Below are 57,671 nucleotides of genomic sequence, written 5' to 3'. Positions count from 1 at the left end.
ATCTGCACCCGCCGGTCGGTGGCTTTGCCCTGCTGCTCTTTGTGCTGGCCTTGATTGGCGCGGTGGAGGCCCCGGCCCGCCTCAGCCCATCTGCCCAGGACGAGGCCGATGAAACAGCCCCGGCAGCCGGGACGGGTGTCTTTTTGCTGGGCCTGAGCCTGCCGGTGCTGCTGGCACTCAACCCGTGGACGCTGCCGCTGCAAGCCTTGTTGGTACTGGGCTGGTGCGTCTGGCGCTGGCGCAGCGGCCACAATCCGCACTGGCTGGCCCTGGTGCTGGGTGGCGTGGTCGGCGGCGCGCTGATTTACCCGTTCATGCTGCACTTTGCGCCCAATGCCGTGCCCACGCATATCGCACTGGTGAACGCACTGGATCACACCCCAATCCGCCAGTTCCTGGGCCTCTGGTGGCCGGTGCTGACGCTGGCGGTCCTGGCCCTGGTGGGCGGCCCGAAACAGCCGCGTACCTGGTGGGCTGGCTGGATGGTGCTGATCTTGCTGGCCATCACCGAGATCTTTTTCGTCGATGACCCGCTGGGCGACCGTTATAACCGCTTCAATACCACGCTCAAGTGGTGGTCCTGGCTTTACCCGGCCGCGATGGTGTTGCTGGGTACGCTGACGCTGGCCTCCCCGCGCAAGGTGATTCGCGTGCTGGCTTGCGTGCCGCTGCTGGCCAGTTGTCTGTACCTGATCCCGCAAGCGCAGTACTGGATGCATCATCCGCGCCCGCACGCCGGCCGCCTTGCTGGCGATGGCTGGCTGAATGATGACCCGGGCCAGCGCGCCATCCTCAATTACCTGCGCAGCGCGCCCAAAGGGCTGGTGCTGGAAGGGCTGGATAACGGCTCTTACAGCCCGCACGGCGCCTTTGCCCTGCATAGCGGTCAACCCTCGGCGCTGGGCTGGCCGGATCACGAGGGACTGTGGCGCGATCACCCCTGGTTTATCAATCGTGACGCTGACTTCATCCGCGCGCTGTATCACGGCAGCCTGCCGGATGCCGCGCAGTGGCTGGCCGCGCGCAATGTGCGCTACATCGTGTGGAGTTCATTCGACCAGCAGCGCGACCCGGCCGCCTTTGCCCGCATGCAGGACCTCCTGGGCAGCCGCTATCTCTGGCACCCGTTCGTAGACAACCCGGGTGATCCGCGTGGTCTGTGGGAACTTCGCCGCTAAAGAAAAGAACAAGGCATCAACACCATGAACATGATTTTCCTGCTTGGCAGCCTGATCTTGTTGTGGCTGCATCTGGCCAGTGTCAGCGTCTCGCTCAGCCACTGGTTGCCGCTGCCGATTGCCCGCGCGGCGGGGGTACTGGGCATCACGCTGGTGCTGTGCGCGCTGGAGCATTTTGTCGGGCTGGGCCGCATCAGCTGGGCCTGGCCGCTGACCACCGCCGTGGCGCTGGGTCTGTTGTGGCTGCATCGGCCGGAGTTGAAAAGCCGCCTGTTCCGGGCATCAGAACTGGTGTTCGGGCTAGCGTTCCTGTACGGACTGGCCTGGAAATTCTTGCTGCCGGATATTTACCCCACGTCCGAGCGCGTCACCGATCTGTATTTCATGCAGAACTATTTTCCCGGTGACACGCTGCCGCCGCTGGATATCTGGTACCCGCCGCATCACTTTGATTTCTACTACGCCTTCCAGCATTACGGCGCGGCGCTGATGGGCCGGCTGTTTGGCTGGCAAGCCGGTTTTACCTACAACATCGCGTTTGCGCTGGTCATGGCCATGTCGCTGTCGCTGGCCTGGGATTTCGCCAGCCGCTTTGTTGCACGCCTGGCCCCGCGGCTACTGCTGATTGCGGCACTGGCGCTGGGTGGCACCGGCATCACCCCGCTCATGCACCTGGTGGCCCATGACAACCCGTCCACCCCGGCGGACTGGGCGGCCAATGACTACATGTGGGGCACCGCGCGTTTTATCGGCAACTATGAATTGCGCCTGCGCGAACAAGGCACCGATTTTGGCCGCGCGCTGTTCCCGCCGCTGGCCGATGCCGACAAACCCGCACCGGATTTCGAAGTGCGCGAAATCCCCATGGAGAACTTCGGTTACCAGTTCTACCTGGGCGACTATCATCCGCCGCTGGGCAGCTTCTTTTTGCTGTTCCTGGCGCTGGCACTGATCGGCTGGCTGGAAGCCCCTGCCCGCAAGGATGAACCCGCCGCGCCGCAAAAGCTGGCGCAAGCGCTGCTGGCCGGCGCCGTGCCGGTCATGCTGATCACCAATACCTGGATTTTCCCGTTTTCCGCGCTGCTGTTGCTTAGCTGGATCGGCTGGCGTTATCAGCAAAAACGCCCGCCAGACTGGACTGCGCTGATCGCCGGCGGGTTGGCGGGTGCGCTGCTTGTGTATCCGTACCTCTCCGGACTGGCCAGCCAGGCCATCAATACGCCGATCAAACCGGTGCGCTGGATGGATCACACCCCGCTCCTGCGCTTTGTGGTTTTCCTCTGGCCCATGCTGGTTTTGCTGGTTGCGGCGTTGTTTGAGAAAAAAACCCGGCCGCTGGCCCTGATGCTGGTCGTCGCCTTTGGCGCCATGCTGCTGGTGTCCGAGTTCATCTACGTGCAAGACCCGTCCGGCGGCAAGTTCATCCGCACCAATACCACCATGAAGTGGTGGGGCTGGATGTATAGCGGCGCCCTGCTGGCCCTGGGCACCATGGCGCTGGCCAGCCCGCGCAAGGCCGCGCGCTGGGTGGCGTACATTGCGCTGGCCCTGCCGTGCACTTATGCCTTTGATACCGCCTGGTATCTGTACCAGACCGGCAAGGGCGATATGGGCAAGCTTGATGGCACGCATTCGTATATCAACGAGCCCGCCACGCGTGACCTGGTGAACTATCTGCGCAATGCCCCACGCGGCATCGTGCTGGAAAACTGGTACGGCGACGCCTACACCAACCAGACGCTGGTGGCCTTGTTCTCTGATCAGATTTCCATGCAAGGCTGGCCCAACCATGTGAGCCTGTGGCATGGCGCCCCGCGTGATGTCTGGATGCAATCGGACAAAACCAAGGCGTTCTTCCATGGCGAACTGCCCAATGCGCTGGACTGGCTGGCCCTGAACCACGTGCGCTACATCGCCTGGACCCGTGGCGAGAGCGGTCTTGGCATGACGGCCTGGCAGAATATCAATAACGCCATCAGCAGCCAGTACAGCTGGCATCCGTTCTACGCAGACACGGGCTCGCAAGTGGGTCTGTGGGTCCGCAAATAAACGCGAGGAGCCAGCATGAGCCGCCCGCTGCTGTCCATTGTGGTGCCGTGTTACAACGAAGAAGAAGTCATTGGCGAAACCACGCGCCGTCTCAACGCCTTTTGCGCTGAACTGACCGATCTGGATTACGAACTGGTGTTCATTGATGACGGCAGCCGTGACCGCACGCGCGCGCTGCTCAAGGACATCGCTGCGGCTGATCCGCACGTGCGCCTGATCGCATTTGCCCGCAATTTTGGTCACCAGATTGCGGTCTCGGCCGGCCTGGATGCAGCCCATGGCGACGCCGTGGTCCTGATCGACGCCGACCTGCAAGACCCGCCCGAGGTGGTCCACCAGATGATCGCGCGCTGGCGCGAGGGCTACGACGTGGTCTACGGCACCCGCACCGATCGCCCCGGTGAATCGGCGTTCAAGCTATCCACGGCGCGCACATTCTATCGCTTGCTGAACAAGCTCTCGGATGTCCCCATCCCGCTCGATACCGGGGATTTCCGCCTGATGAGCCGCAAGGTGGTGGATGTGCTGCGCGCCATGCCTGAGCGTGACCGCTTTGTGCGCGGCATGGTCAGCTGGGCCGGGTTCCGGCAGATCGCCTTGCCCTACGCCCGCGCCGAACGCTTTGCCGGCGAGAGCAAATATCCGCTCAAGAAAATGATCCGCTTTGCCACGGACGGCATTCTGTCGTTCTCCAGCAAGCCGCTGCAGTTATCCATCGGGGTCGGCATGACGGCTGCGGCACTGGCCTTGCTGGGCATCGTGTATGCCGTGGCCTTGCGCTTGTTCACCAATATCTGGGTCGAAGGCTGGACCGCGCTGATGATCGCCGTGCTGTTCCTGGGCGGCGTGCAACTGGTGTGCGTGGGCATTCTGGGCGAGTACATGGGCCGCGTGTACAGCGAGGTCAAACGCCGTCCGCTGTACGTGGTGGATGAATATATCGGCTATGCCGGCGGCCACGGCCCGGCGGTGAGCCGCAGCCCGGTGGTGGATCGCAAGTAAACGTATGGCTAAACCCGGTAAATCCTTGATGCGCCTTGTGATCGGCGCTGCGCTGGCGGTGTTGTTCACCTGGCTGATTTTGCGCCAGATCGACTGGCATGGTCTGGTCTCTGCCCTGGCCGCCACCCGGCCTGGCTGGGTGCTGGCGGCGCTGGGCGCGTTCTTTGTCGGCTACAGCTGCCGCATTGCCCGCTGGCGCGCCATGCTGGCCAAAGATGTGCCGGGCATTCGCTGGCTGACGTGCGCCGGGCCGTTGCTGGCCAGTTTTGCCACCAACAATGTGCTGCCGTTCCGCGCAGGCGACGTGCTGCGCGCGTTTGCCTTTAACCAGCGCCTGGGCGCGACCTCCGGCACCGTGCTGGCCACGCTGTTTGTCGAGCGCCTGCTGGACCTCTTGATGGTGCTGGTTTTGCTGGGCGCCGCGCTGATGGTGTTCCGGCTGGATGTCGCCAGTTTCTCTGGCCTTGGCGCCGGCTTTTTGTTTGCGCTGGCCCTGGCCATTCTGGCGGTGCTGCTGTTCCCGCAAGCCTTTGCCCCGCTGGCGCGCGCCGCCACCGCCATCATCGCCCGCTTTGCGCCGGGCATAGGCGCCAGGCTGCGCACCGAGGTCGACAAAGGCCTGACCACGCTGGCGCATCTGGCCAGTGGCACCACCATGCTGCGGCTGGTGGGCTGGTCCCTGGCGGCGTGGTTGTCTGAAGGCTTTGTGTTCTGGCTGGCCGCGCAATCCTTGCCGGATCTGACGGCACCTGCCGCCGGCTGGCTGGCCTTGCCGGTCGGCACGCTGGCGACGTTGATCCCGTCCACGCCAGGCTATGTCGGCACCTTTGATTATTTCACCGTCCACGCCATGACGGCGCTGGGCAACGGCACCACTGCCGCTGCCGCGTTTGCCGTGGTCGTGCATCTTTTGCTTTGGCTGCCGCCTACCGTGCTGGGTGGCTTGTACCTCATCCTTAACCCGCTTTCCCGCCAGCCCCGGAACCAGATGTCATGACCGCCCTTCCCGCCAGCACCCGCGTCGCCGTCATCGGCGGCGGTTTCACCGGCCTTGCCGCCGCTTTTGAACTGGCGCGCGCCGGTGTCGATGTCACCGTGCTGGAAGCCGACGACCATATTGGCGGGCTGGCCAGCGCATTTGATGTGGAAGGCGAAAAGCTCGACCGCTTCTATCACCACTGGTTTACCAACGACCGTGAAGTGATGACGCTGATCGATGAACTGAAGCTCAACGATCACGTCGCCATCAACCCGACCAATACCGGCGTGTGGTTCGCCAACAACTTCTTCAAGCTCTCCACACCGGCAGACCTGCTGCGTTTTACGCCGCTCAGCCTCATCAACCGCATCCGTCTGGGCCTGCTGGCCTTGCGCGCACGCAAGGTCGATGACTGGATGGCGCTGGAAGGCAAGACCGCGGCCGAATGGCTGCGTGAGCTGGGCGGCGAGCAAGTCTACAAGGTGGTGTGGGAACCGCTGCTCAAGGGCAAGTTCGGGCCGGTGGCCGACGATATCTCGGCCGTGTGGTTCTGGAACAAGCTCAAGCTGCGCGGTGGCAGTCGCGGCAAGGGCGGCGAAGAGCGGCTGGCGTATTTCAAAGGCGGCTTTGTGGCGCTGGCCGAAGCGCTGGCGCGGCAGGTTGAAGGGCTGGGCGGCAAGGTGCTGACCAGCACGCCAGTGCAGCGCTTTGAAAAGATCGATGGCAAGTTCCATATCGAGACACCGCAAGGCACGCTACTGGCCGATGAAATCATCGCCACGCCCGCCCTGCCGCTGATTGCCGGCATGATCGGCCATTGGGCCGCGCCGGACTACCTGGCGCAGCTGAACCGCATTCACTATCTGGCCAACGTGTGCCTGGTGCTGGAGCTGGACCGCAGCCTGTCGCAAACCTACTGGCTGAACGTCAATGACCCGACCTTCCCGTTTGTGGGCGTGATCGAACACACCAATTTCGAGAAAGCCGAAACCTACGGCGGCCGGCACATTGTGTATCTGTCCAAATACCTGCCGCACACCGACGCGCTGTACACCATGAACGCCGACGAGGTGCTGGATTTCTCCATCCCCTATCTGCAAAAGATGTTCCCCGCGTTCAGCCGCGAGTGGATCATCCGCCACCATGTGTGGAAAGCGCGCTGGTCGCAGCCGGTGGTAGAAAAACACTACAGCCGCCTGATCCCGGCCGAACAAGGCCCGGTGGCCGGCTTGACGCTGGCCTCGATGGCGCAGATCTACCCGGAAGACCGTGGCACCAATTATGCGATTCGTGAAGGCAGAAAAACGGGCCGCACACTGGCGGCCCGTCTGACTGGCAAAGGTTGAGCCCCTCTGCCGGGTGACTCAACCAAACAATTTGCCCTTGAGCATTTCCATGCCCGAGGCCAGCAGGCTGTCTGACGTCGGCAGCTCGCCATTGGGCGTGATGCCATCCACGGCTTTGGGCAAGAGTTCAGAAATATGGCTGGCCGCCTGTTGCGGATCGACCCCCAGCTTTTGCGCCACGGCGGCAACGGTATCGCTGCCCAGCACTTGCTGCACCTGATCAGCAGAGATCGGCAGATTCTGGCCATTGCTGATCCAGGACTGGGCGACCTCGCCAAGGCCGCCTTGCTGGAATTTTTCGATCAGGCCAGAGACGCCGCCGGATTGCTCCAGCAAGGTGCTCAGGACACTGGCGGACGGGTTGTTGCTGTCTGCACCGGACAGCATGCTGCCCAGTTGATCGAGTAGAGACATGATTGCTCCTTGCGGTTGACGTTGGAAAACACAAAGGTGCTGGTCGTGCGCACCGATCAACGCAATGCCAGTGCACAGAACCGGGGACTCGGCGGGATAAGCGGTATGACCTGCCAGCGGATTGACCGTGGTGGAATCAGCAATTGACTGATCTCAATCCATTGCTTTCATACGCATTTATAAGAAAGTCCATTCTCACAATTCAAGCGTGACGAGCCGGTTTTCCGCCAGACGTCGCGGCGTTTGTACCGTGCGTCATCCCAACCGCCACAAATCGCGGAACATCTTGAAAATCACGGGGTTTTCGGGCGGACGAGGGTGATCCGGCAGGGGGCTGCTGCGCTCGCAACACGGTGCGGCATTAGCCTTGTCTAATTCGAGAATGCGCCGGTATGATCCACGACACATCATGCCCAAGGCATGTTCAGATCAGGGATAGCCGCAGTTGCACCCGGTTCTACCGATGTAGATGCAAGGCAAGCGTTGTTGACGCGCACCGGTTCATGCGCAAGCTGGCGAGGGGGATAACCACAATGTCGCCAACCGGGTCGGGTCAGCCGCTTTCAGACAAGTGGTTGCAGTAAGGAGAGGAACACCATGCCCAGTCTTACCGGGGTCAAAGTGATGGTGATTGACGATAGCAATACCATCCGGCGCAGCGCGGAAATCTTTCTGGGTCAGGCCGGTTGCGAAGTCATTCTGGCCGAAGACGGGTTCGATGCGCTGTCCAAAGTCAGCGATCACAATCCGGACGTGATCTTTGTCGATGTCATGATGCCGCGGCTGGACGGGTATCAGACGTGTTCGCTGATCAAGAAAAACCCGAGATTCAAGGCTACGCCGGTGATCATGCTGTCGTCCAAGGACGGCCTGTTTGATCGCGCGCGCGGCCGGATGGTGGGGTCGGACGAATATCTGACCAAGCCATTTACCAAAGACAGCCTGTTGTCGGCCGTCGATCAGCACGCCCGCGCCCGTCAGGCCGGTTGATTGTGCGTTGAGCGGCACCAGCACGCAGTAACAGAAGTCATAACGCAAGTTGGGCGAATGCAGTTGACCGGCGCCAGATCACAGGGCCGGCACGTTGTACCAGGTAACACCTCACACGGAACCAAGTCTCATGTCTATCAAAAAAGTGCTGATCGTGGATGACTCTCCCACGGAGCGTCATTTCCTTGGCGAACTCTTGACCAAAGCCGGTTATCAGGTCTTGACCGCTGAGTCGGGCGAAGAAGCCGTGGCCAAGGTCAAGGACATCATGCCCGACCTGATCCTGATGGATGTCGTGATGCCCGGCATGAATGGCTTCCAGGCTACGCGCATTATTTCGCGCGACGACGTAACGAAACATATTCCCATCATCATGTGTACTTCCAAGAACCAGGAAACCGACATGGTGTGGGGCAAGCGGCAAGGCGCGGTGGAATACATCGTCAAACCGGTCGATCCACAAGAGCTGTTCAACAAGATCGCCGCGCTGTCGTAAGACGGTAGTGGTCAACCCGGCCAGAACAAGACAAGACGGCCGGGCGGATTGATTCCGGGGGGAATGAACATGGCCAAGCGAATCAGCTTGCGCGAATACCAGGAAGGCGTAGTCGCCCGCTTGAAAACAGCGGCGGCGGCAGAACACGTCGACGCCCATCTGGGCGTGCGCATTGGCGACAGCAACTGGTTGCTGGATCTGGCAGACGTCGCCGAAGTCATGCCGGTACCACCTATCAGTGGCGTGCCGCTGGCTTATCACTGGTTCCGCGGCGTGGCCAACGTGCGGGGTAACCTCGTGAGCGTTTCGGATATTTCGGCTTTTTTTGGCGGCCAGAATCTGACGCAAACGGCGGCCGCCCGCCTGATGTTGCTGCATTCCCGCCATATTCTGCATTCGGCGGTGCTGGTCGATCGCATGCTCGGTCTGAAGCACCTTGCCGATATGCAGCCGGATACTGAAGCAGAGCCCCACGCCTGGGCGCAGGCAACATATCGGGACGCAAACGGGCAGCGCTGGCAGACACTGGATGTCGCCCGGCTGGCCACCGACCCGCAGTTTTTACAAGCCGGTGTGAATTAAGAACGTGTCCACGGTGCAACGGTCTGGCTTGCAACGTGGACAAATGCTTAATAAACAACGGATTATCTCGCACTTATTTATTTTGTATTGATTTCGCGCAAGCGACTGACGTGAGACGCGCAACCAGCGCGCAGACGTACAGGGGCAAAGCAGGATCGGGAGAAGCACCAAAATGGCACGGAAAACGGATGGCCTGAAGGGCATGTTTGGCCGCAAGAACAAAACTGGCGATGACGCCCCCAAGAAAAGCGACTCGGTAAAAACGACGTGGATTCTTGAGAAACTGCGTTTGCCCGAAGGCGACGAAGACGCGGTTCTGCGTCCGGTACCGCTGGTCGGTCACCTGCCGGCCCGCCAGCAAGTGGCGTGGCTGCTGGGTACGGTGGCCGTGACCGGTGTCGGCGCGGCGCTGATTGCGTTCTTTGCTTTCCAGGCTTCCGGCGTGAACGCTGAACGTCGTTCCACCGCGACGGAAATGCAGATGTTGTCGCAGCGGATTGCGCGTGCGTCAACGCTGGCCGTGCGGGGCGACAAGGATGCGTTCCAGATTCTGGAAGACGCCTACAACCGTTTCGACAACGACTTGAACAGCCTTTCCGGCCACAGCCTGTTCGGCCTGTTTGTGCGTAACCCGTCCGGTACGCTCGACTCGGTGCAAACCGTGTGGACCCAGTCGTTCCGTCCCAATCCCAGCCGCCCGACTGTGGATACCATTCTCAAGCAAAAGCAACCGCTGATCACCGTGGGTCAGTCCGTTGCCGGTATTAACGAGAACGATGCCCGTCTGCTGGAACTGACCCAACAGTTTGCCGCCATGTTGACCGAAGGCGGCGGCACGGCGCATGAACTCGATTACGCCAACCAGCTGGCCATGTTGTCGCAGCGTATGGCCAAGAACGCCAACGCCCTGCTGGCGTCCGAGCTGATCAACCCGGAAACCGTGTTCTTGCTGGGTAAGGATACGTCGACGTTCGGTGACATCATCAACGGCTTTATTGATGGTTCTGACGAACTGCAGATCCGCCCGGCCAACACCTCGGCCATGGTCTCCAAGCTGCAGGAAATCAAGACCTACTTCCAGCGCTTCCAGACTGTGGTGACCTCGTTCTCGCACAACATGCAGCCGATGGTGAACACGCGTCTGGCGAACCAGACCATCGTGCGTGATTCCGAGCCGCTGCTGAAGAACTCGGTTGAACTGGCCAGCGTGTATGAAAACACCTCCGGCTCGATCCTGATTACCGTACTGGAAGTCTTGTTCATCGGTACCGGTCTGGCCGCGCTGTTCTTCCTGCAACGGGTGTACAACCAGGAATCGGTACGCCGTCGTCTGCAGATCGAAGGCGAAAACAAGAAGAACCAGGAAGCGATTTTGCGCTTGCTGAACGAAATGTCCGACCTCGCTGACGGTGACTTGACCGTGCGTGCATCGGTGACCGAAGACCTGACCGGCGCGATCGCTGACTCGATCAACTACACGATTGAAGAGCTGCGTTCGCTGATTACCGGTATTAACCGCGCCACCGAACAGGTGGGTCAGGCCACCGGCGAAGCGCAGGGCGTATCGAGCGAGCTGATTGCCGCTGCCGACCGCCAGTCGCGTGAAATTCAGAACACGAACAACACCGTTGAACAGATGGTGCGCTCGATCCAGGACGTGTCGCACACCGCCAGCCAGTCGGCCGAGGTTGCGCAGTCCTCGCTGGCTGCTGCTGAACAGGGCGCCAGCGCGGTAAACAACCAGATCAAGGGCATGAACGAAATCCGCGAACAGATCCAGGAAACCGCGAAGCGGATTAAACGCCTGGGCGAATCGTCGCAGGAGATCGGTGAAATCGTGGAACTGATTTCCGACATTACCGAACAGACCAACGTACTGGCGCTGAACGCGGCCATTCAGGCGGCGGCCGCCGGTGAAGCCGGTCGCGGCTTCTCTGTGGTTGCCGAAGAAGTGCAGCGTCTGGCGGAACGCTCCGCCGAAGCGACGAAGCAGATCGGCGCGATTGTGAAGACCATTCAGACCGATACGCACGACGCCGTGGCCGCTATGGAAGTGTCCACCCAGGGTGTGGTGGAAGGGGCCAAGCTGTCTGACGCCGCAGGTCGCGCACTGACCGAGATTGAACGCGTTACGCGTGAACTGGCTGTGCAGATTCAGTCGATTGCGCAGGAAACCGAAGGTCAGGCCACGCTGGCAGCCCGCGTGAACGCCTCCATGCGCGACATTCTGTCGGTGACGGAACAAACGTCCGCCGGTGTGAAACAGTCCGCTGTGGTGGTCGGTCAGCTGAACGGTCTGGCCGAAGGCCTGAAGAGTTCCGTTTCCGGCTTCAAACTGAGCTGATCGCAGTAAACATCGCACTGCTCTGGCTGCGTCAGGTGCACTGGGCATGATTCAGTCATGCAGCCAGCCCCGACAAGGCTACGCCAGGGGCACGTTCGCGTGCCTTTGCCAGAGCAGCGCGCGGTTCGCTGTATCCAATAACAGGGAGCCATGCCGCCAGCGGCGACATGGCAAACCCGAACGAATTTACCGAGGGAGGGTTGACTGCTCGCACGGACTGGATGTGCCTGCGCCAGGCGTTTTACCTGAGCGTTGTTTGAGCCACCACGTGCGTTGTCACCTTTCCGAACGAACCGGATCAACTTCATGAGCGTGCATACCGAATTTGACCAAGGCTCCCTGATCTGGGTGAAGGGAGAGCTTGAACAGACGCTGGGCCGCGCGGCCGAGGCGCTCAAGCAGTTTGGCACCACGCCCGATGCTGCCCTGCTCAAGCATGCGCAGACCCACCTGCACCAGGCCGTTGGCGCCCTGCAGATGGTTGAATTGCAAGGCCTTGCGCGTTATTGCGAAGAGGCTGAACACCTGGTCGCCAGCGTGGCGCGCGAGGAAACCGGCAACCACGCGCTGGATGCCGCGATCACCGTCACCAAAGACGCCATTGCCTACCTTGAACGCATTGCCGCCGGCTCGCCAAACGTGCCGCTGGTCTTGCGTGATCCGCTGGTCAAAGTCGCCGCCCTGCGCGGTCAGACCATCAGCGGTGCTGAACTGTTTTTCCCGCAGCTGGGCCAGTTGGTGGTCCCGGCTGAACTGCCGACGCACACCGTGCCGGATGCCGAGATGGCACCGTGGGTGCGTCAGCAACGTACCCGTTTTGAATCCGGCCTGCTGCGCTGGCTGCGCTCGCGCGATGCGGGCGGTGCCGCCGCCATGGCAAAAAGCCTGACCGAGCTGGCCAGTGCCCAGAGCATCATGCTGCCGCGCGCCTTCTGGTGGAGCGCCGCTGCGGTGGTCGATGCACTGCCGACCAACAAGCAAGAAACCGATCTGGACCCGCGTCACCTGTTGATGCGGCTGAACCTGCAACTGCGTCGTCTGGCTGATGGCTCGACCCGCGTGGCAGAGCGTCTGTTCCGCGATCTTCTGTACATTCTGGCGCACGATCAAAGCCAGAGCACGCTGGCGCAAAAACTCAAAGCCGCGTTCGAGCTGGAAGGCATGCTGGCCGATGCCGGCGCGCAAACGCTGTCGCCGCAAGCACAAGCCCGCGCCCAGACAGCACGCCAGCTGCGTGAAGAACTGGGCGCCGCCAAGGATTTGTGGAGCCGCGTGGCCGCCGGTCAGCAAGACCGCCTGCCGCAACTGGCCGCTGAAATCACCCGGCTCTCTCACCATTGCGAAGCGCTGGAAATCCCTGGCCTGAACAAGCTGTGGGAAGGCGTATCGGGCGTGTTCGAACGCTGCGCTGGCCGCGGCATCAGCGAGCCTGAAGCGCTGGAACTGGCCACCGCCATGTTGCTGGCCGACAGCGCGCTGGCCGTGTACCCGCAACAGGCCGATGATTTCCCTGAGCAAGTCGAAGCCATGCTGCAACGCCTGGCCAACCCGGCCATGGCGGCCGAAATCGACCTGCCGCAACTGGATGCCGTCAGCCGCGAAGCGCAGGAAAAACTGCTGGTCGCGCAACTGGCGCAAGAAATGCGCAGCAACCTGCGCGGCATTGAAGACACGCTGGATGCGTTTTTCCGCGACCCGTCGCAACGGGCCGCACTGGCCGGGCTGGATCAGACCATCTATCAGGTGCAAGGCGCCTTGATGATGCTGGACAGCCAGGACGCCGTCGCCCTGCTGCTGGCCGCGCACGAGCGCGTGCGCCATCTGGCAGCCGCAGAAGCAGACCCGGAACCGGCTGAACTGGAAGAACTGGCCGAAGCGTTCTCGACCATCGGCTTCTATGTTGATGGCCTGGAACAAGGCCGTGATGACAGCGCCGCCCTGCGCCCGATGCTGACGCGCCTGACCGGCGAAGTCGCACCGGTAGAAGTAGCCGAGCCCGATGTCATTGCCGCACTGGAAACCGAGCCGCCGATTGGCGAGCAGCCGGTGATCGAGTCCGAGCACATCGAGATTGTCGAGCCGGAAACCAGCCGTCCGCTGCCGTCGTCCGAAGAAGCGGTCGACGCCGAACTGCTGGAAGTCTACCTGGAAGAAGCCGCCGAAGTGCTGGCGACCATCGCCGGGCAGCTCGAAGTATCGCGTCATGCGCCGCATGATCGCGAATCCATGACCGTGATCCGCCGCGGCTTCCACACCCTCAAGGGCAGTGGCCGCATGGTGGGTCTGTTCAACCTGGGCGAAGCCGCCTGGGTGGTTGAACAACTGCTGAACAAGTGGCTGCAAGCCGAACACCCGGCGACGCCGGCCCTGCTGCAACTGATCGACGACGCTCATCACTCGTTCCGTGCCTGGGTGGCGCAACTGTCCGAAACCGGCGGTGCGCAGGTCGATTCGTCCGCACTGGCCGCACAAGCCGAAGCGCTCAAGCAGCAACTGGAACAAGGCAACGTGCTGACCACCCCGGTGGCCGCGCCAGCGCCGGAACCGGTTGCGTTCCAGCCGGCCGATGTCCCGGCAGAACTGCCGCCGTTGTTTGAAGCAGCGCAAGAACACGAACACGACGAAGCCGCAGCGCCGTCGGTAGAACTGGCCGACGAACTGGCATTCGACGCCCCGACGATCGAACTGGGCGACGATCTGGCCGAGACCGAACTGGTAGTCGATACTCCGGCCCCGTCTGATGAAGTCCAGATCGGCCATGTGGCGGTGTCCACCACGCTGTTCGGCATTTTCTGTGACGAAGCCGGTCGCCACCTGCAAGCCCTGCTGCAAGGCCGCACGGCCCTGCAACATGGCGATCCGCTGGCACCGTCGTTCCTGCTGTCTGCCCATACCCTGGGCGGCATTGGCGCCACGGCGGGTTTCTCGCCGCTGGGTGATCTGGCCTACGCGCTGGAGCAATCGGTACAGCGTTCGGCCGAACCGCCGGTGGAGCCGCTGATTCACGCGGTAGACCGTCTGGAACAAATGCTGGGCGATATTTTCGCGCAGCGTGATCCGGGCAATGGCGTGGCCGAGATTGCCGCGCTGGCAGAACGCAACGAACAAGCGCTGTCGATTGCGCTCAGCGACGTTGCAGCCGAGCCCGCCCCGGCCGCGCACGAAGAACTGGTGCTGGACGATATCTCGCTGGACAGCATCGAGCTGGATGAAGAGCCGCTGGATGTCGCCGCCGCGCATGAACATCTGGCCGCAGTGGAAGAACACATTGCCGCCGCACCGGCTGGCGATGAGATCAATCTGGACGCGTTCGAGCTGACCGACCCGTCGCCCGAAGAACTGGCTGCGCTGGCCTTGCTGGATGGCACGCATCTGGACGAGCACGGCGAACCGGTGGCCCCGCACGAAGCCGTAGCCGCGCCGCATGAAGATGATCTGTCGTTTGATCTGGAAGAATTCCCGGTTGATGGTCTGACCGTGGAAGAAGAACCGCCGCTGGCCGCTGAAGCCGCGCTGGACCCAGCTCACGAAACCACCGCGCATGATCTGGAAGCGCTGCTGGGCGAAGGCGATCTGTCGCTGGATCTGGATGTGCCGCCGGAAGAAGTGGCGATTGAAGTCGCCGCGCCGACCGAAGAACCCGCCGTTGAGGCGCACACCACCGTCACCGAACTGACGCCGGCACCGGCGCCGCAGGCGGAGGCGGACGCCACGCATGAGGCCCTTGTCACCGCGCACGAAGCGCTGGTCACGGTGCATGAGGCGCTGCTCGCCACCCAGGCAGAGCCGGCGCATCACACGGACGCTGAAACCGAAGCCGAAGCCGACGCACACGCCGAAGAAGAACTGACCGCCCTGGCCCTGCCAGAGGACGAGCATCACGCTGAACCGGTGGCCGAGCTGATTGAAGCCGAGCCATTGGAAGCGGTCTTTGAAGCCGAACCGGTAGCAGAACCCGAGGCCTTTGAAGCCGCGCCTGCCGCGATCGAAGCCGTTGAGTTGCCGCCGGAACTGGGCCACGTGGTGCAACCGCTGGCCATGGCAGCGCAGGAATCGCTGCCGGCTGCACTGGCCACAGGCAGCAGCCTGACCGATCGCAAGGCCGAGCTGGACCAGACACTGAACGACGAAATTGACGATCAGTTGCTGCCGGTGTTTGTGGAAGAAGGCGACGAATTGCTGCCGCAAGTCGGGGGCGCGCTGCGTGCCCTGCGCGATGGCGACATGGCCGAAGCCGACCGCCTGAAGCGGATTCTGCACACCCTCAAGGGTAGCGCGCGGATGTCCGGTGCGATGCGTATGGGTGAAGCCACCCACCGCATGGAATCGCGCCTGCTGGCCGCCGGTAGCACCGTATCGGGCCCGCTGGTGGACGAGCTGGAATCCGACTACGACCTGATCAACCTGTTGTTTGACGAACTGGCAGGCCGCACGCCCAAGGCCGCTGATGTGGTGGGCCAGACCGCGCAAGCCGTGGCCGCCACGCAAGCTCGTGGCCCGGCCCAGCCGCTCCTGGCCGCCGCGCCGGATGCCGAAGGCAAGACCACCATCCGCGTGCGTTCCGAGCTGGTGGATGATCTGGTGAACCAGGCCGGTGAAGTGTCGATTGCGCGTTCCCGCATTGAATCTGAAATGCTGGCGCTCAAGAGCTCCTTGCTGGATCTGACTGAAAACGTGACGCGTCTGCGCACGCAAATGCGTGAACTGGAAATCCAGGCCGAATCGCAAATGCAGGCGCGCACGCGTGAATTCCAGGAATCGAACCAGTCGTTCGACCCGCTGGAGTTCGATCGCTTTACCCGTCTGCAGGAAGTCACCCGTTTCATTGCCGAAAGCGTGAACGACGTGGCAACCATTCAGCACAACTTGCTGAAGAACGTGGACGAATCTGCCGCCGCGCTGACCGCGCAGGCCCGCATGACCAAGGAACTGCAACAGAACCTGATGCGCGTGCGCATGGTGCCGTTTGCCAGTATCTCTGACCGTCTGTACCGCCTGACCCGTCAAACGGGTAAGGAAGTGGGCAAGAAGGTCAACCTGGAATTGCGTGGTGGCCGCGTTGAAATTGACCGCGGCGTGCTGGAAAAAATGATCTCGCCGTTTGAGCACATGCTGCGTAACGCGATTGACCATGGTCTGGAAACCCCGGACGAGCGTGAATCTGCCGGCAAGAGCGAGTTCGGTGAAGTCCAGGTGGAAGTGCGCCAGGAAGGCAACGAACTGGTTGTGATGCTCAAGGACGACGGCAAGGGCCTGAACATGGAACGCATCCGCGCCAAGGCGCTGGAACGCGGCCTGATCGACCCGACGCAAGAAGTGGCCGACCGTGACCTGATGCAGGTGATCTTCGAGCCGGGCTTCTCGACCGCCTCTGCCGTGACGCAGATTTCCGGCCGCGGTATCGGCATGGATGTGGTGAAGAACGAAATCGGTAACCTGGGTGGCCGCATCGACGTCGATAGCGTGCTGGGCCAGGGCACCAGCTTCACCATCCACCTGCCGCTGACGCTGGCGGTGACGCAAGTGCTGCTGGTCAAATCCAGCGAGCGCCTGTACGCCATCCCGTCGGTGATGATCGAACAGGTCCAGGAACTCAAGCAGGATGCGCTGGCGCAACTGTACGAGAACCAGGCGCAGGAATGGCTGGGCGGCCGCTATCCGTTCTCGTATTTCCCGCGTTTGCTGGGTGATGCCGAGGCGATGCCGGAAACCAAGCGCTTCTCTACCGTGTTGCTGCTGCGTTCCGGTGCCAACCGCATGGCGCTGCACATTGACGAACTGGTGAAGAACCAGGAAGTGGTGGTGAAGGCCATTGGCCCGCAACTGGCACGGATTCCTGGCGTAGCCGGCTCGACCGTGCTGGGTAACGGTGAAATCGTGCTGATCATGAACCCGCTGGCCCTGCTGGCCCACGGTGAAGTGGTTGCCACGCAGAAAGACAGCGGTGCAGTAACGGCTGCCAGCGTCCCGGAACAGCTGCAAACCACACCGGTGGTCATGGTGGTGGATGACTCGCTGACCGTGCGCAAGATCACCAGCCGTTTGCTGGCCCGTGAAGGCTTCCAGGTTCAGACCGCCAAGGACGGCGTTGACGCCCTGCAGCAGCTGGTGGATCTGAAGCCGGCGGTGATGCTGGTCGACATTGAAATGCCGCGGATGGACGGGTTCGAATTCACCCGTAACGTGCGTGCCAACGATGACACCCGCCACATCCCGATCATCATGATCACCTCGCGTACGGCCGACAAACACCGTAACTACGCGTTTGAACTGGGCGTGAACGTGTTCCTGGGCAAGCCTTACCAGGAAGACGAGCTGATGGGTCACATCCGCAGCTTCATCACCCAGTAAGCGCTTTGGCGCTCAAAACAAAACCCCGCTGCGGCGGGGTTTTGTTTTTGCTGCGGCCACAGCGGTTCAGGCCGCTTGCGGTTCCGGCCACGGCCCGATGTATTGCGAGGCCGGCCGCAACAGTCGCCCGGTTTGCTGTTGCTCGCAGGCATGGGCAATCCACCCGGCCGTGCGGGCGGCGGCAAACACCGGCGTAAAGCCACACCGCGCAATCGCCAGCGCTTCCAGCAACAAGGCGGTGTAGAACTCGGTGTTCACATCCAGCCTGCGGCCCGGCTTGTGCCTGGCCAGCGCCTTGAGCCCGGCCTGCTCCACGGCCTCGGCCAGCGCAATGCGGTTGTCGCGCCCGCGCAAGCCGCTGACCGCGTGCTTGAGTACATCGGCGCGCGGATCACGCACGCGGTAGATCCGGTGGCCAAAACCCATCAGCCGTTCACCCCGGGCGATCGCAGCGTCAATCCAGGCATCGGCGTTGGCGGCTTCAGCGATGGCATCGAGCATATCCAGCACCGGGCCCGGTGCGCCGCCATGCAGCGGCCCTTTCAGCGCCCCCAGCGCGGCCACGACGGCAGAGGCCAGGCCTGCTTCGGTCGAGGCCACCACGCGTGCGGTGAAAGTGGACGCATTCAAACCGTGATCCATGGCGGCCACAAGATAGGTCTCAAACGCGCGCACTTCACTGGCGTCCCCTGCCTGACCCCGCAACATGCGCAGCAGGTCGGCCGCATGCCCGGCATCGGCATTGGGCGAGAGTGGCGCGGCATTGGTCGCCGCGCGGAGGGCGGCCGCCATGGCCACGCCGGCCGCGCCCAGCAAACCTGTTGCATCAGCCGGTTCATCCGGCACCGCCGCCAGCAAAAAGCGCATGCCTTCAATGGCGCTCATGCCCGCCAGTTGCGGCAACAGGGGGTGAAAACGCTGCCAGGCCGCGCAACGCGCCTGGCCCAGGCTGCCGGCAAGATCAGCCGCATGCGGCACGATGTCTTGCCACAACAACGCCGCAACCTCTTCAAAAGTCCAGTGGCCAGCCAGTTGTTCCAGTTCAAATCCGCGCAGGATCAGCCGCCCTGCCTCGCCATCAACATGACTCAGGCGCGTTTGCGCCGCGATGACGCCATCCAGTCCAGTCGCCATTTTGTATTCTCCGTGGGTCAGACATGGACAGCCTATCAATACGTTGATTTAATAAAAATCTTGAATCACTAAATCAATCTATTTCATGGCAGAAACCCCATCCGGTCTGGTGGATGCCGCGACCGCTGCCCGCATGCTGGGCGTGAGTCTGGCGACGCTGTATGCCTATGTCAGCCGCGGCGTGATCCGCAACGCCGGCCCGGCCAGCGATCCGCGCGCCCGCTGGTATATCGAGGCCGATATCAAGGCCTGGCTGGCCCGCAAACAGCGCCAGCGCCGGCCGCGTGAGGCCGCGCGCCATGTGCTCGACTGGGGCTTGCCGGTGCTGCAAACCGCCATCACCCGGATTGACCAGCAACAACTGCAATACCGCGGGCAAGACGCAGTAACGCTGGCCAGGCACGCCACGCTGGAACAGACCGCAGCGTTACTCTGGCATGCCGATGACACGCTGGACTGGCACGGTGCCGCGTCGTACCCGCGCTTGCCAGCAGGGTTGCCGCCGCTGCAACGCGCGACGGTGGCACTGGCACTTGCGCCGGTTTGCGCTACGCATGATGCGCCGATCGCCCAACAACAGGCCGAGGCCATCGGCCTGATGCATACGGTGTGTCATGCGCTGGGCGGCCACCCGGGCCTGCCTTTTCATGCCGCGCTGGCCCAGGGCTGGCGCAGGCCGGAACACGCCAGTTTGCTGCGCCAGGCGCTGGTGCTGTGTGCCGATCATGAGTTGAATGCATCGACCTTTGCGGTACGCGTGGCCGCCTCTACCGGCGCCAGTCTGGCCGCCTGCCTGCAAGCCGGGCTGGCCACCCTCAGCGGCCCACGCCACGGCGGTTTGACCCAGGCCGTGGGCCAGGTGATCAACGACATGCTCGACACGCCAGGGCCGGACCCGCTGGGGCAATATCTGGCCGCCGGGCAGGCACTGCCGGCCGGACTCTTTGGCCACCCGCTTTACCCGGATGGCGATCCCCGCGCCCGGCATTTGCTGGGGCTGATTGCGCCTGATGCGGCTTTTGCGCACGTTGTTGCGCAACTGAGGGCACATCTGGGCGATCACCCCTCGCTGGATCTGGCGCTGGTCAGCCTGGTACGCAGTGTGCGCTTGCCGCTGGACCATGCCTTGCGGCTCTTTGCCATGGGCCGCTGCGCCGGCTGGATCGCCCATGCGCTGGAGCAAAGGGCCACCGGGCAATTGATCCGGCCACGGGCGGAATTCACGCGCGATAGCGAATAACGGCGCCAGGTGATTGCAAATTGCCACGATGCTCAATACGATCTGCGTCAACTTATTGAAAGACGAGCCTGCGCTTTGCCCCGGACCATGGTTCTTGCCCGCCCGCTGTCGCTTTCTGTTCGTCGCAATCGTGCCACCGCTTTTTCGGCGGCGATTGTCATCAATATTTTGTGTTTGTGGCTACTGCAATACGGCGTGCGTGCCCCGGCAAGGTTGCGGCTACCCACGCGGAAAACGCTGGTTGAACTGATCCCGCTGGCCAGCCCGGCGCCGGCCAGGCCAGCCATACCGGCCCCGACGGTGCCCACTCAGCACGCCAGCACGCATCTGCGCCCTGCACCGCCTTCCAGAACCGCCATCACGCTGGCGCAACCGCTGACCAGACCCGACACGCCGCGCCCCGTGGCTTCAGAGCCGGTACGCAAACTGGATATGGAAGCCCTGCGCAACAGCGCGCGCGATGCCGCAGGCCAGGGCAATGCCCCGTCGGCCATTGAACTCAACCTGAAACCGCAACAAGAAGCCGCGCAGACCGCGCTGGGGCGGGAAATGGGCAAGGCGCAACGCGCTTCTTGCAAGACAGCGCATGCCAATTTGCTGCTACTGGCACCGCTGGCACTCTTGCACGATACCGTCACCGATACCGGTTGCAACTGGCAGCAATAGTGGCCGTGTGGTGCGGTTGGTCAGCTTTGTACTGCGCAGCCACCACTGCGCTTGCACTGGTACATGGCACTGTCGGCGTGCTTGAGTAACTGGCGCGCATCCAGCCCGTGTTCCGGGTACAGCGCCACGCCGATACTGACCCGCAGCGGGTGGACGTGATTTTCAATCATCACCGGCTGGCTAACCGCCACGGCCAGTTTCTGGACGGTCTCGTTGATGTTGCCGGGCTCGAAGTTCTCCAGCAGCACCACAAATTCATCGCCAGACAACCGCGCCACCGTATCGGCCCGGCGCACGCTTTTTTGCAGACGGCGTGCCACTTCCTGCAGCAAGCCATCACCGGCCGCATGGCCCCACAGATCGTTGACCATCTTGAACTTGTCCAGATCAAGGTACAGCAGCGCCAGCGCGCGGCCATCACGCTGGGCCCGGGCAATGGCCATATCCAGCCGGTCGGCCAGCAAGGCGCGGTTGGGCAGCCCGGTCAGATCGTCGTACTGGGCCTGTCGCTGCAGACGTACCTGCATTTCCTTGTGCTCGATCGCCATGCTGATCTGGGTCGAAATAAACTGCAGCGCTTCGAGTTCGTCGTGATCAAACGTCTGACCACTGGTGCGCATCAATGCCAGCACGCCCAGCGAGCCCTTGCTGCCGTGCAATGGCACGCCCAGCCAGGCCAGCGGCAGCTCGGCCATATCGGCCGCCAGCGCGGCAGACCAGGTCGGATCATCCAGTCGCAGCGACAGGCCGGTGGTGAACACGTGGTTGAAGGCCTGCGCCAGCGAGCGTGGCCGTGGCGCCATGATCCGGCGCGCGCCTTCCATATACCAGGGATAAACCAGGGCACCGGTCTGTTCGTCACGCAGCGCCAGCGCAAAATTGTCAGCGGGGATCAGCGGGCTGACCACCTGGTAGATCATGCGGTACAGCGCCTGGGCATCTTCCGCCACCTGCGCCGCTTCAGAGATCGCATAGACCGCCGCCTGCATGGCTTCGGCCCGTTTGCGCCGGGTCACATCACGGGCCACCGCAACGCGCAACTGGTCAGACTCTGACCAGCGCGCCGACCACATCACATGGACCAGCCGGCCATCTTTGCGGACATAGCGGTTTTCAAAGCCGACGCGGTCCTTGCCGCTCATGACTTCGCCAGCCTCGGCCAGCGTGCGCGCCCGGTCTTCGGGCGCCACCATGTCGATCATCACCCGCCCGACCATCTCTTCTGGCGTATAGCCAAAGACACGTTCGCATGCGGCGCTGACGTAAACGAAACGTCCTGTGCGATCGACTGCGCACACAACGTCTAGCAAAAGGTCTGCAAAGCCGGCAGACAGTGGCTGGTATTCCGTCTTCATAACTACAGAATACGTCAGCCGCCGTTCCGACTCTATAGTTGACCGGTCTGTCGCGTCTTTTGCTACACAGGCATCAGTTCAACGCCATGGCTTGCTGCCGGGTCACAAAACGGTAGCCGTTGCCGCGTATCGTTTCGATCGATTCTGCACCCAGCTTTTTACGCAGGCTGTGCACCAGTGTCTCGATCGTACTTTCGGCCACCGGGTTGTCCTGCCCATACACCGCCGCGCGGATTTGCCGGCGCGAGCACACCTCGGTCGGGTCTGCCAGCAGCAAGAACAACAGGGCTGATTCGCGCTGCGACAAGGTCAGCTCTGTCCCGCCCAGAAACACGCGGCGATGGTCGTGATCGACATCCAGCTTGCCGCCCTCGATATCCAGATGGTGCTGCACCACCGCCCGCCGCAGCAGCGCGCGGATACGCGCCACCAGATCAGCCGGCACATAGGGTTTGACCACGTAGGCATCTGCGCCCTGGGCCAGCGCGTTGATCACGGCCGGCGTTTCACCCCGCTCTGACAACACCATCACCGGCGTTCCCCATTGTTTCTCGCGCAGGTTCTTGATCATGGAGAGCATTTTGTGATCCGTGCGCAGGCCGAAATCCAGGATCACCAGCCGATAGGCCACAGCGGCAAGGCGGTCGAACAGTTCAGGGTTTTTGGCGGCGGGCTCTGCGGCCATGCCCGCGCTGTGCAGGTTGGCCATGACAGAGTCACGCACGGTGGCGTCGTTGGAAACAAGCAAGATGTTCATGGAAGCAATCCTCCAGAGGGACCGCCAGCAAAAAAAACGGCGGCGAGCAGGGGTGGCATTTGCCGGTTAGCGAGGACATGTTGTCGACAAGCCAGCGTCATGGATGTGACGCGGCTAACAAAACGGGGGACGAATGGCAGGGACGTGACAGACGGCGGCCCCGTGTCAGACAACACCCTTCATGGTTGCGGCGCAACAACCTACAAACCCTTGTTACCAAAGAAAAAAGCCCCGAACCATGGGGCTTTTTTCTGCTTTACACCATACCTTAGAAGGGGCGAATGCGGAACCCGCTGGCATCCTGGTTGGCGGCAAAATCGTAATAGGCCGACAGCTGGACGTGGCCGGCAATATGGTCGGCAAACGACACACCGTCGTCGCCCCACACGCGGCCGATATGACCGGCGGCATCACTGTTCACCGCCCAGGCGCGATCGCTGCTTTGCATGTTGTTCATGGCCACCCAGGCCGAGGCCGTGGCCGACATGCCGCTGACGGTGCCGTTCACATCGTTCTGGCCATTGGTCACGGGTGAGATAAAGATCTTTGCGCTGGCGCCGCGGGCCTCGGCGTATTCAGACAGGCGCTGGTTCTCTGTGTGGTTGAGCACCAGGATGATCTTGCCGGCCAGCGCGGTGGCACTCGGCCAGGCCTTGCCGGCGATGTCGGTCTGCAAGGCACCGCTGCTGCCAATGAAGTTTTTCAGATCGGCCGGCGTAAACAGCGCGCTGCCAAACGTCTTGCTGACCAGTTCATCCAGATCAGCCGGGGTGCGCTGCGAACTGGCCTTGGACCAGCCCTGTTTTTTGTCCAGCACCACAATGATGGGGAAATGCGCGGCGTTGGCGTCGCTCCAGGCCTTGATGTCGTTCAGGCAGGCTTGCAGGTCGTTCTTGCCGGTGCCATCGCCGGTGCAGTTGTTGTCGTTGCCAGACTGAAACAGCGTGCCAGCGTCATGGCGCACAAACCAGTGTTTGGCCGAGCCACCGCTGACGGCGTCTTGCTGATCCCAGAAATCCACTTCAACCGTCCGCACGCTGTTGAGCGCCGAGGTAAACGTCGGGGCGTACTGCTTTTGATAGCAATTGTGGCAAGCCACCTGGGCAATGCGGTTCAGCGGGGTATTCCAGACAGTCGGGGCAATGAACGGCACGTTGAAATCACTGGCCAGGGCGGGCGCAGCCGGCCACCACGCACACGCGGCCGCCGCCAGTGTGGCGACAAGGGTTTTGAGCTTCATATCCAGTACTCCGTTTGTTTTTTGAAAGGTGCACCCGTGCGGTTGAGGCGTGCGGATGTGCTGGCGAGCATGCGGCGGTTTTATGAAGAAAATCCGTACTGGTTCATGAAGTTATTTTGCTGTTCTGATGAAAACATGACAGCGCGTTGTCGCGTCCGGGCCACAGGCAAGGCCCGGTTTTTTGGCATTGGTCATACCTTGCTGCATTGGCGCCTGGCCGTCACCTGAATGTCATATCCTGGTCTCGGTGCATACAAAGACTCTGCCCGCACCCACTCATAACAACAGTTGAGGAGAAGGTCGATGTGGCAATTTCCCGCAGTACCGGTGACGCTGGTGTTTTCACTCTGTTGTGCTTTCAGTGCGGCCCAGCCTTTACGGGCGTGGTCTGCCCACCCTGCCGACAACGCATCGTCGCGCGCCTTGCAGTCTTTTGCCGATAGCGTGCGTGACGCCAGCAATGGCCGCATTGCCATCACGGCTTATAACAACAGTGAACTGGGCGATCAGCCACAGGCCATCCAGAAACTGGCCCGTGGTGATATCGAATTTGGCGTGTTCAACCTGGGCCCCTTGTCTGGCGTGGTACCGCAGGCGCGGCTGTTGACGCTACCGTTTGTGTTCCCGGATTCAGACCACATGTTCCGCAAGCTCGATGAAGGTCTGGGCGCCCGCATTGGCGCAAGCCTGTTTGATAAAGGCTTCAAGGTGCTGGCCTGGTATGACGGCGGTTCGCGCTCGTTTTACTGCATGAACCATGTGGTGCGTTACCCCTCAGACTTCGCCGGGCTGCGTGTGCGGGTGCAGGATTCGCCCGTCTACAACGACATGGTGCGGCAACTGGGCGCCACGCCGGTGGTGGTGCCGTTCAACGACATCAGCAAAGCGTTTCAGGATGGGCGGATCGATTGCGCCGAGAACAACATCCCCTCTTATGTCGAGACCGGCAATTACAAGTACGCGCGCAACGTGCTGCTGACCAACCACATCGTCACGCCAGAGGTGCTGGTGGTGTCGCGCAGGTACTGGCAGACGCTCAGCCCGACTGACCAGAGCACCTTGCAAAGCTTGGGTGCGCAATCGGGCACCGTCATGCGCACACTCTGGAAACAACAACTGACCGGTGCCGAACAAACCCTGCACAAGGCCGGCATTACGCCCGTGCTGGTCAAAGACCCCGGCGTGTTCGTGGCGCGCATGATCCAGGTGTATGCCAGCACGCTGCAAGGGCAGGATGAATTCAACCAGGTCTTGCCAGCCATGATGAAGTAACCAGGCCGGATCAAATCAAAGCTGAACAAGCATAAAAAAAGGGCCACCGTGCGGTGGCCCTGGCAGGCACAGTAACTACCTGCCCAAACGTGCGTCGATCAAGGTGTGGGTGTCCAGCCGGTATTGCCGTTCCAGGCAGAGAACACCTGGGTGCGGGTAGCCAGGCCACTCAGATCCAGCGTATTGCTGGCGTCAGTCGTATCACGGCCGGTCATGGAGAGCGCGGCGCCCGTGCTGTCCATGCTGCCGCTTTCACGCCAGCCTGCGGTGGTGGTCGCCGTGGTCGGGTCCGGCACCGGGTTGGCCGGGCTGGTCGTCGGGCTGGACCAGCCAACGGTGGCGATATGGCCGCCCATTTTGGTGTTGATGTAGGCGATGTTGTCGCAACCGTAGTTGGCATTGGCCAGGCTGCCCGTGGTCAACTGGGTCTGGCAGTACCCGTTGGCCACCGTCAGGCCACCAGAGCGACCAAGGAAGGTGACACCGGCCGGCACAGCGGCATCTGCCGTCAGTGTGCTGTTCAGCACTACAAAGCCCGGATAGCCGAATGCGGCGCGCGCCTGGAAGATATACCCGCCTTGCGTTGGCGCGGTCGGATCGGCCACGGTGTGCAGTTCGCTGTTTTCAAACAACGCGGCAAATGGCGAGCCCCAGATGAAATCCACATCCCCGGCGATATAGGTCTGGTAGTACCAGACCCAGCCCTTGGTCTGTACGGTGTCCTGGGCCGAGATGAAATTCATGTAGGTCGCCAGCATGCGGCTGCCGGCCAGCGTGGCGCTGTTGTAGTAAATGGTCTCGGCCTGGTTGTTGGCAGTTGTCGTTTTGACGTGCGGGTTCTGCAGCGTGAAGTTGGTCAGCTTCAGCATGTCCGCGCCTTCCACCAGGAACACCGCACGACCGCCACCGAGCGAGCGGCGGGTGCCGGCAAGTTCAGACGTCAGCGTGGTCTGCGGGGCGGTCTTGCTGCCACCGGTGCCCGGGTTCCACGATTCGTAGTTCTCTTGCGAGACCACCACCCCGGCACGACTGGCCCCCTGAATGGTCAGGTTGTTGGTGTTGCGCAGGAAGAGCTGCTCGTTGTACGTGCCGTTCTTGATGGTGATGGTCTTGGCATCGGTGGCGTTGGTACATGTGTTGCAACCATTGCCCATGATCCAGTTCAGCGCGCCTTGCACAGTGGTGAAGTCGCCTGTGCCGGCGGTATCGACCGTCACCGCCGTGGGCGAGGACGGCGCGTTTTTGGTGTGGAACGCCCATGCCGTATTGGCCGTAATGCCGGCGAAGGCCGAGCCATTATAAGTGCCGTTGAGCACGCCATTATCGACGGTGACGTAATAGCTGGTGTTGTAGCCCAGTACGCCGTCATGCAGGCGGATGGTAGCCGTCTTGCCGGAGATGGTGACCGGCTTGTAGTACACGTAGCGCCATTGGGTCAGCGCATTGACGTTGTTGCCCAGTTTGTCGATTTCGGTATTGGCTGCCGGCATGTAGGTCTGGGTTTCGCCGCCCGCGGTGACAGGGGCACCGCTGATATCGATCGTATCGACCGGCGTGCCGTCAGACTTGAACACCTTGATATAACCAGTGCTGCCCAGCGTCGGGGTGGTATCAAAGGTGATCTGCAGGCGTGAATCGGCAAAGGCTGCGGTTGCCCCGTTCAACGGCGACAAGGCACTGGCCGACGGGGTCGGTGTCGGTGTGGCGGTGGGCGTAGGTGTCGGCGTCGCGGTCGGGCTGGGCGTGGGGGTCGCGGTGACCGTGGGCGTCGGGGTCGCTGTCGGCGCATCGGCTGTCGTGCTGAAGTTGTCAGAACCGCCGCCGCACGCGCCCAGCGCCAGCGCCAGGGCTGAGGCCAGCACCAGCGGCACGGCCTGTCCATTGAATTTGTTCATGCTAAACCTCCATCTCGCTTTCGTTATTTTTCAGGTGCGGGGCGAGGCGTTCCTGGCGCCGCGGCTCCCGTTGGCACAGCCACTGGCAGTGCATGAGCGCGGACCGGGGCATGCCGGTGCAGGTGGGCAAAAGCGGGCCACGGTGACACCGGCAGCGCATGTTGTGCGCTGATATATCACTACACAGTGGCGCTCATGCTAGAGCGAAGATCGCGGGAAAATCCTGCTGAAAGCGGGGGTTGGCTGACAAAAATCAAGAAAGTTTTGTACTTATAAAAAAACCACTACATTTGGCAAAGCTTGTCGATTTAGCGCTGGCCTTGATGAAAAAACGGTGGATCGGGGCAGGCTTTACCGGCGGCGACATGGCCAGATATCGCACGCGCCGGGCGGCGTGTAGCGGGCGGTATTTTCTGCGCGGCCCGCCGAAGTAGCGGGTTGTCAGGACATTTCGTATAACAAGGTCATCTCAATCCAGTTCTGGAGGGCGTATGGCACTGACGAGCACGCAGCACGATGCGACCATCCTGATCGTGGATGACGCGCCGGAAAACCTGGTATTGATGAGCAATCTGCTCAAAGACCTGTACCACCTGAAGGTGGCCAACAGCGGCGCAAAAGCCCTGGCGCTGATCAACAGCAGCACCGAATTACCAGACTTGATCCTGCTCGATATCATGATGCCCGGGCTTTCTGGCTATGACGTGGCCAGCGCCTTGCAGGGCGATGAGCGCACCGCTGCAATCCCGATCATCTTTCTGACGGCCATGGCCTCAACCGATGATGAGACACGCGGGTTTGAGCTGGGCGCCGTCGATTACATCACCAAGCCGATCAGCCCGCCCATTACGCTGGCGCGCATTGATACGCACCTCAAGCTCAAGGCTGCGGCCGATTTCCTGCGCGACAAGAATGACTACCTGGAGCAGGAAGTGGCCCGCCGCACGCGGGAAGTCACGGCCATTCAGGATGTCACCATCCATGCCATGGCCTCGCTGGCCGAAACGCGCGACAACGAAACCGGCAACCATATCCGCCGGACGCAGAACTACGTCAAATTGCTGGCAGAGCATCTGCAGGAACATCCGCGCTTTTCGCACTTTCTGACCGATCAGAACATCCAGTTGTTGTTCAAGTCTGCCCCGCTGCATGACATCGGCAAGGTAGGGATTCCGGACCGGATTTTGCTCAAACCCGGGCGCTACACGCCGGAAGAGTTCGAGATCATGAAGTCGCACACCCGGCTGGGCAGAGATGCCATCCAGCACGCCGAAGACCAGTTGGGCGTGGATGTGGATTTCCTGCGCTTTGCCAAAGAAATCGCCTATGGCCACCAGGAAAAATGGGATGGCTCCGGTTACCCGGAAGGCCTTGTGGGAGATGCCATTCCCATCTCTGCCCGGCTGATGGCCGTGGCCGATGTCTACGACGCTCTCGTCAGCCGCCGCGTCTACAAAATGCCGGTCACGCACGAAGATGCCGTCGCCCATATCAACAAAGGCCGGGGCACGCATTTTGATCCGGACATCTGCGACGCCTTCCTGGCTTGCCAGGCGCGCTTTCAGACCATTGCGGCGCAATACGTCGATACCGATGCGGATCTGGCCAAAGAAACCGAAGCCTTGCAGTTCATCGCCGACGAACCCTGAGCGTATACACCCACGCCATGACCTCTCTTTTGCACTGGCTGGAGCGGTTGTCACTCCGTTACAAACTGATGATCGGGTTTGGCGGTTTGCTGGTGTTGCCGCTGATTCTGGGCGGGCAAAGCCTGCGCACGCAGGAGTCGCTGGTCAGCGTGCTGCGTGAGTTGTATGTCGAAGAACTGACCGGGATCGCCCAGGTCAAGGAAACGCAGCTGGAGCTGACACGGGTCACGGCGGCGTATCGCAAAGCCATCAACACGCCCTATACCGGCGAGCGCGATCAGGCCGTGGATGATCTGGATGCGGCCAATGTGCGGCTGAACCGCGCCGTGCAACTGGTGCGCCCCACCTTGCACCGCCAGGAAAACGTCAACCGGCTGAACCAGTTTGAAATCCTGCGCGCCAGAATGTCACGCGTTGGCGATCAGGCCTTGAGTCTGGCGCGGCAAGAACGCAATGCCGAGGCGCTGGCCCTGATGGATAGCGGCTGGTTTGACGGCATGGCGCAGCAAGCCGATCAGGTGCTGGACGGCATTGCCGACGTCAAGGCGGCCGGCCTGCGCGATACCGCCACCGCCATCGCCACCTTGTCTGAACGCAACCGCACGCAAACCTATGGTTTGCTGCTGGGCGGCGCGGCCCTGGCGCTTTGTCTGGCCTGGCTGGTCAGCCGCTCTATCCGCAGCCCGATCAACCGGGTGCGCGCCGCCGTTGACCAGTTGACCGCGGGCAATCTGGAACAAGTCATCCCGCATACCGACTTTGCCAATGAAACCGGGGACCTGGCGCGGGCGATCAAACAACTGCAGCAAGAAGCCCGCCTGCTGGAACTGCAGCGCTGGGTCAAATCGCAAGAAACACTGATCCTGGCCAACCTGCAGCAAGCCCAGTCAATGGATGCGCTAGTCGGCAGTTTTCTGGCACAAATAGGTGCCCTGCTCAAAATAGGCCAGGGCGCGTTGTACCGGTTTGACGAGCACGATCAGTTGCTGCATTTCAGCGGCAGCTTTGCCCAGCATGCGCAACTGACGCCAGTGCCCACTATCCGGCCGGGCGAGGGCGTACTGGGCCAATGCGCGCAGTCCAGACAAACCATCACGCTGACCGAAGTCCCCGCGGGGTTCTGGAATATCCAGTCCACGCTGGGGCAAGTGCCGCCAGCGCTGTTGATGGTCTACCCGGTATTGCTGGGTGAGCGGCTTATGGGGGTGCTAGAGCTGGCCTGGCTGGCGGCGCCGGACGAAGCCGCCCAGGCCTTGCTGGCCGAAACCCTGCCCAAACTGGCGATGACCATGGAAATCATGGCCAGAAACACGGCCTTGCAAACCTTGTTTGAGCAAACCCGCCAGCAAGCCGATGCGCTGGAAACCCAGGCCATCCAGCTGGAAAACCAGGCTGACGAACTCAACACCCAGCATGCCGCGCTCAAGGCCACCGAGACCTGGTTCCGCAGCATCATTGAGGCCGCGCCGGATGGCATGCTGGTGATCGACGCCCAGGGCCTGATCACCCTGACCAATCCCAAGCTGGATGACCTGTTTGGCTACGCGCCGGGCGAGTTGAGCGGCCAGCCTGTTGATGTGCTGGTGCCCGCAGGCATCCGCCAGGCGCATCAGGCGTTACGCAGCGACTTTATTGCACATGGCACCACGCGCCAGATGGGCGGCAACGACAACAGCAACTTGCGGGGCCTGCGCAAAGACGGCACCGAATTCTTTATTGAAGTCGGGCTGGCACGGCTGCCGCCGCTGGAAGACCGCGGCGTGTGCGTGTGTGCCTCGGTGCGGGATATCTCTGAACGGCGCGCCATGCTGGCGGCGCTGGAAGATCGCGAGCAGCAGATCCGCGCGGTGCTGGAAAGCAGCCCTATCGCCGTGGTAATTGAAGATGACCAGCGCCAGCTGGTATATGGCAACCGGGAACTGGAAACCCTGTTTGGCACCGCGCTGGCCGATATGGGCACTCCGGAATCACGCACGCATTTCTGGCCCGACCAAATTGCATTTGCGCGTTTTCTGGAGGCCGACAAACAGGGCGATGTGTTCAATTTCGAGATCAGTTTGCGGCGCCCGGATGGCCAGCTGGCGGAGGTGCTGCTGTCCTCGATCCACCTTGTGCTGGGTGAACGCACGCTGGTGGTGAAGTGGTTCTTTGATATCACCGACCGCAAGCGCGCCGAAGCAGCGGTAGAGCAAGCCCGCCAGCTGGCCGAGGAAGCCACCCGCGCCAAGAGCGACTTCCTGGCCAATATGAGCCACGAAATCCGCACGCCGATGAACGCCATCATCGGCATGAGCCACCTGGCCTTGCGCACGCAACTGGACGCCAAACAGCGCAATTACATTGAAAAAGTGCACCGCTCGGCCGAGAACCTGCTGGGCATCATCAACGACATCCTCGACTTTTCCAAGGTCGAGGCCGGCAAGATGAGCATCGAGCACGTGCCGTTCCGGCTGGAAGATGTGCTGGAAAGCTTTGCCAACATGATCGGCCTGCGCGCAGAAGACAAAGGCCTGGAACTGTTGTTCCAGACCGCGCCAGACTTGCCCACCGCGCTGATTGGCGACCCGCTGCGCCTGGGGCAGGTGCTGATCAATCTGGGGAACAACGCGGTCAAGTTCACCGAACACGGCGAGATCGTGGTTGGCATTGAAGTCATTGCGGAGGACGCCGAGCAAGTCACACTGCATTTCCAGGTGCGCGACAGCGGCATCGGCATGACGGAGGAACAATGTAGCCGGGTGTTTGAATCGTTCAGCCAGGCCGATAGCTCGATCACCCGCAGATACGGCGGCACCGGCCTTGGTCTGGCTATTTCCAGGCGTCTGGTGGAACTGATGGCAGGCCATATCCGGGTGGAAAGCGTGGTCGGCCAAGGCTCTACGTTCCATTTTGACGCCCGCTTTGGCCGTCAGCAAAACGTGCAGCCGCGCCGTATGGTCAAAGCCGATGAACTGCTGGGCATGCGTGCGCTGGTGGTGGATGACAACGCCAGCGCGCGGCAGATTCTGTCGGGCATGGCACGCAGCTTCAACCTGGAGGTCGACGTGGCCGACAGCGGCAACGAGGCGCTGCGACGGGTGCATGAGGCCGAGCAAAAAACCCTGCCCTACGACTTTGTCTTGATGGACTGGCGCATGCCCGGCATGGATGGCATCAAAACCGTGCAGCAGATCCAGCAGCGCCATACGCAACAACCGCCCTCCGTCATCATGGTCACCGCCTTTGGGCGCGATGAAGCGCTGGATGAAGCCGCCCGCCAGTCCATCCACCTGCACTCCGTACTGACCAAACCGGTCACGCCCTCCACGCTGCTTGAAGCCATTGGCGAAGTGCTGGGCAAGAACGACATGACCGAGACACGCTCTACCGAACGCGGCGACATCACCGCCCACCACATGGCGGCGCTGGCCGGCGCGCACGTATTGCTGGCCGAAGACAACGAACTGAACCAGGAACTGGCGCGGGAACTGCTGGAAAGCGCCGGCATGACGCTGACCGTAGTCGAAGACGGGCAGCAAGTGCTGGACCAACTGGATCGCGGCGCCGTGTTTGACGGCGTGCTGATGGATTGCCAGATGCCGGTCATGGACGGCTATACCGCCACGGCGCAAATCCGCCAGCGCCCCGCATTGGCCAGCCTGCCCATCATTGCCATGACCGCCAATGCCATGGCGGGCGACCGGGAAAAAGCGCTCGCCGCCGGCATGAATGACCATGTATCCAAACCACTCAATGTCGAAGCCATGTTTGCCACCCTGGCACGCTGGATACACCCACAAACCAGCCAGGTGGCGATGAGTACGCCCTCGCCGGCCCACGTCGCCCCCCATCCCGACGAGTTGGCCCTGCCCGGCATAGACACCCACGCAGGTCTGAAAAACTGCGGCGGCAAACGCGCGCTGTATCTGCGCATGCTGAGCCGCTTCCAGCAAACCTACGGCGACTTCGCTGCGGGCCTGGCTGCCGCCAGCCAGAGCGCCGATCCACTCGCGGCGCGGCGTTACGCCCATACCTTGCGCGGCACCGCTGGCACCATCGGCGCCCAGACGCTCGCCCGCCTGGCCGGGGAACTGGAAACCGCGTTTGAACAACAGCGTCCCCAGGCCGACATCACGCAATTCAGCGCGCGGGTGACCGATGAAATGGCGGTGATCCTGCCCGGCCTGACCCGGCTGGCCGCCGCGACCACCGCCAGCAGCCCCGCGCCACAAACAGCAGATACCGCCAGCGAAGCCACCATCCAGACCTTGCTGGCAGAACTGCAGCAATTGCTGCACCAGAGCGACCCTGCCGCGCTGGATGCTCTTGGCACACTGCTACCGCTATGCACCGACCACCCCTATACCTCGACACTGCGCCAGGCCGCCCGGGCGATCGAGCATTTTGACTTTGATAGTGCCCTGGCCTTGCTGAACACCCTTGATACCCACGACCACCCGCAATAACCCGGCCGCTGGGCAACGCAACCTAAAGGGCCGGCCGTGAGCGTCGTGCGCGCGGGCTTTTACCTTGTTTGCAGGATCGGGCCGACAGGAAATCAGCTCCTTTCTGGATATTGCGGCGCCATTGAAAAACGCCCGTCCTTAAGGCACGGGCGCCCGGCGTGTTGCTGTCGCCAACATCCTGCACACTCATACGCGACTGGCCTTACCGTTGGCGGCCACCGTACCGGTGCCAAAGTCCGAACGGACGTCAGAAGTTGCGATGCCGTACTGGAAGGTGCCACCGGCGAGCACAAACTAATAATCAGCGCTCAACTGCTGCGGATTACTGCAGAACAGCCCTGATAAACGCCTAACAGCCCCACCAACGCCGGTCGAGCCCGGGCGAAAGCCAGGAAATTCTCAAGCTGCATGCGGGGCATCGTGTTGCTGGCGTGCTTCACTGTGCCCTGACCTGGTTTTGCCCTCATCCGGTGAACGATATGCTTTTCCCCTGCGACAAGCCCATCCACTCAGAACAGCCCAACCCCATCCATGCTCTCCGCCCCTGGCTACACCATTCGCAGCGCCCGTATCTCTGATGCTGAAGGCATCGCCACCGCCCTGATCGCCTTGGGAGTCGACAGGTACTGCGTGCCTCCAGAGCAACTCGCCCCCCGGATAGAACAACTGACAGGCAATGACGCATGCAAGGTGCTGGTCGCCGAAGACAGCAACGGCGTCATTGCCGGGGTATGCCATGTTGCGGGAGTCCGTAATCTCTCCACCGCGGGCTACGCCGAAATCATGGAACTGTCCGTGAGGGAAGATCTGCAGCGGCGTGGTATCGGCAAAACGCTGGTCGCCGCCGCGAGGGCATGGGCAATGCAGCAGCAATACCCCAGATTACGCCTTCGTTCTGGCGTCCATCGCACCGAAGCCCACAGCTTTTACGAGTCCTGCGGATTCACAAAGTCACGTGCGAGTTACGCCTTTGAAGCGCAGCTATCCATCTTAATTACCCAAGATGCAACATCCACAACATGGGTTTGAAACCTCGCCCAGTCCGGCCCGCGACAAGGGCAAGTCAAACACTCTCTCAGCGGAGCCAGCCACCCAAGGCAGCCGACACACAGCCTGGCCAGCATGAGGCCCTGCGATAAACACATCCTTGCTGCACGCAGGCAGACACGGCTGGACTTGGAACCGACGCAATCTACCCGGTGGACATTTAGTAAAGCTTGATTTCCAGGACTAGTTCAGTGATGCGGTGAGTAATATTTTTCTCACTCAATTTTTGTGAAAGCACATCGATATTTTGCGATCTACTGCCGTTCCTGAACCCTGTTGGCAAACTCGTTTCCCAGTAAAACTCTCTTGGAATGATGATGTGGGCAATGTCTGTATAAAGAAAAGGCTGGCCCCACGGCCCGTTATCTGCCGTAGAGTAGTCGAGTATGTGTTCCTGGCTAGGCAAGCCACTTTGCCAGTAACCGCAATCGCTCGTCAGCCTTCCGAAAGTCGTCCATGAACACCACGACTCGCTCTTTTCACGCTGCCTATCACCCTGGCCTAGAATCTGATTCGCCAAGAAAAAGAAAGCTTTCCAATTTTCATCCGTCATACCTCGCCCTTCTTGTGAACCCGCTCTGCGTGCGAAAACTTGTTCTTGCCCACATGCATTCTTGCATGGAAACAGCGACTCGCATCCTTTGACCGGGGAGGCCAACATTTCAGTAAACGCGGCGAGACATGGTCTCAGGTTGGCCGAAACAATCGAAACGATTAAAAGACTGCGTGAATATCTGCGGAAGTGCGAGAAACTCCCACGGTAGAACACAGGCGGGAGACGTGCGGTAAAGCGCCCAATTGTTAGGAAATTTGCCTACATGGAAGCCAAAAAGCAAAAAGGCCGCCCCGAGGGGCAGCCTTTTGCTTGTATCTTTGGTGGGTCGTGCGGGATTCGAACCTGCGACCAACGGATTAAAAGTCCGCTGCTCTACCAGCTGAGCTAACGACCCGAAGAGCCGTGCATTTTGCTCAAAGGTTCGGGGTCCGTCAAGCCTTTTGACGCAGATTTTTAGAAAATGCTGATTTTTTCCGTTCTCGCCTGCCACCAGATCAGCCCGGTTCTGGCTGTAAATACGTGTTGAAACAAGCTTGTAGATGCTCTCTCAGGGCGATCACCGTGGGTGAGAGTTGCAGGCGGTGTGCGCAGATCAAATAGAACGGGGCGGCTTCGGTGGTGTATTGCGGCAAGAGCGCGATCAAGCGGCCTGCGCGGATATCCGGTAGCACGTCCAGTCTGGATTTGTAGGCGATGCCGGCGCCGGTGAGGGCCCAGCGGCGGACTACTTCGCCGTCGTCGCTGACGCGATCGCCATGGATGGTGACGGTGTGGTCGGCCTCTGCCAGCTGAAAATGCCAGCGTTCGTGGGTGACTTCATTCAGTACAAAGCGCAGGCAATTGTGTTGCCGCAACTGGGCGGGTGTTTGCGGTGCGCCGTGGCGTGCCAGATAGTCTGGCGCGGCGACCAGTACGCGGCGGTTATCGGGCACAAGGGGTAGCGCGATCAGGCTGGAGTCTTCCAGCAAGCCGTAACGCAGGGCGATGTCGACCGGTTGCCGGTACAAGTCTGCCAGGCGATCACTGACGCGGATCTGGACGTTGACGGCCGGGTATTGCTGCTGGAATGCGTCCAGCCACACCATCAGCTGGTTGCGCCCCAGATCAGAGGGCATGGACAGGCTGAGCGTGCCGGAGATGCGTTGTTTGTCGCGGTGGATGGCTTCTTGCCCGCTGGCCAGCGCGTCCAGGGCCTGCCGGGCATGCGCCAGGTAGCGTTCGCCGTCGCTGGTCAGGCGCAGGCTGCGGGTTGAGCGGATGAACAAGCGGGCTTGTAGTTCAGCCTCCAGCCGTTTCAGCGCGGCGCTGGCCACGGCGGGGGTCAGGTCCAGTTCTCTGGCGGCGGCAGAGAAGCTGCCGGTTTCTGCTGCCCGTACAAAGACCTGTAAATCTTCAATCCTGACCATGTTCATCGCCCGAAAAACCGCATTATTTTCAATAATAAATTGAAACTGACTCTGGCGGCGGCTTGTTTTTTAAAGCCGCGTACCGGCGCAATATGCCTGCAACTGCAGCACAGGCTGCACACCATGACCTCAGGAGCAACATCATGAAAGCAGTTGGCTATTTCAAGAACCAGGACATCAGCGCGGCCGATTCTCTGGTTGATCTGAGCTTGCCTGATCCCCAACCGGGCGAGCATGACTTGCTGGTTGAGGTTCACGCCGTGTCGGTCAACCCGGTGGATGTGAAAATCCGCGCAGGCGTCAGCCTGCAAAACGGCGAGCCCAAAGTGATCGGCTGGGATGCCGCCGGCGTGGTGCGCGCGGTGGGCAGCAAGGTGTCCTTGTTCAAGCCGGGTGACCGCGTGTGGTACGCCGGCTCGCTGACCCGCCCGGGCACCAATAGCGAACTGCATCTGGTTGATGAACGCATTGCCGGCCCCATGCCGGTGACGCTGGATTTTGTAGAGGCCGCCGCCCTGCCCCTGACCGCGATCACCGCGTGGGAGCTGCTGTTTGATCGGCTGCAGGTGCTGGCCAACGACGCCCCGTCTGGCAATAAGCTGCTGATTGTCGGTGCTGCAGGCGGCGTGGGGTCGATCATGGTGCAGCTGGCCCGCCAGTTGACGGGCCTGACCGTGATCGGCACCGCATCGCGCCCGCAAACCCAGGCCTGGGTGACTGAACTGGGGGCGCATTACGTCATTGATCACCGCAAACCGCTGTCTGCAGAACTCAAACGCATTGGTGTAGATCAAGTGGACTATGTCGCCAGCCTTAATCAGACCGATGCCCACTTCAGCGAGATCGTGGAATCTTTGGTGCCTCAGGGCAAACTGGCCTTGATTGACGACCCGGATGCGCTGGATGTGCGCGCCCTCAAGCGCAAGAGCCTGTCGCTGCATTGGGAGTTCATGTTTACCCGATCCATGTTTGGCACGGCCGACATGATCAAGCAGCACGAGCTGCTGACGCAGTTGTCAAAACTGGTTGATGCGGGCGTATTGCGCACCACGCTGGCGGAGCACTTTGGCACCATCAACGCCGCCAATCTGAAAAAAGCCCACGCCTTGCTTGAAAGCAATACGTCGCGCGGAAAGATTGTGTTGGCAGGCTTTTAATCCGGGCAGGGTGGCTGTGGCGACCTGCCGGGCGGGTATTTCCATCTGGTTGTAATCAGGAGACTCAACATGCGTATTGATCTGACAGGTAAAACCGCGCTGGTCACCGGCTCGTCATCCGGGATCGGGCAAGCCATCGCCCGGGGGCTGGCAGAAGCCGGCGCCAATGTGATCCTGCATGGCCGCAGCAGCGCCAAACTGGACAAGATCCAGACCCAGCTGGCCGCTGCCCACCCGCTCGCGCAGTTTCCGGTTGTGGCTGCAGATATCGGCACGGCCGAAGGCGCCGCGGCCATTATCAAGGCGCACCCGGATGTCGATATCCTGATCAACAACGCCGGGATTTTTGAACCGCGAGATTTTGCAGAGATTGACGACGAACGCTGGCAAACCATGATGGATGTGAACGTCATGAGCGGCGTGCGGCTGTCGCGCCATTATCTGCCCCGCATGATCAAGGCCAACTGGGGCCGGATTGTGTTTATCTCCAGCGAATCCGGGCTGAATATCCCGGCAGAGATGATCCACTACGGCGTCAGCAAGACCGCGCAACTGGCCGTATCACGCGGTCTGGCGCAACTGACTGCGGGCAGTGGCGTGACCGTGAACGCCGTCCTGCCCGGCCCGACCCGCTCTGATGGCGTGGGCGATTTCTTTGGCAAAATCGCAGAGGAACAAGGGATATCGCAAGCGCAGGTGGAGCAGGACTTCATCCAGACACACCGCCCGACCTCGCTGATCAAGCGCCTGGCCAATGTGGAAGAAGTCGCCAACATGGTGGTGTACGTCAGCTCGCCACAGGCGTCCGCCACCAATGGCGCAGCGTTGCGCGTGGATGGCGGTGTAGTGAACTTTATTGCCTGAAGCGGGTGTTCAGGGCTGCTTTTTGTCCGTGTCCAGCGGCAAGGGCAGCGTGTACAGATCAGGCATGGGAACCGGCTTGGGGCCGGTTCCTGCGCCGTCTGGCCTCTGCGCCTCGACGCGTTTTTTCTCTTGCAGCAAACGCCAGATGCGCACGTGAGACGCGCGGTGGTGGGCAATACGAGCCAGGCTGGATTTGGTCACGATAGCTTTGTCACCGTAAAAAAACGCAGGACAGACAATGCGTGCATCATACCCGCGATCGGGCGGCGGGTTCGTAACGGTGTTGCAATGTGATGTTAGCGTTGCGCACCAGGCAACTGCGTTCGCTGTTGATCCGGGGCAAACGGCCCAGCCACATCACAATGCCAGGCAGGCAAGCCCACACAAGCCGGATTGATCAAGCCGGTAGCTGGTTCTTTGCTGCAGCACCTGGGCCACGACCAGGCTCACAGGCGGCGGGTGTCTTTATCACAGGGCCAGTTCGTACACCGTCCGGCGCGGGGCGCTTTCGGTGAAGCCGGTTTTCTGGTGCAAGCGCATCGACGCCGTATTGCTGCTGGCCACCAAGGCAGACAAAGACGCCGCACCCTGCGCGTGCAAGGTGGCGACAGCATGCTGATACAGCGCGTTGGCAATGCCACGCCCGCGCGCCACTTCGTCCACGCCGACCGATTCCACCACCGCATCCTGAATAAAACAGAACGCAACATACGTGCCGTCGGCGGACTGCAGTACCTGCGAAGCCTCGCGGTTGAGATCGCGCCAGTCTTCCATGAAGACCTCAAACGCCGGTAGCGGGGAATTGGGCGTGGATCTGAAACTCTCGCCATACAAGGCGTACAGCTTGCGCCAGTTCAACGCCTCAAACGGCACGGGCGTCAGGTCCTGAGGCAAGGCGGCCTGGATAGTCGCAGAACACGCTAGGCTGAACGTCACAAAATCAAACACAGGCGTAAAACCCGCTGCGTGCAATGCCTGTTGTTTGGCGGATTCTTGCGGGCGGGCAGAGATGCGCAGCCGGGTGGCGCCAGCGTGTTTGACTGCGGCGATCACCGCCTCAAGCAGTGGCGGCGCCGCTTGCGGTTCCAGCACGATCACCGGCGCGCCGTACGCGCAGCCATCTTGCACCACCCCAAGCAACACCCAGGCCGCACAGCCGATGAGCCGGTCGCCATCCGCAGCAAACACCACCTGCTGGCCGTGACCACGCGCCGCGTTATACAACAGGGGTTCCAGCCGCTCACCCGCGTGCGGGGCCAGTTGGGCATCCCACGCGTGTTGCAGTGCTGCCAGTCGGGGTGACGTGGCCGGGCCAGCACAAATCCGGATACAGCTTTGCATAGGTGTGTTGAGGTGCGCGCGAGGCAGCGTTGAGGGGTAGAGAGCTAGCTGTGCTGAAAAGGCTGGCCTTCAGGGTGATGGCATACCATCTCGATATTGTGCCCGTCCGGGCCGATGACGAAGGCGGCGTAGTAGTGCGCATGGTAATGCGGGCGCAAGCCGGGCGCGCCGTGGTCCGTACCGCCGGCGGCCAGGGCGGCGCGGTGAAAGGCGTCGACTTGCTGGCGGTTTTGCGCCACAAACGCCAGGTGCAGGCGGGCGGGTTTTTCGTCGGTCTGAAAAAGACAGAGCGAGGTTTTGTCGTCAGCGCTCATTTCAATGCCGTGCGCGCCTTCTTGCACCACGATCAGGCCAATCGGTTCAAGTGCCTTGAGAAAGAACGCTTTGCTCGCGGCATAGTCGCTGACACCAAAAACAACGTGATCAAACATGAGCGCTCCGGATCGGGTAAAACCACACCCGGGACCTTACCGCCCCGGGCGCATGGCCTGCGCAATCAGCGGCCGCGCGCATCCAGCAAGTCAGCGACCAGCGTCGGGCCGGCGGGACGCCAGCCCAGCGTGGCCTGGGTCTGCGCGCTGGAGGCCGGCATATCCAGGCTGACGAACATGCCCATCCACCCAAAGTGGGCGGCGGCGTCTTCAGGGGCGATGGATTTCACCGGCAGGTTCAGGCGCTGGCCCAGTGCCTCGGCAATCTCGCGGCTGGTGACGCCTTCTTCCCCTACCGCGTGATAGCGCGCGCCGGGTCTGGCGGCTTCCATGGCCAGGCGGTAAAGCCGCACCACATCTGAAAGATGCCCGGCCGGCCAGCGATTCTGCCCGTCCCCCACCCAGGCCACGACGCCTTTCTGGCGCGCAATATCTATCAGCGGCGAAATCAGCCCCTGTTTGTGCGGGTTATGCACTTGCGGCAAACGCATGACCGACAGATTGATACCGGCCTCCAGCAAGGCATTGCCGGCCATTTCCGAGGCCACGCGCGGGTTGGGATGGCTCAGGTTGCAGATATCCTCGCGCGCCGGCTCGCCGTGTTCTCCCATACCCAGACCGGTGCCGGAAGTAATGACCAGGGGCCGGTTGCTGCCCGCCAGCGCGGTACCCAGTGCGGCGATCACGCGTTTGTCTTTCTCGCAGTTCTCTACAAACCTGGAGAAATCATGATCGAAGGCGGTATGGATCACGGCATCGGCTTCTGCCGCACCACGCCGGATGCCTTCGGGTTCTTCCAGGGTGCCCCGATAGGCCTGCGCCCCGGCCGCGGCCAGCGCCCGCGCGCCTTCGTCAGAGCGGGTCATGCCGACGACTTCATGGCCGGCTTGAAGTAGTTCCGGAACAAGGGCGGAGCCAATAAAGCCGGTCGCGCCCGTCAGAAAGATACGCATGCGGTAAACCTCCAGAATGTGAGGTTCCACTATCGGGCTTGCATGGGCGGTTTAAAAGTAGTGACGTCTTCCTGGTATGGCGACTAACAGGATGCCGCTGCAGCGGCTGATGCGGTTATTGCTTTTGCAGCGCAACCTTGAGGCCCAGCGCCAGAAAGAGCGTGCCGACAAGCTTGTTCTGCCAGCGACGCAGCCAGCCCATATGCCGCACGACGCGCGCCAGTGGCCGCGTGGCCAGCACCAGCACGCTGGTATAGCTGATGGATAACACCACAAACACCAGCCCCAGTTGCAGAAACTGCGCCAGTACATGGCCGCGTTCGGCATGCACAAACTGCGGCAGGAATGCCAGGAAAAAAAGCGCCGTTTTGGGGTTCAGCACTTCCGCCGGCACAGCCTGCCAGAAAGCCAGCCAGGGCGTGATCAACGCCCGGTGGCGCGCGGCTGGCACGGCCGGGTGCGCCTGGCTCAGCGGAGCCTTGATGGCGCGGACGCCCAGGTAAACCAGATACGCGGCCCCCACATATTTGACCACGCTGAATGCCACGGCAGAGGTCATCAAGATGGTCGATAACCCGGCCGCCGCAACCAGCGTGTGAATGAAATCCCCCAGCGCAATACCGGCGCCCGTCGCCAGGCCCACCCGCGTCCCGCCCTGGGCTGTCCGCGTCAGCAGCAGCAACACGGCCGGCCCAGGCACCAGCATCAAGGCCAGAACGACTGCGGCATAGGTACTCAGGGTCAGCGCATCAAGCATCGGTTTCTCTCTACATGGGTCGTTCAGACACAGCGGCTGACCGGACAAGCCCGGGCCAGAAACGAGGTCTGGCGAGCTGCGTTTTCAGCTTACGCCTGATGCCACTCATTAAGGCAAACCCTAAGGAAACTTACTGTAACTCTCAATATTATTGACAACAATCCTTGAACAGAAGCATTTCCTAACCTACTTTGAGTTGCAACGCATCATCAAAATCTCCTGAAGGAAACCCCCATGAATCAACGCACCGGCCTGAAGGCAAAGGCTTGCCGGTGAAGCATTTTTACCGCTTTTGCGGCCATTTCCTGCGGGTTCAGTGCATTGGCACAGGCAGATAATGCGCGCGACTGGCAGAACCTGCCGATCGATACCCCGATCGGTTTTGCCTATTATTTTCACGTTGATTCCAACACCTCGCTCGATACCAACCTGCCCATCAAGGATGCCAATGCGTCCATCGATGTCGGTCTTGCCCGCTTTGCCTATGCCTGGACCGGGCTGGGCGACAAGGTGGCCGGCATTCAGGTGCTGCAACCTTATGCCAACGTTGATCTCTCCTTGCCGGGCACGGCGGTAGATCACTCAAGGCGCGGCTGGGGCGATACCAATATCGTGCTGGTACAGAACATTTTTGGCGGGCCAGCGCTGACGCTCGACCAGTTCATGCGCTGGAAGCCGGAGACCTTTCTGAGCGCAGCAGTGTGGGTCACCGCCCCAACCGGCAGTTATGACGCCAACAAAACCGTGAATACCGGCGCGAACCGTTGGGCGGTCAAACCGGAACTGGCGTTCGGGCACCCGTTTGGCAATAGCTGGATCGAGGCCAACGCGTGGGTGCAGTGGTTTGGCAACAATGATGAATACCTCGGCCACCAGACGCTCAAGCAAGACCCGAAGATCGGGCTGGAAGGGCATTACAGCTACAGCTTCTCGCAAGCATTCTGGGCATCGGTTGACCTGTACTACAACCACGGTGGCCAGACCAAAGTGAACAACCTGGTGCAAAGCGAAGGCGGCAGCACCTGGCAGGGCGGCTTTGGCGCGCAACTGCTGCTGTCCCCGGCCGATGCCATCAGCGCATCCTATACCGACACCCTGAGCAAGCCCGATGGCGGGGCCGATGCCAAGGTGTACATGCTGTCCTACCGCCGCATTTTCTGACGCTTACCCATCACCATGCAGGCCGGATTGCCCATAAGCCAATCCGGCCGCAGACAGATTTTCGATCCACCATCATGGGGAAATCATCATGTCGATCTTGTCGCAAAGCCTGCGATGGCTTGCGTTTTGCACCGTTGCCGGCCATGCCCTGGCCTCTGCGTCGGCAGACGATGCCAACAAAAGCAATAACCCGCTCAACCCCGCGCCAGGCCTGAATTTCCAGGACTATTACGTGCCGTCCCTGTTTGACTCGGACAAACACACCAATGACTTTTTGCTGCGCGGCACCTTGCCGGTTGCGCCGGGGCTGTTGCCGCTCCCGCAATTGTTCCGGCTCACGGTCCCGGTCAGCACACGCCCGGCCCCGGATGGCGGCTACAGCACCGCACTGGGGGATGTGAACTTGTTCGATATCTTCTTGATGGGCAACAAGGACGTGCAGCTTGGTATCGGCCCCTTGCTGACCATGCCCACCGCCACGCATGACGAACTGGGCACCGGCAAATGGCAGGCGGGCCTTGCCGCCGTGGTGGTGAACCCCACGCCGGAGCGCTTGCTGGGCGCGCTGGTGCAGTGGCAGCACTCCTTTGCCGGTGACAACAGCCGCCCCAACGTCAACAGCGCCACGGTGCAACCCTTTCTGATCTACAACCTGCCTGAAGGCTGGTATCTGCGCTCCACCGGCATCTGGAACTTCAACCTGAACAACGGCGAAGGGTATATCCCGGCCGGTTTCGGTGCCGGCAAGGTCTGGCGTGATGGCAAGACGGTTTACAACCTTTACCTGGAACCGCAGGTCACCGTCTGGCATGACGGTGCCGGCCAGCCGCACTGGACCGTGCTGGGCGGCCTGAACCTGACCCTGGGTGGTCTTTGATTGCTGTTCTGTGTGCCGATTTCGTGATCTCAACATGCCCGTGTTGACGGGCATTCCAACCTGTTCCGGAGAACCAAGATGAGCCGTCATTTGCTGCTCCCCCTTAGCGCCGCCTTGTTGTTGTCGCTGGCGCCTGCCCAGGCCGCCCAATCGCAAGCCGCGACCGAAACCGTCGCCGGGCCGGTTGCCAACACCCGCTATACCGAGGCCTATGCCCGGCTGGTTGCCCGCGATACCTATTTCTGGGGCTGGCCGCTGGCCAACATCTACAACCGCCGGTTGACGTTCAAGGACCTGCCGCATCCGGGCCTGATGGGCGGGATTGTGCCGGTGGCACCGCTGAACCGGCTCTCCATGCTCAGCGACTATATCGAACCGCAAGAACGGCTGGTGGCGTGCCCCAACCAGGATGTGGTCTACGGCGCGGGCAGTATCGGTCTGGATATCAGCCCGGTCGTGATCCAGGTGCCGGACTTCGGCAGCCGTTTCTGGGTATATCAGGTGGTGGATCTGCGCTCGGACAGCTTTGCCGATATCGGCAAGATGTATGGCACCAAGCCGGGGTTTTACCTGCTGGTGGGCCCCAACTGGAAAGGCAAGGTCCCCGCCGGCATTACCAAAGTATTCCGCGCCAAAACCAACACCGGTTTTGTGATTCCGCGCGTGTTCATGGATGACACGCCTGAAGACCGCAAGGCCATCCAGTCCGTGATTGCCGGCGTCGACATGTACCCGCTCAGTATGTACGACGGCAAGATGAAGCACACCGACTGGGCCAGCCAGCCGCATTTCCCGGCGCAAGACAGCGGTACCGGCGGCGAAACCCAATGGGTCAGCCCGGACAAGTTCTTTGATGAGCTGCCTGCCCTGTTGAACGACGCACCGCCGCTGCCGGGCGAAGCCGCCCGTTACGCCACCATGCGCGCACTGGTGGCCGCGGCCCAGCAAGACCCGGCTCTCAAGGCCGCCATGATTGATGAGGCGAAAAAGACCGAAGCAGAACTCGTCAAACCGCTGCTGCAATTTCAGAGCTACGGGTTGCCGCTGCCGTACAACTGGACCACCGAAAGCAACGGCGCGGCGTTCGGCACGGACTACTTCATGCGTACGGCCGTGGCCAGATCCAATATTTTTGTGAACAAGCCCAACGAGACCAAGTACTTCTACCAGGCGCTCGACGTCAAAGGCCAGCGCCTGAACGGGGCCGGCAAGTACACGGTGACTTTCCCGGCCGGCCAGTTGCCGCCGGTGAAGGGGTTCTGGTCGCTCACGCTGTACAACGAAGACCACTTCTTCGCGCCCAATGACATCAAGCGTTATTCGCTGGGCACCAAAAACAAGGACCTGCACAAGAACGCAGATGGCTCGCTGACCATTTATGTGCAGGCAGATGCGCCGACTGATCCGGCCCGACGCGCCAACTGGTTGCCGGCCCCCAAAGATGAAAACTTCTCTTTGTATGTCCGCGCGTACTGGCCTGAAGCGGCGGTCACTGGCGGACAGTGGACGCCGCCCCCGGTCGAGCCGGCCCAGTAACCCGCAGCAAGGATATCCATCATGAAAAAATCACTGTTGGCCGGGCTGCTGGCCAGCCTGGCGCTGAATGTGCACGCGGCCGATGCCCGTTATGAGGCACTTGCGTCGGTGCCTTTCCCGCAGGGCTACCCGTCTGCCGAAGACGCCCGCAAATTGCAGGACGAACTGTTTTTCCAGCGCGCGGTGCAAAGTTATATCTGGGCGCTGCCGGCGCTCAATATGTACGCCATGAAAGAGGGTTCTGAAAAAACCTTCGGCGCCGGCTACAACGTGTTGCCGATCTGGAAAGACCGCCTCAACGCCAAAACGCTGGTGACCACGCCCAATTCGGACGTCATCTATGCCATGGGTTACCTGGACCTCAAACAGGACGGCCCGATGGTGATTGAGGTGCCGCCTGGCATGCAGGGCATTCTGGATGACTTCTTCCAGCGCCCGATCTGCACGGTGGGTCAGATTGAAGGCCGCCAATGGTGCGGCGATGTGGGCTTGCCGGGGCCGGATCACGGCAAGGGCGGCAAGTATCTGATCCTGCCGCCAGACTACCAGGGCGATATTCCGGACGGCTACATCACCATGCGCTCGCGCACGTATAACGTGTTCGTGTTCTGGCGCGGCTTTTTCAAAGACCCGCACCAACTGGCCGCGCCTGTCGCGGTGATGGAAAAAACCCGTATTTACCCGCTGGGCAAGGCGGCATCAGCCAAACCGATGCAGTTCCCCAATGCCTCCGGCGTGCCGGTGAACATGCTGTACCCGAAAGATGGCAGCGCGTTTGCGATGCTCGACCGGTTTATCAAGCATGAATATGTTGATCCGGCCGATCTGGAAATGCGCGGCATGCTGGCGGCAGTGGGCGTCAGGGCAGACAAACCATTTGCGCCGACACCGGAACAAGCCACCTTGCTCGACCAGGCCGCCCGGACTGCCGCCAATATGGGACACACGGTGTCGTACCTGCCGCAAAGCATCGTCGAGAACGGTACGTGGTACCCGGACCGGCGCTGGCTGAACGTCTTCCCCGGCAATGCCACCTTCAGCGCGCCTGGTTTTAACTACATTGATCCGCGCACGGGCTTCTTCACCAACGCCTATTCGGCCAGCCCTGGCATGGCGGTGAACATGGAAAACGTCGGCGCCAAATACCCGGCCACGTTTGTCGATGCCAAGGGGCACTTTCTGAACGGCAGCAACAAGTACACGCTGCACCTGCCCAAGGGCATTCCTGCGGCCTTGTTCTGGTCAGTCACCATTTACGACTCGATCACCGCCGCTGGTGTGGATAACGGACAAGCCTTCCCGTCGATCAATACCATGGACAAACCCGCCACCAACGCCGACGGCAGCATTGATATCAGCTTTGGGCCCGACAACCCGGGCGCGGGCAAGAACTGGCTGCGCACGCTGCCGCAGAAAGGCTACTTTGTGATCCTGCGCCTGTACGGGCCCACCAAAGCGTTCTTCAGCAAAGAATGGAAACCAGGCGATCTTGAACCGCACTAAGGTGCTGACGACCCGCTGCGCGCCATCGGCAGACGGGCGCCCAACAAAAAACGGGACCGATCAGGTCCCGTTTTAATACCGCCATTTCACGGTAAAAGCGCTGTGTGTCTTTAAGCAATTCCTGGGTGGAGATTAACCATAAAGCGTCAATACACCCTTGCAAGACAACGTCGACCAACCGTCAAATAGTAGGGATTTTTATTCCGGGTGCGTGGCCAGGAAAATCCATGAAAACTATAACCTGACCTTCCGGAACGGATTTAAGCATTACCGAGCCTATTGGAGGCGGCGAAAAACGGGCAGTAATCTCAAATGCTTTTTGAGGATATAACCTAAAAAGACCTGTATGACTGCTTTTTCTGGCCGGTCCCAGGTTGTTGGAGGCATATTTGTAATTGTTGAACTCATCAGATTAAGGCGTGGAATAAGCAACCTTCACATGGGCTGGTCCGCTGGGTCCCTGGAATAGAGCTGCAGAAATGCCGCGGTACCACTGCCACGGACTGCCGGTTTGCAGTCCTTAAACCATACCCAAACTCGTTGACCGTGCGCCAAGTCAGTAGGCTCATAATCCCCACCAAAGCTGGTGTAGAACTGTGTCTCGCGATTGAAGTAAACGCGGATACGTTCGGAACTGGTCGATTGAATATCGACGAACCCTTTGCCTGCTTTATCAACCCACCCAGTTTCATTGGGAAAGGATGCCTTGACCTCACCATCATCAGGAACGGGAAGCGTGCATGTTTTACTCTGCGGTGGTGCGGCCGCTTGCACTAGTTGGGAGAGCAATGCCGTGGCAATAAAGATTCTGGATAAGCTCATAAGAATTTATCGCTCGTTTTTCCCCTGAACTTCAACCATCGCTGGCAAGGAGATGCGCCAATCTTTTATCAAGCTCAGCGTCTGACAAGCCAGCTCCAGAGCCATCCGCATCCCATTTCCAGACGTACGTGAGCTCATCCAACGTGAACGCGTCAAAGACCTCATACAGGAACGCTCCAGCATCATTCCTGTGAGCGTCATACGTACTTATCAAGTCACGAAGCAAATGACTAATTGAGGCGTAGCCACGGCTTCTTTCCTTCCAGGTATGGGCATCACCTGTAGGTATTTGCTGTCCAATTGGCTTCATTGCAGGGAGGCGCCCCGTAGTTTTGGCAAACACATCCTACGTTTTCGGAAACGGCTAATCACGTGTTTACCTCTCGATATCGTTCGAAGCAGCCTCCAAGATGCTCAAGCTCCCACGCCGGCAAACCCACGACTTCCTTGGCCACGACCGAGCTGAGGGCATCTATCAGTTCCGGCCCAACCAGACGTTCTTCCTGGATGCGGAGGAGTATGCGGTCAAAGCCTTCATCAGAAACCTCAGGGCGATTGAGCCGCTCAATACACTCTCGCGCCAGAAAAACCCCCTCAACCAAGCCATTACCTGTACCCAGCAACTGGTCTACGCTCCAACCCCCGTCGGGACGCCTCTGAAAACAGAACTGAGCTAACCCGTCATATTCCGTATCAAAAGCCGCGAACCAGCAAGGCCCTCGTGTTTGGTAGGGGAACCAGATGGTATTCAGCATCCATTCGTCATTCGATATCGGGAAATCTGGATAGCGTTCGCGAAGAGGCCTGAGCGCTTCGACCAACCGGCCCAAAACTGAGGACGCCATCTGCATAGCATCTGGGTCCGGGCCACTATGTTTCCCTGCAACCACTACCGACAATGCCTCAACTTTGGGCCCATAGGCGGCCATGGCAGAGATTAAATCGAGAGCGTTTAGCTCCGTTCTCCAGCACCCGAAATCGAGAATGCCATCGTAGACGCGCAGGCGCTCTGGGTCTGGAAGGAATGAGGAGACTGTGTGCCATTGAAGCGAGTCACTGTTATCAATCAATGAGAGCATCTGTCCCATTCTCGGCAGTTTCTTCATTTAGTTCTGTCGGTTTTCAGCGCATCTGAGAGAGCCAATGCTTTAGTGAAATCAAGTTAACGTCGATAACACCGCTTGAGTAGGTCGAGATGTCATGAAGGACTGTGTCGGCGTTACATTCTTTCAAGAAATCCCATATGGAAGATTGCGCCCAATCGGGAATATGTGGCCACAGTTCGGCAAAGTTTGGGGTGCTGAGTAGTTTGAGAATCGAACCAACTGCTTCACTTTTCGTGTAAATACCGGATTGATAACCGCTAACGTACTTAAGGAGTAGGTCTAAGTCTGAACTCATCGGGTCACTACCTTTTTCGAACTTACCTATCCAAAATAACTTCCAGATACTCCCGCGCTACACAAAATGCGTGAGGTCAGTGTCATCGACTGACCGCACATTAAATGTTGCCCGGTCCACCTTCCCGCATCGCTCGAAGGCGCTGACATGAATGGCGTATGGAAACGGTAATGTCGCAATCAAGATGCTCTCACCGTTGCTGCCACGAAACTCAACCCCGCCGAAGTACTGGCAGGCGGCGACAGCGCTTACAGGTACATCAATTGGCAAACCCTGGCATTGCATGATTGGATTCTGCCCAATTGCGCCTTCGCACGGGATGCTAGGGTCTAGCCAATCAGCTGTTTCCAATAGATGCACTTCTACCGGCGGCTGAAGAACCACTGCATGCGCCTCATGAGCGGTAAAGGATGAAGCGACGACGGCCTTGATGGGGAAGACTTCGAACTTATATTCGAGGTCGTACTGCCCAGCCTCCACCAGAATGACCTCGCCCGATACTAGCTCCAGTTCGCAACCGAAAATGCCTTCAAATTGTGGGTCTTTGGGCCTGCCTATCGCACCAATCCTGCGAATGCCGGAGCGAGCTGCGGCCAATGCCATTTTGTCTTCGAGAGGAAGGGCTACTTTGTATAGGTTCATCCGGGTTTCCCTGGCTGCTCGGCTTACTTTGTATGCTCGGCAATGATATCCGCGTGACGTTTCTTCACCTGGCCAATGATGGTCTTCATGATTTCAACGAGCGTGTCCTGATTCAAACCATAAGAGACAGCCAGCTCGCGGTAATGAGCTTCCTGCAGGCGCTCCCGGTCTAAGTCCTCGACCGGCAAAGATTCAGATTGCTTGATAACGCCCACCCGCTCCGTGAGCCTGAAGCGTTCGGCCAAGATGGCCACGATGGCGTTGTCGAGGTTATCAATGCTCTTGCGAACCTCAGCGAGTGGATTGTTTTCTGACATCTTTTTCCTTGAGATTACGTGGACCGCCTTCAGTACCGCGATGGGAGTGGCTGTCCGTTGCGCAAACTTTCAAGTATCTGGTCCGGCTCAGCCTGAACCCAGTACCTAAACTGAAGGTGGCTCCTGCCTGCGAAGTCGACCACGGACTCGATTCTTTCGGTGCTTGGGACGAGATACTCTGGTTTGCTCCACTGCTGGGCTAGAACGGCAAGAGTTTGCGTGCCCGATACCAGTATCCAGGATGCTTTACCGCCAGAAATGTTGGGCAGGTAGCCATCCGAAACGAGCATGGCAACAATCCCGGCGAGAGTCGATTCGCGTTCAATCTCAACGCGCACTTCGTGTGGCGCTTCTACGTCGTCACCAGCGGACACACTGTCTCGCCACACGACGAGCTGGCCCGTTCGATTGAAGCCGTCTTGTTCCTTGCTCATCAAAACGCTCTCTTCCAGCTCATTTCACGTGTCGTAGTTGCTTGAACCGCTCAACAGCTTCTGAAAATTCGGCAAGGTCGAATACAGCATCACATTTGGTAAGCCACCTAGTGTTGACCCCGACTTTAAGCCCTGTCGAAGCACTTAACCCCAACCGGGTCCATGACACGGTGTCATCCTCTACAACCTGTTCAGCAACAATCACAATGCAGCCAAAATCCATGTCATCTGAGCAGACGAGAATAGGGACAACTGTCGATGTGCCACTCTCTGCTGGCGCGATGCGCTCCATCGCTAACGCGTCTTCGTCGTCGTCATACAGCCAGATTTGAGCAACAGCAGTTGCCTCGACCCTGAAGTCATAACCAGTTTCAGTAAATTGTTTTTCAGCCCAGAGTTGAAGCGGAACACCCTGAATAAAGAACCAAAGGCATGGGGCTCCGGTTCCGAAGGGTGGGCTGTACATTTCTGCAGTTAGTGTGCAGTTGGGGCTGGTCATGGGGCGGGCTCAGAAAACGAAGTATCTAAATTTTATTCGTGGAAGACATTTGGCGCATGGTCTGGATACATCTGCTTCATGTCCTCCAGGCGGCCCTTTAGCAGTAATGCATCACCTGGAAGCTTCGCAGCCAGCTCTGAGAATCCCTGCAAATGCAGGATTCTAGGCATCTCAACCAAGCCGGTGATGGCGTCCCAGAATGCATTCCAGTTATGTCCGTACCATCCCGGAAAAGACAAAGCCTCTGCCAAAACCACCTGAAGTTCTTCGGGCGTTGTGACAGAGGCGAGGTCTATCTCAATCGACTGTGGGCGTTCCATAGTCGTCGTGCAGAATTAGATAACCAGGTCGTCCAGGCTACCGCCGGCGTTCAGGTGGTCGAGCGCCCATACCGGCTTGCGACCGCGGCCAGACCAGGTTTGAGACTTGTCTTTGGGGTTTGCATATTTGGCGGCTGCCGGCCCCTTCTTCTTGCCACCTGAGTCTCCAGTACCCAGCAAGTCCTTCAGATTGAAACCCTTCTCGGCAGCCAGGGCATGCAGCTCGGAGATGAGGTTCTTCTTGTCATCCACTTTACGGCGCTCAATGGCCTGACCTACTTCCACCTGCAGTTGCTGGAGCTGGGCGGTGGTGTATTTGGAGAATTCGATAGTCATACTGGTTTATCCACAGTTGAGACGCCCAATTGAATTTATTGTCGGGCGGTTAGCAAAACCTAATAATGGCCGAGATAGCACGGATGTGCGAGTGGTTTAATTTCGTAAAGAAACAGGAATGTAAAACGCTCTGCATTGTCCGGTTCAGGGCATTGATTTTTACCCTTCGAAACACTTGGAACTATATGAAAATCCATTGCCAGTGTGGTCGACTCATCGTGGACGTTGATGGCTCTCCAGCGGCAGCACACTTGCTACCTGATGAAAGTTTCTTCAGCGTTTTGGAGGCGATAGATAGTACGATAAGTTCGGGGGAAAACAGCGCTGAAGAACGGTGCAACCAGGTGCGCAGTATATTAGGTCGTTCCATGCGCAAATTATGGCAATGTAGAGGATGCGGTCGATTGCATATCAGCGCAGGCAGTGGGGCACTAGTCAGTTTTGAGCCTTCTGATTCGCTGGCGGCACGCAACATTCTTTCTGATTCCATTCACAATTGACCAGGCTGTCATGAGCTTCGTGAATCTATTCGGTAGCCAGGTTGTGGGGCCCGCTATTTTGTTCGGTGCGGTCTTGTCGGGACTTGCCCCATTCGCGCATGCCGAACCGTCACAACTAGACATGTCGGCAGCTTACTGTGCGACCTACTGGCAATCTGAGAAGAAGCTAACCGACGAGAACATTCAGCATTTCACAGCTTCAACGCCCAAGGCGATGAAGCAGGCGATGCAAAACACGAACGAAACCTTCTCAGGTTATCTGAAGCACTACGAGGAATATCGCGCTACACGTATTTCTGCGGTTCAGGATTCCGTGCTATCCAAGGCAGTCGATAACGCCAATGCGGATATTCTGCAGTCCGGACAGGATGTGGCCCGTTGTGCCAAGGATAGTGCCGGGAGTGACAATGCTGTCGGCTCCTGTGTGATGGGCAGCGAAGCACTCCAGCGAACTCGCCTGTGTGATGATGCGTTTGTTCAGCGCCTGGCTGTCGCCACCGGGCTACCTGGTAAAGCAGTCCCGGTCACACTCTCAGCGGCTCCGGGCCAATTCGACTTTCAGGTTGTTGGGACGTCCGCGAAGAAAGTTGTGGTCAGTGCGTCGATTCGCCTGACACGGTTTAGTGATACGGAGGGCTGGCCTCCCGCTGCATACCTTGGCTTTTTCCAGGGAGAAGACCGGAATAACAGTGTCCAGTTTTTGGTTATCCGGAACAAAAAAGAAGACACGTTCCTGGTCGCCGGATACCGCATTGTTGAAAATGGCGCCGAAGTGAAAAGTGTCGCCCTGACCAACATGCCTCTGGATAGCAAAACCAACGTCACAGTATCGATGGAAAACGGGTTGGTCACCGTGAGCCTCCCGCCCCGGGTTCTGGTTTCGTTTCAGACCGACTTGGGTGAAGTGACGCCATATATTTCTGTTTCATCGGGCGCGGCGCAGTTCTCCGTCACTCGAGAGAAGTGACAGATATTGATTTCAGGGTGACATGACATCCATGACTTTCTTATCCCGAATTCGCGACCAGGTCCTCGGTCAAAATGAAGACGTTACTCATCATTCCGTTTTGTCCGAGGTGACCCTTTGCAATCATGTCTTGATTGAGGGGGCTGCCAATACTGGCCTGGCTGGCCTGGTAGAAGATGCATTGATTGAGCAGACTGCAAATGAGCGGGGGTGGATTTTCATCGACACCACGCCTGATGAGGATTTGCGTGACCGTCTTGCCCTGGCTGCAGAAAAAGCCGGGCGTGCCGATGAGTTTTACGTTCTTGACCTACAAAATCCGGAAGAGAGCGCTGAACTGGACGTATTCAGAGGGAGTCATCCCTTTGACAGCGCTGACCGGGTTTTAACGGTTTTACCCACAGCCCATTCCGATTTTTATGGTCCGCTTTTGCATTTGCTCGCCAGACTGTTTGAATTGGCCGACAGTAACGAGAGAACGCTCGGTGCCCGTCATTTATCCTCACTTTTGACGCATCTAAATGAGCCGGAAACACGTGAGCGTCTTCTAGGCCTGCTCCCCACAAAAGACACACATTTTCGCGAGCATGTACTGCTCCCCTTTGAGTCCCCTGAGGGTGAAGCGACCCAAGCTGCCATGGCGTTGGGAGCTCAACTGGCTGCTCTGGCAAATGCTGGGTGGGACCAAGTTATCAATTCGGAGCATCCGGACCTCGATTTTGGGAATGTCTTGGCATTTAACAAAATGTGCCTCATCCGGGTACCGCTTCATCACGATATCCAAGCTCAAGTAGGGCTGAAAATTATCTGGAAGCAGATTTGCTCCTCACTCAATGCCAGGAGACACACGCCAGCTCGAGAAAAGCACGATTTCCTTCTGGCAATCGAGGGTATTCCCAGCCGTAGGGCCGATTTCCCAACGTTGGCGTGTAATGAACCATGCGATGGCCCTGGTCAAAGAGGTCGGCCAGTGTGCGGGGTGTCCCGAACTTTGCCAGATAAGCCGGGCTTGCTGCGTTAATCATCTGCAATGCACCCAGCTTGCGTGCCACCAGGGTCTCGTCAACGATAGGCCCTACGCGCAGTACACAATCCATCCCTTCCCGCCAGTGAACAAAGACAAAGCGTGGGCGTGCGTTGCCGCGATGCGTTCGATTGCTGACAAGCATGCCACCACAGTTGCGAGCATTGCCTTGGCTTATTTACTGGCCAAGCCCTTTGTCACCTCGGTTATCACCGGTGCAAAACGACTGGCACAGCTCCAGGAAAACCTCTCCGCCGTCGACCTGCAACTCGACGCTGAGGACATGGCCACGCTTGATGGCGTGAGCAAGCTCGAGCCGGAATACCCAGGCTGGATGATTGAGCGAACCAATCCCACCCGTTTGCCCACGGGCCGCCAGGTTCTACCAGGCAACAGCCATCAATAACCCGTCTCTTTCGAGGTCATCATGAATATTCGTTTTTCAGAGCCGAAAGGCGTCGTCGTTTTTCATTCCGGCTACGGCCATACAAAACGGGTTGCCGAAGCGATTGCAGAAGGTGCGAAGGCCATTCGGACCGTGGCAGCCAGTATTGCGCCTTTGATTACCAGAGCCTGCTGAAACGACATGGCATCATCCCGAGTCATTCCCGAGCGGGCAATTGCTGGGACAACGCTGCGATGGAAAGCTTCTTCCGTTCACTCAAGGCGGAACGGGTTCACCTGACCCGGTACGGGACTTACGACGAAGCCCGTGCAGACGTGTTTGATTACATCCGGTTTTACAATCATCATCGCCGTCATTCGACCTTGGGGTATCTGACCCCGGTTGAATTTGAGCAGCGCCATTCAGCACTCAGTGCTTAACCTGGTGTCCACGGATACCGGGACAGACCAGTATTGCCAGTCCTCAGGTTTGTCTCGCCAAACCTGGGATAAGCTTGACCAGTCTTCTTCGGAGAATTCGTCGACGGCGCGCCAGGCCTTTAAAATCAGCTCGTCTCCCCAGTAGTCTACTGAGCACTCTTTGCTCAGCATCTCGTCTAATACTTCAAACACTGAGGCCTCCTCTCGCCAGATTTGTCCCGTCTGCCCAAACGAATTCCCAGCTGGAACCATATCAGGCCCAAATATCTTCGCCATTCAGGGCCGCTGCTCGCCATACGCATGCACCGGGATACTGTCCATCTGGACGTTCAAGATTGTCGATGAACCACAAGCCTTCATCGGCCGCAATTTCATTAGGGAAATGCATTTCAAGCCAAGCGATAATTTCCGGTTGTTCGCTACCCCAAGGAAGTGAGCGAGCATCGACTCTGGTGTCAACGAGGAGTTGCCCCTCACGTATTAGCCGTCGAAGGATAGAGAAAAACAGCTCCTTGGATTGTGTGAAATTAAACCCGTCGTTCCGTCGGATTCCCACCCAAATTGCTTCGAGTTGCTGCCCCTTGCAATCCTCAATCCAGTTGGGCAATTCACTTAAATTTGCATTGACCATGACGTTCTTCAGCGCCCCCGAAAGCTACTTCTTTGTTGCAGTCAGCACACCTAGTTTTAGGTTCGACACGTCTGAAAGAGAAATGAGCCCATGCGATGCTCACAGCGGCTCTGCCTGTCCTGGCGCAGTCTTTATTCCATAAGTGCTTTCAATCGAGGCTGCGAGTTGCGCCTCACTGAGCCCACCCGCAACCCACATATACAAAAAGAAAGCGATGCGCTCATGCATGTCTGAGTTTTCGGGCGGGGACATCACGCAGATAGCAGCTCTGGTGCGCAAGACCTCACTCTCTCGTGACATGTCTCGGCCGGCAATAAATTTCCATAGCTTTACGCGCTCAGCGACAAGAGTACGTTCTTCGAGTATGCCCGCAAGAAACTGGTGGGCGACTGTTGCCGCCTTTTGTACTGGCAACGGCAGCTCTTGTTGCACTCGAAATAAAGCGTCAATCATGAATTTATGTGCCGAGCGAGCCTCTAGTGGGTCATCAAGGTCCACTACGGCATCTATCGCGCTGAAGAAGAAATCTGCTCTATTCATGTTGAGATGTTTGCTCTGAGTTGGCGATAGATACCCGGATACTCTGGGAAAAGCGCAGGGCTTCGTCCGTCGGTTTGCTCATTGGGCATAGATGCCTGACCAGTCCCATAATCCGAAGAAAAATTGAACCCATTCAGGTATGTGTTGAATGGCTGCCAAACTCCCGATGGCCTGTCACGGGCACAACCCAAATCCAGTATGAGGTCGGAAGACTCAACTCTGATTGTGAGGGTTGAACTCCACAATTTGTTGGTAAAGACTATGTGACAAAGGCTTCGTACATAGGGGGCAGACTGGTGGGGTGAAGCCTGCTGTCGGGGGCATCTTTACGCCGCAGCCGGGGCAAAACCAACCGCGTGCAGTTGTATCAATTGCATCGACTTTGAGAGATTGAGAGTCGCCATACACCTGCTTCAATTCTTGAGATACGCTCACACTGTATTCAGTCCCGCTCCCCAAACAGGTCAGAACATCAGGCTGTTCCGGAGTGCTGGTGAGCAGGTCGTTACATCGTGGACAATGCATCAGTTCTCTGCCAGTTTTGATATTTGATTAGAGTTCAGCCAGCACACCGCTGGCATCAAAGTAGAAAATATTCTCGTGCTTGAAGCCCCAACGCTCCCCTTTACGTCGCACATGGGGCTCGAACGTAAAGAACGGAACACCGCCCAGAAGATGCGCGTTGTTGGCCTCAATAAACTGCCGGTCCGCCCGAGAGGTGGCTATGCTGTGACCCACATTCCCGAGGAAATCCAGATTCTCAAAACCAGCAGACGAAATCTCTGCATTCGCCCACTGGAACAGTTTATCGAAGGTCCAGTCCGGTTGAACCGTTGCCTGCATGCGTTGATGCAAGTCCGTGAGAAATGCCTTCCCCTCAGCTAGCTCCAGGGACGCTGGTGCGTCCGTGACCCGACCAGCTTCGACGTAAAACGAGCGGGCACAGTCGCCCCAGAGGCCGTCAGCCGCCGGGCTCAAATCCACAGTAACCAGATTGCATTCACCCACAGGTTCGTTTGCTGGCGTGTACTCCCGGCCAGAAACCGAAAGGCAGCTACGCGAGCCCAATAGAACCAGCGCAGGGCATTGGTAATACCAGGTGTCGGGATAGCCCAAGGCAACCAGGCCTGCGTAGGCTTTGGCGGCGATGGTTTGCTCCGTGTCGTCTGGTGCTATCTGCGTGGTGAGGTCTGCGAGCACCTGTTTGGCGGCTTGTTGTACTACTCTGTGCGAGGCGATGAGAGAGGCTGCAGGCATTTTATAGTTGGAGAAGGTTGGCTGCTCATAACTGCTTGATAGAGATTGATGACATCCTGTTGATTTGCACTGAATCCTGACCCACCTTTTGCATCGAATTCTGACCCACCTGATGGACCCTTTTCAGGGGGTGGGTTGGGGCTGCCTGGGGGCTTTTTTCTCCTTTTCCGGTGGAAACGTGCT

General features: G+C 59.7%; 51 protein-coding genes, 1 tRNA gene and 1 pseudogene (1 of these 53 running past the window's edge). 27 read left to right on the top strand and 26 right to left on the bottom strand.

Annotated elements, in window-relative coordinates:
• The 5 genes in view from IEX57_RS11800 to IEX57_RS11780 are tightly spaced (at most 24 nt apart) and all read left to right on the top strand, a layout consistent with a single transcriptional unit that may run on beyond the window.
• Positions 1-1,178, top strand: the 3' portion of a protein-coding gene (locus tag IEX57_RS11800) for a DUF2298 domain-containing protein (RefSeq protein WP_188704574.1). 868 nt of this gene lie to the left of the window's left edge; only the last 1,178 of its 2,046 coding nucleotides appear in the window; its start codon lies beyond the left edge, outside the window; it ends in the stop codon at positions 1,176-1,178.
• A gap of 24 nt (positions 1,179-1,202) precedes the next feature.
• Positions 1,203-3,227, top strand: a complete 2,025-nt coding sequence (locus tag IEX57_RS11795) for a DUF2298 domain-containing protein (RefSeq protein WP_188704573.1) — start codon at positions 1,203-1,205, stop codon at positions 3,225-3,227.
• A gap of 15 nt (positions 3,228-3,242) precedes the next feature.
• Positions 3,243-4,229, top strand: coding sequence for a glycosyltransferase family 2 protein (locus IEX57_RS11790; protein ID WP_188704572.1), 987 nt, complete (start codon positions 3,243-3,245; stop codon positions 4,227-4,229).
• 4 nt (positions 4,230-4,233) lie between these two features.
• Complete coding sequence (locus IEX57_RS11785; protein ID WP_188704571.1) at positions 4,234-5,226, top strand: lysylphosphatidylglycerol synthase transmembrane domain-containing protein; 993 nt, start codon at positions 4,234-4,236, stop codon at positions 5,224-5,226.
• The gene (locus tag IEX57_RS11780; protein WP_188704570.1) at positions 5,223-6,554 is read left to right on the top strand and encodes an NAD(P)/FAD-dependent oxidoreductase; all 1,332 of its coding nucleotides are present in this window, start codon (positions 5,223-5,225) and stop codon (positions 6,552-6,554) included. Before IEX57_RS11785 ends, IEX57_RS11780 begins: the two co-directional genes overlap by 4 nt.
• 18 nt (positions 6,555-6,572) lie before the next feature.
• Here the strand turns inward: IEX57_RS11780 and IEX57_RS11775 are convergent, their stop codons facing one another.
• Positions 6,573-6,968, bottom strand: a complete 396-nt coding sequence (locus IEX57_RS11775) for a YidB family protein (RefSeq protein WP_188704569.1) — start codon at positions 6,966-6,968, stop codon at positions 6,573-6,575.
• A gap of 597 nt (positions 6,969-7,565) precedes the next feature.
• Here IEX57_RS11775 and IEX57_RS11770 point away from each other — a divergent pair.
• From IEX57_RS11770 to IEX57_RS11750, 5 genes are all read left to right on the top strand, one after another.
• Positions 7,566-7,958: a response regulator gene (locus IEX57_RS11770; protein WP_188692146.1), complete on the top strand. Its 393-nt coding sequence runs from the start codon at positions 7,566-7,568 to the stop codon at positions 7,956-7,958.
• A 130-nt stretch (positions 7,959-8,088) separates the two neighbouring features.
• Positions 8,089-8,454: a response regulator gene (locus tag IEX57_RS11765; protein WP_308423796.1), complete on the top strand. Its 366-nt coding sequence runs from the start codon at positions 8,089-8,091 to the stop codon at positions 8,452-8,454.
• Positions 8,455-8,523: 69 nt separating this feature from the next.
• Positions 8,524-9,036 (top strand): chemotaxis protein CheW, encoded by a 513-nt coding sequence (locus IEX57_RS11760; protein WP_188704568.1) that lies wholly within the window; start codon positions 8,524-8,526, stop codon positions 9,034-9,036.
• A 172-nt stretch (positions 9,037-9,208) separates the two neighbouring features.
• Positions 9,209-11,380, top strand: a complete 2,172-nt coding sequence (locus IEX57_RS11755; protein WP_229708992.1) for a methyl-accepting chemotaxis protein — start codon at positions 9,209-9,211, stop codon at positions 11,378-11,380.
• A gap of 306 nt (positions 11,381-11,686) precedes the next feature.
• Positions 11,687-17,731, top strand: a complete 6,045-nt coding sequence (locus IEX57_RS11750; RefSeq protein ID WP_188704567.1) for an Hpt domain-containing protein — start codon at positions 11,687-11,689, stop codon at positions 17,729-17,731.
• Positions 17,732-17,797: 66 nt separating this feature from the next.
• Here the strand turns inward: IEX57_RS11750 and IEX57_RS11745 are convergent, their stop codons facing one another.
• A complete protein-coding gene (locus IEX57_RS11745) occupies positions 17,798-18,865 on the bottom strand; it encodes a citrate synthase (RefSeq protein WP_188704566.1) in 1,068 nt (355 codons plus the stop codon).
• 85 nt (positions 18,866-18,950) lie between these two features.
• Between IEX57_RS11745 and IEX57_RS11740 the strand changes: the two genes are divergently transcribed.
• On the top strand, positions 18,951-20,105 hold the full coding sequence (locus IEX57_RS11740; protein WP_188704565.1) for a citrate synthase family protein: 1,155 nt from the start codon (positions 18,951-18,953) through the stop codon (positions 20,103-20,105).
• 87 nt (positions 20,106-20,192) lie between these two features.
• Complete coding sequence (locus tag IEX57_RS11735; RefSeq protein WP_188705080.1) at positions 20,193-20,771, top strand: hypothetical protein; 579 nt, start codon at positions 20,193-20,195, stop codon at positions 20,769-20,771.
• A gap of 20 nt (positions 20,772-20,791) precedes the next feature.
• Here the strand turns inward: IEX57_RS11735 and IEX57_RS11730 are convergent, their stop codons facing one another.
• The 3 genes from IEX57_RS11730 to IEX57_RS11720 all read right to left on the bottom strand — a co-directional run bounded on the left by IEX57_RS11730 (position 20,792) and on the right by IEX57_RS11720 (position 24,123).
• Positions 20,792-22,126, bottom strand: a complete 1,335-nt coding sequence (locus IEX57_RS11730; protein WP_188704564.1) for a sensor domain-containing protein — start codon at positions 22,124-22,126, stop codon at positions 20,792-20,794.
• A 73-nt stretch (positions 22,127-22,199) separates the two neighbouring features.
• Positions 22,200-22,883, bottom strand: a complete 684-nt coding sequence (locus tag IEX57_RS11725; RefSeq protein ID WP_188704563.1) for a response regulator transcription factor — start codon at positions 22,881-22,883, stop codon at positions 22,200-22,202.
• Positions 22,884-23,151: 268 nt separating this feature from the next.
• On the bottom strand, positions 23,152-24,123 hold the full coding sequence (locus tag IEX57_RS11720) for a Ca2+-dependent phosphoinositide-specific phospholipase C (RefSeq protein WP_188704562.1): 972 nt from the start codon (positions 24,121-24,123) through the stop codon (positions 23,152-23,154).
• 303 nt (positions 24,124-24,426) lie between these two features.
• On the opposite strand from IEX57_RS11720, the gene dctP reads away from it, so the two are divergent.
• Positions 24,427-25,395, top strand: coding sequence for a TRAP transporter substrate-binding protein DctP (gene dctP / locus IEX57_RS11715; RefSeq protein WP_188704561.1), 969 nt, complete (start codon positions 24,427-24,429; stop codon positions 25,393-25,395).
• Between the two features lie 98 nt (positions 25,396-25,493).
• Here dctP and IEX57_RS11710 read toward each other — a convergent pair whose 3' ends face one another.
• Positions 25,494-27,290, bottom strand: a complete 1,797-nt coding sequence (locus IEX57_RS11710) for a pectinesterase (RefSeq protein WP_229708991.1) — start codon at positions 27,288-27,290, stop codon at positions 25,494-25,496.
• A gap of 491 nt (positions 27,291-27,781) precedes the next feature.
• Between IEX57_RS11710 and IEX57_RS11705 the strand changes: the two genes are divergently transcribed.
• The 3 genes from IEX57_RS11705 (at position 27,782) to IEX57_RS11695 (ending at position 34,413) form a co-directional block, all read left to right on the top strand.
• Positions 27,782-28,939 (top strand): HD-GYP domain-containing protein, encoded by a 1,158-nt coding sequence (locus IEX57_RS11705; protein WP_188704560.1) that lies wholly within the window; start codon positions 27,782-27,784, stop codon positions 28,937-28,939.
• 17 nt (positions 28,940-28,956) lie between these two features.
• A complete protein-coding gene (locus IEX57_RS11700) occupies positions 28,957-33,384 on the top strand; it encodes a response regulator (RefSeq protein WP_188704559.1) in 4,428 nt (1,475 codons plus the stop codon).
• A 531-nt stretch (positions 33,385-33,915) separates the two neighbouring features.
• Positions 33,916-34,413 carry a GNAT family N-acetyltransferase gene (locus IEX57_RS11695; RefSeq protein WP_188704558.1) on the top strand — a complete coding sequence of 166 codons (498 nt, stop codon included), beginning with the start codon at positions 33,916-33,918 and terminating at the stop codon, positions 34,411-34,413.
• A 178-nt stretch (positions 34,414-34,591) separates the two neighbouring features.
• Here the strand turns inward: IEX57_RS11695 and IEX57_RS11690 are convergent, their stop codons facing one another.
• The 3 genes from IEX57_RS11690 to IEX57_RS11680 form a co-directional block, all read right to left on the bottom strand.
• Positions 34,592-34,984: a hypothetical protein gene (locus IEX57_RS11690; protein ID WP_188704557.1), complete on the bottom strand. Its 393-nt coding sequence runs from the start codon at positions 34,982-34,984 to the stop codon at positions 34,592-34,594.
• A gap of 321 nt (positions 34,985-35,305) precedes the next feature.
• A tRNA-Lys gene (locus IEX57_RS11685) sits at positions 35,306-35,381 on the bottom strand.
• Between the two features lie 100 nt (positions 35,382-35,481).
• Positions 35,482-36,393, bottom strand: coding sequence for a LysR family transcriptional regulator (locus tag IEX57_RS11680; protein WP_188704556.1), 912 nt, complete (start codon positions 36,391-36,393; stop codon positions 35,482-35,484).
• 143 nt (positions 36,394-36,536) lie between these two features.
• On the opposite strand from IEX57_RS11680, the gene IEX57_RS11675 reads away from it, so the two are divergent.
• Together IEX57_RS11675 and IEX57_RS11670 are read left to right on the top strand one after the other, a co-directional pair.
• Complete coding sequence (locus IEX57_RS11675; protein WP_188704555.1) at positions 36,537-37,550, top strand: zinc-binding alcohol dehydrogenase family protein; 1,014 nt, start codon at positions 36,537-36,539, stop codon at positions 37,548-37,550.
• Between the two features lie 69 nt (positions 37,551-37,619).
• The gene (locus IEX57_RS11670) at positions 37,620-38,414 is read left to right on the top strand and encodes an SDR family NAD(P)-dependent oxidoreductase (RefSeq protein ID WP_188704554.1); all 795 of its coding nucleotides are present in this window, start codon (positions 37,620-37,622) and stop codon (positions 38,412-38,414) included.
• A 9-nt stretch (positions 38,415-38,423) separates the two neighbouring features.
• Here the strand turns inward: IEX57_RS11670 and IEX57_RS11665 are convergent, their stop codons facing one another.
• From IEX57_RS11665 to IEX57_RS11645, 5 genes are all read right to left on the bottom strand, one after another.
• Positions 38,424-38,615, bottom strand: a complete 192-nt coding sequence (locus IEX57_RS11665; protein ID WP_188704553.1) for a hypothetical protein — start codon at positions 38,613-38,615, stop codon at positions 38,424-38,426.
• A 267-nt stretch (positions 38,616-38,882) separates the two neighbouring features.
• Entirely contained in the window at positions 38,883-39,755 is an 873-nt protein-coding gene (locus IEX57_RS11660) for a GNAT family N-acetyltransferase (protein ID WP_188704552.1), read from the bottom strand.
• 44 nt (positions 39,756-39,799) lie between these two features.
• Positions 39,800-40,186, bottom strand: coding sequence for a VOC family protein (locus IEX57_RS11655; protein WP_188704551.1), 387 nt, complete (start codon positions 40,184-40,186; stop codon positions 39,800-39,802).
• Positions 40,187-40,251: 65 nt separating this feature from the next.
• On the bottom strand, positions 40,252-41,139 hold the full coding sequence (locus IEX57_RS11650) for an SDR family oxidoreductase (protein ID WP_188704550.1): 888 nt from the start codon (positions 41,137-41,139) through the stop codon (positions 40,252-40,254).
• Positions 41,140-41,254: 115 nt separating this feature from the next.
• Complete coding sequence (locus tag IEX57_RS11645; RefSeq protein ID WP_188704549.1) at positions 41,255-41,896, bottom strand: LysE family translocator; 642 nt, start codon at positions 41,894-41,896, stop codon at positions 41,255-41,257.
• Between the two features lie 321 nt (positions 41,897-42,217).
• Here IEX57_RS11645 and IEX57_RS11640 point away from each other — a divergent pair, with 321 nt between their 5' ends.
• The 4 genes from IEX57_RS11640 (at position 42,218) to IEX57_RS11625 (ending at position 46,973) form a co-directional block, all read left to right on the top strand.
• Complete coding sequence (locus IEX57_RS11640; protein ID WP_188704548.1) at positions 42,218-43,057, top strand: transporter; 840 nt, start codon at positions 42,218-42,220, stop codon at positions 43,055-43,057.
• 88 nt (positions 43,058-43,145) lie between these two features.
• Positions 43,146-43,934: a hypothetical protein gene (locus IEX57_RS11635; RefSeq protein WP_188704547.1), complete on the top strand. Its 789-nt coding sequence runs from the start codon at positions 43,146-43,148 to the stop codon at positions 43,932-43,934.
• A gap of 78 nt (positions 43,935-44,012) precedes the next feature.
• The gene (locus IEX57_RS11630) at positions 44,013-45,470 is read left to right on the top strand and encodes a DUF1254 domain-containing protein (protein ID WP_188704546.1); all 1,458 of its coding nucleotides are present in this window, start codon (positions 44,013-44,015) and stop codon (positions 45,468-45,470) included.
• Between the two features lie 21 nt (positions 45,471-45,491).
• A complete protein-coding gene (locus IEX57_RS11625; protein ID WP_188704545.1) occupies positions 45,492-46,973 on the top strand; it encodes a DUF1254 domain-containing protein in 1,482 nt (493 codons plus the stop codon).
• A 435-nt stretch (positions 46,974-47,408) separates the two neighbouring features.
• On the opposite strand, the gene IEX57_RS11620 is transcribed toward IEX57_RS11625, so the two are convergent.
• The 8 genes from IEX57_RS11620 to IEX57_RS11585 all read right to left on the bottom strand — a co-directional run bounded on the left by IEX57_RS11620 (position 47,409) and on the right by IEX57_RS11585 (position 51,744).
• The gene (locus tag IEX57_RS11620; protein WP_188704544.1) at positions 47,409-47,795 is read right to left on the bottom strand and encodes a hypothetical protein; all 387 of its coding nucleotides are present in this window, start codon (positions 47,793-47,795) and stop codon (positions 47,409-47,411) included.
• 368 nt (positions 47,796-48,163) lie between these two features.
• Positions 48,164-48,901 carry a hypothetical protein gene (locus tag IEX57_RS11615; RefSeq protein WP_188704543.1) on the bottom strand — a complete coding sequence of 246 codons (738 nt, stop codon included), beginning with the start codon at positions 48,899-48,901 and terminating at the stop codon, positions 48,164-48,166.
• A gap of 352 nt (positions 48,902-49,253) precedes the next feature.
• Entirely contained in the window at positions 49,254-49,838 is a 585-nt protein-coding gene (locus IEX57_RS11610) for a hypothetical protein (protein ID WP_188704542.1), read from the bottom strand.
• A gap of 23 nt (positions 49,839-49,861) precedes the next feature.
• Positions 49,862-50,155: a chorismate mutase gene (locus IEX57_RS11605; protein WP_188704541.1), complete on the bottom strand. Its 294-nt coding sequence runs from the start codon at positions 50,153-50,155 to the stop codon at positions 49,862-49,864.
• A 29-nt stretch (positions 50,156-50,184) separates the two neighbouring features.
• A complete protein-coding gene (locus IEX57_RS11600; RefSeq protein ID WP_188704540.1) occupies positions 50,185-50,589 on the bottom strand; it encodes a hypothetical protein in 405 nt (134 codons plus the stop codon).
• Positions 50,590-50,608: 19 nt separating this feature from the next.
• On the bottom strand, positions 50,609-51,088 hold the full coding sequence (locus IEX57_RS11595; protein WP_188704539.1) for a hypothetical protein: 480 nt from the start codon (positions 51,086-51,088) through the stop codon (positions 50,609-50,611).
• A gap of 32 nt (positions 51,089-51,120) precedes the next feature.
• A complete protein-coding gene (locus IEX57_RS11590) occupies positions 51,121-51,408 on the bottom strand; it encodes a barstar family protein (RefSeq protein WP_188704538.1) in 288 nt (95 codons plus the stop codon).
• Between the two features lie 15 nt (positions 51,409-51,423).
• Positions 51,424-51,744, bottom strand: coding sequence for an H-NS histone family protein (locus IEX57_RS11585; RefSeq protein ID WP_188704537.1), 321 nt, complete (start codon positions 51,742-51,744; stop codon positions 51,424-51,426).
• A gap of 65 nt (positions 51,745-51,809) precedes the next feature.
• On the opposite strand from IEX57_RS11585, the gene IEX57_RS21475 reads away from it, so the two are divergent.
• Complete coding sequence (locus IEX57_RS21475; RefSeq protein WP_505965934.1) at positions 51,810-52,244, top strand: DUF8617 domain-containing protein; 435 nt, start codon at positions 51,810-51,812, stop codon at positions 52,242-52,244.
• A gap of 10 nt (positions 52,245-52,254) precedes the next feature.
• Positions 52,255-53,211, top strand: a complete 957-nt coding sequence (locus IEX57_RS11580) for a hypothetical protein (RefSeq protein ID WP_188704536.1) — start codon at positions 52,255-52,257, stop codon at positions 53,209-53,211.
• Positions 53,212-54,041: 830 nt separating this feature from the next.
• Here IEX57_RS11580 and IEX57_RS21430 read toward each other — a convergent pair.
• Positions 54,042-54,263, bottom strand: a complete 222-nt coding sequence (locus IEX57_RS21430; RefSeq protein ID WP_373285184.1) for a type 2 periplasmic-binding domain-containing protein — start codon at positions 54,261-54,263, stop codon at positions 54,042-54,044.
• Here IEX57_RS21430 and IEX57_RS11575 point away from each other — a divergent pair.
• The 3 genes and pseudogenes from IEX57_RS11575 to IEX57_RS11570 all read left to right on the top strand — a co-directional run.
• Positions 54,156-54,641, top strand: coding sequence for an aldo/keto reductase (locus IEX57_RS11575; RefSeq protein ID WP_229708989.1), 486 nt, complete (start codon positions 54,156-54,158; stop codon positions 54,639-54,641). The two genes, IEX57_RS21430 and IEX57_RS11575, sit on opposite strands and share 108 nt — an antisense overlap.
• Before the next feature lie 21 nt (positions 54,642-54,662).
• Complete coding sequence (locus IEX57_RS21145) at positions 54,663-54,815, top strand: hypothetical protein (protein ID WP_229708988.1); 153 nt, start codon at positions 54,663-54,665, stop codon at positions 54,813-54,815.
• A pseudogene (locus tag IEX57_RS11570) lies at positions 54,764-55,060 on the top strand (integrase core domain-containing protein); the annotation flags it as partial. The gene IEX57_RS21145 and the pseudogene IEX57_RS11570, both read left to right, overlap by 52 nt.
• 253 nt (positions 55,061-55,313) lie before the next feature.
• On the opposite strand, the gene IEX57_RS11565 reads toward IEX57_RS11570, so the two are convergent.
• The 3 genes from IEX57_RS11565 to IEX57_RS11555 form a co-directional block, all read right to left on the bottom strand.
• The gene (locus tag IEX57_RS11565; protein WP_188704534.1) at positions 55,314-55,691 is read right to left on the bottom strand and encodes a hypothetical protein; all 378 of its coding nucleotides are present in this window, start codon (positions 55,689-55,691) and stop codon (positions 55,314-55,316) included.
• Positions 55,692-55,790: 99 nt separating this feature from the next.
• Complete coding sequence (locus IEX57_RS11560; RefSeq protein ID WP_188704533.1) at positions 55,791-56,231, bottom strand: hypothetical protein; 441 nt, start codon at positions 56,229-56,231, stop codon at positions 55,791-55,793.
• A 552-nt stretch (positions 56,232-56,783) separates the two neighbouring features.
• Positions 56,784-57,488 carry a M24 family metallopeptidase gene (locus IEX57_RS11555; protein ID WP_229708987.1) on the bottom strand — a complete coding sequence of 235 codons (705 nt, stop codon included), beginning with the start codon at positions 57,486-57,488 and terminating at the stop codon, positions 56,784-56,786.
• Positions 57,489-57,671: the final 183 nt, after the last annotated feature.

The sequence above is a fragment of the Silvimonas iriomotensis genome (genome assembly GCF_014645535.1).
Taxonomy (GTDB): domain Bacteria; phylum Pseudomonadota; class Gammaproteobacteria; order Burkholderiales; family Chitinibacteraceae; genus Silvimonas; species Silvimonas iriomotensis.
Note: the sequence above shows the minus strand (reverse complement) of the source record. Positions and strands in the feature narration are given on the sequence as shown.

Coding starts and splice junctions, on each gene's coding strand:
- IEX57_RS11795 (WP_188704573.1), top strand. CDS start 1,203: ATGAACATGATTTTCCTGCTTGGCAGCCTGATCTTGTTGTGGCTGCAT.
- IEX57_RS11790 (WP_188704572.1), top strand. CDS start 3,243: ATGAGCCGCCCGCTGCTGTCCATTGTGGTGCCGTGTTACAACGAAGAA.
- IEX57_RS11785 (WP_188704571.1), top strand. CDS start 4,234: ATGGCTAAACCCGGTAAATCCTTGATGCGCCTTGTGATCGGCGCTGCG.
- IEX57_RS11780 (WP_188704570.1), top strand. CDS start 5,223: ATGACCGCCCTTCCCGCCAGCACCCGCGTCGCCGTCATCGGCGGCGGT.
- IEX57_RS11775 (WP_188704569.1), bottom strand. CDS start 6,968: ATGTCTCTACTCGATCAACTGGGCAGCATGCTGTCCGGTGCAGACAGC.
- IEX57_RS11770 (WP_188692146.1), top strand. CDS start 7,566: ATGCCCAGTCTTACCGGGGTCAAAGTGATGGTGATTGACGATAGCAAT.
- IEX57_RS11765 (WP_308423796.1), top strand. CDS start 8,089: ATGTCTATCAAAAAAGTGCTGATCGTGGATGACTCTCCCACGGAGCGT.
- IEX57_RS11760 (WP_188704568.1), top strand. CDS start 8,524: ATGGCCAAGCGAATCAGCTTGCGCGAATACCAGGAAGGCGTAGTCGCC.
- IEX57_RS11755 (WP_229708992.1), top strand. CDS start 9,209: ATGGCACGGAAAACGGATGGCCTGAAGGGCATGTTTGGCCGCAAGAAC.
- IEX57_RS11750 (WP_188704567.1), top strand. CDS start 11,687: ATGAGCGTGCATACCGAATTTGACCAAGGCTCCCTGATCTGGGTGAAG.
- IEX57_RS11745 (WP_188704566.1), bottom strand. CDS start 18,865: ATGGCGACTGGACTGGATGGCGTCATCGCGGCGCAAACGCGCCTGAGT.
- IEX57_RS11740 (WP_188704565.1), top strand. CDS start 18,951: ATGGCAGAAACCCCATCCGGTCTGGTGGATGCCGCGACCGCTGCCCGC.
- IEX57_RS11735 (WP_188705080.1), top strand. CDS start 20,193: ATGGTTCTTGCCCGCCCGCTGTCGCTTTCTGTTCGTCGCAATCGTGCC.
- IEX57_RS11730 (WP_188704564.1), bottom strand. CDS start 22,126: ATGAAGACGGAATACCAGCCACTGTCTGCCGGCTTTGCAGACCTTTTG.
- IEX57_RS11725 (WP_188704563.1), bottom strand. CDS start 22,883: ATGAACATCTTGCTTGTTTCCAACGACGCCACCGTGCGTGACTCTGTC.
- IEX57_RS11720 (WP_188704562.1), bottom strand. CDS start 24,123: ATGAAGCTCAAAACCCTTGTCGCCACACTGGCGGCGGCCGCGTGTGCG.
- dctP (WP_188704561.1), top strand. CDS start 24,427: ATGTGGCAATTTCCCGCAGTACCGGTGACGCTGGTGTTTTCACTCTGT.
- IEX57_RS11710 (WP_229708991.1), bottom strand. CDS start 27,290: ATGAACAAATTCAATGGACAGGCCGTGCCGCTGGTGCTGGCCTCAGCC.
- IEX57_RS11705 (WP_188704560.1), top strand. CDS start 27,782: ATGGCACTGACGAGCACGCAGCACGATGCGACCATCCTGATCGTGGAT.
- IEX57_RS11700 (WP_188704559.1), top strand. CDS start 28,957: ATGACCTCTCTTTTGCACTGGCTGGAGCGGTTGTCACTCCGTTACAAA.
- IEX57_RS11695 (WP_188704558.1), top strand. CDS start 33,916: ATGCTCTCCGCCCCTGGCTACACCATTCGCAGCGCCCGTATCTCTGAT.
- IEX57_RS11690 (WP_188704557.1), bottom strand. CDS start 34,984: ATGACGGATGAAAATTGGAAAGCTTTCTTTTTCTTGGCGAATCAGATT.
- IEX57_RS11680 (WP_188704556.1), bottom strand. CDS start 36,393: ATGGTCAGGATTGAAGATTTACAGGTCTTTGTACGGGCAGCAGAAACC.
- IEX57_RS11675 (WP_188704555.1), top strand. CDS start 36,537: ATGAAAGCAGTTGGCTATTTCAAGAACCAGGACATCAGCGCGGCCGAT.
- IEX57_RS11670 (WP_188704554.1), top strand. CDS start 37,620: ATGCGTATTGATCTGACAGGTAAAACCGCGCTGGTCACCGGCTCGTCA.
- IEX57_RS11660 (WP_188704552.1), bottom strand. CDS start 39,755: ATGCAAAGCTGTATCCGGATTTGTGCTGGCCCGGCCACGTCACCCCGA.
- IEX57_RS11655 (WP_188704551.1), bottom strand. CDS start 40,186: ATGTTTGATCACGTTGTTTTTGGTGTCAGCGACTATGCCGCGAGCAAA.
- IEX57_RS11650 (WP_188704550.1), bottom strand. CDS start 41,139: ATGCGTATCTTTCTGACGGGCGCGACCGGCTTTATTGGCTCCGCCCTT.
- IEX57_RS11645 (WP_188704549.1), bottom strand. CDS start 41,896: ATGCTTGATGCGCTGACCCTGAGTACCTATGCCGCAGTCGTTCTGGCC.
- IEX57_RS11635 (WP_188704547.1), top strand. CDS start 43,146: ATGTCGATCTTGTCGCAAAGCCTGCGATGGCTTGCGTTTTGCACCGTT.
- IEX57_RS11630 (WP_188704546.1), top strand. CDS start 44,013: ATGAGCCGTCATTTGCTGCTCCCCCTTAGCGCCGCCTTGTTGTTGTCG.
- IEX57_RS11625 (WP_188704545.1), top strand. CDS start 45,492: ATGAAAAAATCACTGTTGGCCGGGCTGCTGGCCAGCCTGGCGCTGAAT.
- IEX57_RS11620 (WP_188704544.1), bottom strand. CDS start 47,795: ATGAGCTTATCCAGAATCTTTATTGCCACGGCATTGCTCTCCCAACTA.
- IEX57_RS11615 (WP_188704543.1), bottom strand. CDS start 48,901: ATGAAGAAACTGCCGAGAATGGGACAGATGCTCTCATTGATTGATAAC.
- IEX57_RS11610 (WP_188704542.1), bottom strand. CDS start 49,838: ATGAACCTATACAAAGTAGCCCTTCCTCTCGAAGACAAAATGGCATTG.
- IEX57_RS11605 (WP_188704541.1), bottom strand. CDS start 50,155: ATGTCAGAAAACAATCCACTCGCTGAGGTTCGCAAGAGCATTGATAAC.
- IEX57_RS11600 (WP_188704540.1), bottom strand. CDS start 50,589: ATGAGCAAGGAACAAGACGGCTTCAATCGAACGGGCCAGCTCGTCGTG.
- IEX57_RS11595 (WP_188704539.1), bottom strand. CDS start 51,088: ATGACCAGCCCCAACTGCACACTAACTGCAGAAATGTACAGCCCACCC.
- IEX57_RS11590 (WP_188704538.1), bottom strand. CDS start 51,408: ATGGAACGCCCACAGTCGATTGAGATAGACCTCGCCTCTGTCACAACG.
- IEX57_RS11585 (WP_188704537.1), bottom strand. CDS start 51,744: ATGACTATCGAATTCTCCAAATACACCACCGCCCAGCTCCAGCAACTG.
- IEX57_RS21475 (WP_505965934.1), top strand. CDS start 51,810: ATGGCCGAGATAGCACGGATGTGCGAGTGGTTTAATTTCGTAAAGAAA.
- IEX57_RS11580 (WP_188704536.1), top strand. CDS start 52,255: ATGAGCTTCGTGAATCTATTCGGTAGCCAGGTTGTGGGGCCCGCTATT.
- IEX57_RS11575 (WP_229708989.1), top strand. CDS start 54,156: ATGGCCCTGGTCAAAGAGGTCGGCCAGTGTGCGGGGTGTCCCGAACTT.
- IEX57_RS21145 (WP_229708988.1), top strand. CDS start 54,663: ATGAATATTCGTTTTTCAGAGCCGAAAGGCGTCGTCGTTTTTCATTCC.
- IEX57_RS11565 (WP_188704534.1), bottom strand. CDS start 55,691: ATGGTCAATGCAAATTTAAGTGAATTGCCCAACTGGATTGAGGATTGC.
- IEX57_RS11560 (WP_188704533.1), bottom strand. CDS start 56,231: ATGAATAGAGCAGATTTCTTCTTCAGCGCGATAGATGCCGTAGTGGAC.
- IEX57_RS11555 (WP_229708987.1), bottom strand. CDS start 57,488: ATGCCTGCAGCCTCTCTCATCGCCTCGCACAGAGTAGTACAACAAGCC.